At 38.8% G+C, this 57,671-nt stretch carries 54 protein-coding genes, 1 pseudogene and 1 other annotated feature (2 of these 56 cut by a window edge); of the genes and pseudogenes, 34 read left to right on the forward strand and 21 right to left on the reverse strand.

Going from position 1 to position 57,671, the window contains the following annotated elements; all coding sequences use genetic code 11:
- Positions 1-206: the beginning of an acetamidase/formamidase family protein gene (locus JOC77_RS21385; RefSeq protein ID WP_239558827.1), read on the reverse strand. The gene continues 301 nt to the left of window position 1, outside the view; 206 of the gene's 507 nt are visible here — the first part of the coding sequence; it begins with the start codon at positions 204-206; its stop codon lies beyond the left edge, outside the window.
- A 354-nt stretch (positions 207-560) separates the two neighbouring features.
- Here JOC77_RS21385 and JOC77_RS15970 point away from each other — a divergent pair, with 354 nt between their 5' ends.
- From JOC77_RS15970 to JOC77_RS16000, 7 genes are all read left to right on the forward strand, one after another.
- Positions 561-1,349 (forward strand): GNAT family N-acetyltransferase, encoded by a 789-nt coding sequence (locus tag JOC77_RS15970; protein ID WP_204545018.1) that lies wholly within the window; start codon positions 561-563, stop codon positions 1,347-1,349.
- Positions 1,350-1,638: 289 nt separating this feature from the next.
- On the forward strand, positions 1,639-2,073 hold the full coding sequence (locus tag JOC77_RS15975; protein WP_204545021.1) for a DMT family transporter: 435 nt from the start codon (positions 1,639-1,641) through the stop codon (positions 2,071-2,073).
- Between the two features lie 124 nt (positions 2,074-2,197).
- Complete coding sequence (locus tag JOC77_RS15980) at positions 2,198-3,370, forward strand: iron-containing alcohol dehydrogenase (protein ID WP_204545024.1); 1,173 nt, start codon at positions 2,198-2,200, stop codon at positions 3,368-3,370.
- A gap of 285 nt (positions 3,371-3,655) precedes the next feature.
- Entirely contained in the window at positions 3,656-4,888 is a 1,233-nt protein-coding gene (locus JOC77_RS15985; RefSeq protein ID WP_204545027.1) for an ATP-grasp domain-containing protein, read from the forward strand.
- A 402-nt stretch (positions 4,889-5,290) separates the two neighbouring features.
- A complete protein-coding gene (locus JOC77_RS15990; protein WP_204545029.1) occupies positions 5,291-6,715 on the forward strand; it encodes a tyrosine phenol-lyase in 1,425 nt (474 codons plus the stop codon).
- Positions 6,716-6,850: 135 nt separating this feature from the next.
- Positions 6,851-7,057 (forward strand) — a binding site (T-box leader).
- 95 nt (positions 7,058-7,152) lie between these two features.
- Positions 7,153-8,448 (forward strand): aspartate--tRNA(Asn) ligase, encoded by a 1,296-nt coding sequence (gene aspS / locus JOC77_RS15995; protein WP_204545204.1) that lies wholly within the window; start codon positions 7,153-7,155, stop codon positions 8,446-8,448.
- Positions 8,449-8,900: 452 nt separating this feature from the next.
- A complete protein-coding gene (locus JOC77_RS16000; RefSeq protein ID WP_239558829.1) occupies positions 8,901-9,509 on the forward strand; it encodes a LysE/ArgO family amino acid transporter in 609 nt (202 codons plus the stop codon).
- 54 nt (positions 9,510-9,563) lie between these two features.
- On the opposite strand, the gene JOC77_RS16005 is transcribed toward JOC77_RS16000, so the two are convergent.
- Together JOC77_RS16005 and JOC77_RS16010 are read right to left on the reverse strand one after the other, a co-directional pair.
- A complete protein-coding gene (locus JOC77_RS16005) occupies positions 9,564-9,716 on the reverse strand; it encodes a hypothetical protein (protein ID WP_204545031.1) in 153 nt (50 codons plus the stop codon).
- Between the two features lie 104 nt (positions 9,717-9,820).
- Positions 9,821-10,939 carry an AI-2E family transporter gene (locus tag JOC77_RS16010; RefSeq protein ID WP_204545033.1) on the reverse strand — a complete coding sequence of 373 codons (1,119 nt, stop codon included), beginning with the start codon at positions 10,937-10,939 and terminating at the stop codon, positions 9,821-9,823.
- A 209-nt stretch (positions 10,940-11,148) separates the two neighbouring features.
- Between JOC77_RS16010 and JOC77_RS16015 the strand changes: the two genes are divergently transcribed.
- A complete protein-coding gene (locus JOC77_RS16015) occupies positions 11,149-12,063 on the forward strand; it encodes a GNAT family N-acetyltransferase (RefSeq protein ID WP_204545035.1) in 915 nt (304 codons plus the stop codon).
- Positions 12,064-12,209: 146 nt separating this feature from the next.
- Here JOC77_RS16015 and JOC77_RS16020 read toward each other — a convergent pair whose 3' ends face one another.
- Positions 12,210-12,428 (reverse strand): alpha/beta-type small acid-soluble spore protein, encoded by a 219-nt coding sequence (locus JOC77_RS16020; RefSeq protein ID WP_204545037.1) that lies wholly within the window; start codon positions 12,426-12,428, stop codon positions 12,210-12,212.
- A 745-nt stretch (positions 12,429-13,173) separates the two neighbouring features.
- On the opposite strand from JOC77_RS16020, the gene JOC77_RS16025 reads away from it, so the two are divergent.
- Complete coding sequence (locus JOC77_RS16025) at positions 13,174-13,545, forward strand: iron chaperone (RefSeq protein WP_204545039.1); 372 nt, start codon at positions 13,174-13,176, stop codon at positions 13,543-13,545.
- Between the two features lie 492 nt (positions 13,546-14,037).
- Positions 14,038-14,631, forward strand: a complete 594-nt coding sequence (locus JOC77_RS16030) for a YdeI/OmpD-associated family protein (RefSeq protein ID WP_204545224.1) — start codon at positions 14,038-14,040, stop codon at positions 14,629-14,631.
- Between the two features lie 411 nt (positions 14,632-15,042).
- On the opposite strand, the gene JOC77_RS16035 is transcribed toward JOC77_RS16030, so the two are convergent.
- Together JOC77_RS16035 and JOC77_RS16040 are read right to left on the reverse strand one after the other, a co-directional pair.
- Positions 15,043-15,429 (reverse strand): VOC family protein, encoded by a 387-nt coding sequence (locus JOC77_RS16035; protein WP_204545042.1) that lies wholly within the window; start codon positions 15,427-15,429, stop codon positions 15,043-15,045.
- 31 nt (positions 15,430-15,460) lie between these two features.
- A complete protein-coding gene (locus JOC77_RS16040) occupies positions 15,461-16,654 on the reverse strand; it encodes a M20 family metallopeptidase (RefSeq protein WP_204545044.1) in 1,194 nt (397 codons plus the stop codon).
- Positions 16,655-16,899: 245 nt separating this feature from the next.
- Here JOC77_RS16040 and JOC77_RS16045 point away from each other — a divergent pair, with 245 nt between their 5' ends.
- The gene (locus JOC77_RS16045; RefSeq protein WP_204545047.1) at positions 16,900-17,586 is read left to right on the forward strand and encodes a DUF421 domain-containing protein; all 687 of its coding nucleotides are present in this window, start codon (positions 16,900-16,902) and stop codon (positions 17,584-17,586) included.
- 312 nt (positions 17,587-17,898) lie between these two features.
- On the opposite strand, the gene JOC77_RS16050 is transcribed toward JOC77_RS16045, so the two are convergent.
- Positions 17,899-18,723: an SPL family radical SAM protein gene (locus JOC77_RS16050; protein WP_204545060.1), complete on the reverse strand. Its 825-nt coding sequence runs from the start codon at positions 18,721-18,723 to the stop codon at positions 17,899-17,901.
- 145 nt (positions 18,724-18,868) lie between these two features.
- Between JOC77_RS16050 and JOC77_RS16055 the strand changes: the two genes are divergently transcribed.
- A complete protein-coding gene (locus JOC77_RS16055) occupies positions 18,869-20,290 on the forward strand; it encodes a S8 family peptidase (RefSeq protein WP_204545064.1) in 1,422 nt (473 codons plus the stop codon).
- A gap of 97 nt (positions 20,291-20,387) precedes the next feature.
- Here the strand turns inward: JOC77_RS16055 and JOC77_RS16060 are convergent, their stop codons facing one another.
- The 3 genes from JOC77_RS16060 to JOC77_RS16070 all read right to left on the reverse strand — a co-directional run bounded on the left by JOC77_RS16060 (position 20,388) and on the right by JOC77_RS16070 (position 24,003).
- Entirely contained in the window at positions 20,388-21,968 is a 1,581-nt protein-coding gene (locus tag JOC77_RS16060) for an amidohydrolase (RefSeq protein WP_204545067.1), read from the reverse strand.
- A 584-nt stretch (positions 21,969-22,552) separates the two neighbouring features.
- Complete coding sequence (locus JOC77_RS16065; RefSeq protein WP_204545070.1) at positions 22,553-23,188, reverse strand: FMN-dependent NADH-azoreductase; 636 nt, start codon at positions 23,186-23,188, stop codon at positions 22,553-22,555.
- Between the two features lie 380 nt (positions 23,189-23,568).
- Positions 23,569-24,003 (reverse strand): YndM family protein, encoded by a 435-nt coding sequence (locus JOC77_RS16070; protein WP_204545073.1) that lies wholly within the window; start codon positions 24,001-24,003, stop codon positions 23,569-23,571.
- Between the two features lie 199 nt (positions 24,004-24,202).
- Here JOC77_RS16070 and JOC77_RS16075 point away from each other — a divergent pair.
- The 4 genes and pseudogenes from JOC77_RS16075 to JOC77_RS16090 all read left to right on the forward strand — a co-directional run bounded on the left by JOC77_RS16075 (position 24,203) and on the right by JOC77_RS16090 (position 27,604).
- Positions 24,203-25,460, forward strand: a pseudogene (locus JOC77_RS16075) (MFS transporter).
- A 47-nt stretch (positions 25,461-25,507) separates the two neighbouring features.
- Positions 25,508-26,362: an alpha/beta fold hydrolase gene (locus tag JOC77_RS16080; RefSeq protein ID WP_204545076.1), complete on the forward strand. Its 855-nt coding sequence runs from the start codon at positions 25,508-25,510 to the stop codon at positions 26,360-26,362.
- A gap of 164 nt (positions 26,363-26,526) precedes the next feature.
- A complete protein-coding gene (locus tag JOC77_RS16085) occupies positions 26,527-26,727 on the forward strand; it encodes a cold-shock protein (RefSeq protein WP_204545079.1) in 201 nt (66 codons plus the stop codon).
- A 451-nt stretch (positions 26,728-27,178) separates the two neighbouring features.
- Positions 27,179-27,604, forward strand: coding sequence for a GNAT family N-acetyltransferase (locus JOC77_RS16090; RefSeq protein ID WP_204545082.1), 426 nt, complete (start codon positions 27,179-27,181; stop codon positions 27,602-27,604).
- A gap of 408 nt (positions 27,605-28,012) precedes the next feature.
- Here the strand turns inward: JOC77_RS16090 and JOC77_RS16095 are convergent, their stop codons facing one another.
- Positions 28,013-28,885, reverse strand: coding sequence for a metal-dependent hydrolase (locus tag JOC77_RS16095; RefSeq protein ID WP_204545227.1), 873 nt, complete (start codon positions 28,883-28,885; stop codon positions 28,013-28,015).
- Between the two features lie 213 nt (positions 28,886-29,098).
- Here JOC77_RS16095 and JOC77_RS16100 point away from each other — a divergent pair, with 213 nt between their 5' ends.
- The 6 genes from JOC77_RS16100 (at position 29,099) to JOC77_RS16125 (ending at position 35,511) form a co-directional block, all read left to right on the forward strand.
- On the forward strand, positions 29,099-29,599 hold the full coding sequence (locus JOC77_RS16100) for an STAS domain-containing protein (protein WP_204545085.1): 501 nt from the start codon (positions 29,099-29,101) through the stop codon (positions 29,597-29,599).
- A gap of 86 nt (positions 29,600-29,685) precedes the next feature.
- A complete protein-coding gene (locus JOC77_RS16105; protein ID WP_204545088.1) occupies positions 29,686-30,291 on the forward strand; it encodes a DedA family protein in 606 nt (201 codons plus the stop codon).
- A gap of 30 nt (positions 30,292-30,321) precedes the next feature.
- Positions 30,322-30,663 carry a nuclear transport factor 2 family protein gene (locus tag JOC77_RS16110; protein WP_204545090.1) on the forward strand — a complete coding sequence of 114 codons (342 nt, stop codon included), beginning with the start codon at positions 30,322-30,324 and terminating at the stop codon, positions 30,661-30,663.
- 353 nt (positions 30,664-31,016) lie between these two features.
- Positions 31,017-33,446, forward strand: a complete 2,430-nt coding sequence (locus tag JOC77_RS16115; protein WP_204545092.1) for a bifunctional diguanylate cyclase/phosphodiesterase — start codon at positions 31,017-31,019, stop codon at positions 33,444-33,446.
- Between the two features lie 394 nt (positions 33,447-33,840).
- Positions 33,841-34,698 carry an STAS domain-containing protein gene (locus JOC77_RS16120; RefSeq protein ID WP_239558832.1) on the forward strand — a complete coding sequence of 286 codons (858 nt, stop codon included), beginning with the start codon at positions 33,841-33,843 and terminating at the stop codon, positions 34,696-34,698.
- 336 nt (positions 34,699-35,034) lie between these two features.
- Complete coding sequence (locus JOC77_RS16125; RefSeq protein ID WP_204545094.1) at positions 35,035-35,511, forward strand: NUDIX hydrolase; 477 nt, start codon at positions 35,035-35,037, stop codon at positions 35,509-35,511.
- Positions 35,512-36,259: 748 nt separating this feature from the next.
- On the opposite strand, the gene JOC77_RS16130 is transcribed toward JOC77_RS16125, so the two are convergent.
- Entirely contained in the window at positions 36,260-36,562 is a 303-nt protein-coding gene (locus JOC77_RS16130) for a hypothetical protein (RefSeq protein ID WP_204545096.1), read from the reverse strand.
- 914 nt (positions 36,563-37,476) lie between these two features.
- Between JOC77_RS16130 and pssA the strand changes: the two genes are divergently transcribed.
- The 3 genes from pssA (at position 37,477) to JOC77_RS16145 (ending at position 39,361) form a co-directional block, all read left to right on the forward strand.
- Positions 37,477-38,172 carry a CDP-diacylglycerol--serine O-phosphatidyltransferase gene (pssA, locus tag JOC77_RS16135; protein ID WP_204545098.1) on the forward strand — a complete coding sequence of 232 codons (696 nt, stop codon included), beginning with the start codon at positions 37,477-37,479 and terminating at the stop codon, positions 38,170-38,172.
- 251 nt (positions 38,173-38,423) lie between these two features.
- Positions 38,424-38,627 carry an HIT family protein gene (locus JOC77_RS21750; protein ID WP_338047238.1) on the forward strand — a complete coding sequence of 68 codons (204 nt, stop codon included), beginning with the start codon at positions 38,424-38,426 and terminating at the stop codon, positions 38,625-38,627.
- A gap of 197 nt (positions 38,628-38,824) precedes the next feature.
- Positions 38,825-39,361, forward strand: coding sequence for a GNAT family N-acetyltransferase (locus JOC77_RS16145; RefSeq protein WP_239558833.1), 537 nt, complete (start codon positions 38,825-38,827; stop codon positions 39,359-39,361).
- Positions 39,362-39,467: 106 nt separating this feature from the next.
- Here the strand turns inward: JOC77_RS16145 and JOC77_RS16150 are convergent, their stop codons facing one another.
- Positions 39,468-39,617, reverse strand: coding sequence for a hypothetical protein (locus JOC77_RS16150; protein WP_204545100.1), 150 nt, complete (start codon positions 39,615-39,617; stop codon positions 39,468-39,470).
- Between the two features lie 1,015 nt (positions 39,618-40,632).
- Here JOC77_RS16150 and JOC77_RS16155 point away from each other — a divergent pair.
- Positions 40,633-41,451 carry an STAS domain-containing protein gene (locus JOC77_RS16155; protein WP_204545103.1) on the forward strand — a complete coding sequence of 273 codons (819 nt, stop codon included), beginning with the start codon at positions 40,633-40,635 and terminating at the stop codon, positions 41,449-41,451.
- Between the two features lie 121 nt (positions 41,452-41,572).
- On the opposite strand, the gene JOC77_RS16160 is transcribed toward JOC77_RS16155, so the two are convergent.
- Positions 41,573-41,773 carry a hypothetical protein gene (locus JOC77_RS16160; protein WP_204545106.1) on the reverse strand — a complete coding sequence of 67 codons (201 nt, stop codon included), beginning with the start codon at positions 41,771-41,773 and terminating at the stop codon, positions 41,573-41,575.
- A gap of 227 nt (positions 41,774-42,000) precedes the next feature.
- Positions 42,001-42,717, reverse strand: a complete 717-nt coding sequence (locus JOC77_RS16165) for a hypothetical protein (protein WP_204545108.1) — start codon at positions 42,715-42,717, stop codon at positions 42,001-42,003.
- 181 nt (positions 42,718-42,898) lie between these two features.
- Here JOC77_RS16165 and JOC77_RS16170 point away from each other — a divergent pair, with 181 nt between their 5' ends.
- From JOC77_RS16170 to JOC77_RS16205, 8 genes are all read left to right on the forward strand, one after another.
- Complete coding sequence (locus tag JOC77_RS16170; protein ID WP_204545110.1) at positions 42,899-43,210, forward strand: hypothetical protein; 312 nt, start codon at positions 42,899-42,901, stop codon at positions 43,208-43,210.
- Between the two features lie 329 nt (positions 43,211-43,539).
- Entirely contained in the window at positions 43,540-46,506 is a 2,967-nt protein-coding gene (gene fdhF / locus JOC77_RS16175; RefSeq protein WP_204545120.1) for a formate dehydrogenase subunit alpha, read from the forward strand.
- Positions 46,491-47,036 (forward strand): helical membrane plugin domain-containing protein, encoded by a 546-nt coding sequence (locus JOC77_RS16180; protein ID WP_204545123.1) that lies wholly within the window; start codon positions 46,491-46,493, stop codon positions 47,034-47,036. The genes fdhF and JOC77_RS16180 overlap by 16 nt, the downstream gene beginning before the upstream one ends.
- A gap of 129 nt (positions 47,037-47,165) precedes the next feature.
- Positions 47,166-47,966 (forward strand): formate dehydrogenase accessory sulfurtransferase FdhD, encoded by an 801-nt coding sequence (gene fdhD, locus JOC77_RS16185; protein ID WP_204545138.1) that lies wholly within the window; start codon positions 47,166-47,168, stop codon positions 47,964-47,966.
- A 69-nt stretch (positions 47,967-48,035) separates the two neighbouring features.
- Positions 48,036-48,392, forward strand: coding sequence for a SpoIIAA family protein (locus JOC77_RS16190; protein ID WP_204545140.1), 357 nt, complete (start codon positions 48,036-48,038; stop codon positions 48,390-48,392).
- Positions 48,393-48,789: 397 nt separating this feature from the next.
- Positions 48,790-50,448 (forward strand): peptide ABC transporter substrate-binding protein, encoded by a 1,659-nt coding sequence (locus JOC77_RS16195; protein ID WP_204545142.1) that lies wholly within the window; start codon positions 48,790-48,792, stop codon positions 50,446-50,448.
- A gap of 304 nt (positions 50,449-50,752) precedes the next feature.
- Complete coding sequence (locus JOC77_RS16200) at positions 50,753-51,070, forward strand: HIT domain-containing protein (protein WP_204545144.1); 318 nt, start codon at positions 50,753-50,755, stop codon at positions 51,068-51,070.
- Positions 51,071-51,302: 232 nt separating this feature from the next.
- On the forward strand, positions 51,303-52,151 hold the full coding sequence (locus JOC77_RS16205; protein ID WP_204545147.1) for an alpha/beta fold hydrolase: 849 nt from the start codon (positions 51,303-51,305) through the stop codon (positions 52,149-52,151).
- A 367-nt stretch (positions 52,152-52,518) separates the two neighbouring features.
- Here JOC77_RS16205 and JOC77_RS16210 read toward each other — a convergent pair whose 3' ends face one another.
- The 6 genes from JOC77_RS16210 to JOC77_RS16235 all read right to left on the reverse strand — a co-directional run.
- The gene (locus JOC77_RS16210; protein ID WP_204545149.1) at positions 52,519-54,057 is read right to left on the reverse strand and encodes a flotillin family protein; all 1,539 of its coding nucleotides are present in this window, start codon (positions 54,055-54,057) and stop codon (positions 52,519-52,521) included.
- A 14-nt stretch (positions 54,058-54,071) separates the two neighbouring features.
- Positions 54,072-54,599, reverse strand: a complete 528-nt coding sequence (locus tag JOC77_RS16215) for an NfeD family membrane protein (RefSeq protein ID WP_204545151.1) — start codon at positions 54,597-54,599, stop codon at positions 54,072-54,074.
- Between the two features lie 233 nt (positions 54,600-54,832).
- A complete protein-coding gene (gene thiE, locus JOC77_RS16220; protein ID WP_204545153.1) occupies positions 54,833-55,486 on the reverse strand; it encodes a thiamine phosphate synthase in 654 nt (217 codons plus the stop codon).
- On the reverse strand, positions 55,483-56,289 hold the full coding sequence (thiD, locus tag JOC77_RS16225) for a bifunctional hydroxymethylpyrimidine kinase/phosphomethylpyrimidine kinase (protein ID WP_204545155.1): 807 nt from the start codon (positions 56,287-56,289) through the stop codon (positions 55,483-55,485). Before thiD ends, thiE begins: the two co-directional genes overlap by 4 nt.
- Entirely contained in the window at positions 56,286-57,116 is an 831-nt protein-coding gene (gene thiM / locus JOC77_RS16230) for a hydroxyethylthiazole kinase (protein ID WP_204545156.1), read from the reverse strand. The genes thiD and thiM overlap by 4 nt, the downstream gene beginning before the upstream one ends.
- A 15-nt stretch (positions 57,117-57,131) precedes the next feature.
- Positions 57,132-57,671 carry the 3' portion of a 3-oxoacyl-ACP reductase gene (locus JOC77_RS16235; protein WP_204545159.1) on the reverse strand. Its footprint extends 222 nt past the window's final position, so 540 of the gene's 762 nt are visible here — the last part of the coding sequence; its start codon lies beyond the right edge, outside the window; its stop codon occupies positions 57,132-57,134.

The raw sequence follows: 57,671 nt of genomic DNA on the forward strand, positions 1-57,671 counted from the left end.
GTAAAATCGAGGGTTATTTCATTTAACTGTTCTAGTCCCAACTTTTTGTTCCAATAGCTTGGAAAACCCCCAACTGATAACCATCCCCAGTTCCCTGGGACGATTTCATTTATTTTAATCTCAAGGGTATCTCCAGGCTCAGCCCCATTTATATAAATGGGGCCGATAATAGAATGTCCAAATCGCTCCGGTTTTCTCTCCTCCATGATATCGGTAAATTTTTTTGGGTTTCCTCCGAGAACCGAGCGTTTTTTCTACTCCCCACGCTGCATCAAGCGTTTGAAGGATCACTGAGTTTCCCGAATTTATAATGGCGGCAGGATGAATATCTTTACTAAAGAAGCCATTGTAATGTATCTCGGCTTGGTTTTAGATAATGCACCTTCATGATTATCGCCTCCTATATCGTTACTTTAAGTAGTAATTTATATTACCTTTTGAAACAACAAAATATTTAATTTTTAATGAACTATCACAAAATAATGAACCTGGCATGCTTCTAATTTGTTACAATATAAATTGCCATAAAATAGGCAAATACAGAGACACAGGGGAATTTTATGAACAATCTTGAAAAAATAATAGAACTGGATTATAAATATCTTGAAACCTTTAGTAATAGAAAAGATACTGCATGGGGAGCCTTCTTTTACAATGTGAATCAGCCTGATTATTATGATGCAAATCATGCACACATTCATAAACCATGCAGCAATCCCCAAGCGGTAATTCAAGAAGCCTTGGCTTTTTACCAGGAGCTTTCTATCATTCCCCGGTTTTATCTATACGATCTAGTAAATCAGCAGGAGCTGATATCTGAGCTTAAGAAACAGAATTTTGGGTACGAAGAGCTTATTTCTCCGGTGCAATTATGGAACAATCAAATGCAGAATAAGAAAATAAGAGAATCAGTAACGATTGAAGAAGTAAATGACCATAATTATGAGGAAGCAATAAATATTGAAGGAAGCATAAAGGAATTAGGCGGTGAAGTTAGAGCAAAAGCCTTTGCTGAGGAATACAAGCATGAAGAATATACTCATTATCTCTTAAGATATAATGGTGCGGCCTGCTCAACCGCTTGTATCTTTGAACATGATCATCAAGCAAGAATGGAAAATGTAGCTACATTAGAAGAGTATCGGGGAAGAGGATTAATTGGAGAACTAATTACATACATACAGCAAGAAGTGTCAAAAAGGGGATTGAGCCATCTCTGGGTGTTTCCAATAACAGAAGCTGTCGAAAAAGTGTACTGTAAGAGCGGATTTGAGACAATAGCAAAGCTTAAGACTGGGCATGCTTTTTTAGGCGGAAAGAGCATTCAAGAGATTAGAGAAGGGGAATAAATAAGAGTGTCGGCTATTGGAAGATGTTTAGAGTCGAATATTTCAAGAGACATCGTAACGAATATACCCTTTAGTTTCTACCCGGATCCTTCCTGGGCAAGCCTCTTTATTTAAAGTTCAATTTACGGGCTATACATCTTCTAATACTTTAGGCTGGCAGTATTTAGGCAAATATATTACTCTTATGTAGTAAAACTTCTGTTATACATATATCCACGAAGATTATGCCTATATGGAGTGCTTTTTTGCTAATGCCAATGGGCACTCTAGTGGAGTAAGGAGAATAAGCATGAGAGTTCTTTTTCCGGTATTAGCCTTTATTGGCGGTATAGCCATCGCTTTTCAGGCACAGATAAATGGAGGATTGGGTAAGAAAGCTGGGTCAATTGAGGCTGCATTTATATCATTTTTAATTGGTACAGCAGCATTATTCTTTGTAACCATCTTTTTTGGGAAAGGGAATATGCTTGCTGCCGGGACGGTTCCGAAGTGGCAGCTTTTAGGCGGACTTCTAGGAGCATTTTACGTTTTTATCATGGTAGTTACCGTGCCTAAAATAGGAGTGGCCTCTACTTTTATAGCCGTAATTGCTGGACAAATGATCATTGGAGCGATAATCGATCATTTTGGGCTTATGGGTGGAATCAAGGATCCGATTAGTACAAAAAAAATTGCAGCCTTCCTGCTTCTGTTTGTTTCTCTTTATTTATTTAATAAAAAATAATTATTGAATTAAGAGATCTTTTTAAAAGGATCTCTTAATTTATAATAAACATTTTCTGAATTTTTCAACTACTCAATGAGTACAAGTATTTCAGAACAGTGAAGACTAAAAAGGGGGAAGATGGATGGAATCTTATAGTTACTTTTGTTCAACACAGATTGAATTTGGCGAGGGCAAGTCAAAGCACCTGCCGGAAATGCTGCAATTCCTGCATGCTGGATCTAGTTTGCTTGTAGTTAGTGATCCAGGTGTTATCCGTGCAGGACTAGTTTTACCAATACAGAGATCGCTGGAAACTGCAGGGTTTAAGGTAACCCTTTTCGATTCAATTGCCCAAAATCCCAGAGACACCGATTGTTTAGCTGGTGCAGAGCTTTTTCGTCGTTCAGCAGCTGACGCTGTAATCGCTATCGGCGGAGGGAGTGCAATGGATACTGGCAAAACGATTGCCTTATGCGGGCCGAATGGCGGAATACCATCTGATTATGCTGATGGCTTGCGTCCATATTCTAAAATAGCCCCGATAATCTGTGTTCCGACTACTTCCGGGACTGGATCTGAAGTTACTCGTTCTGCTGTTATTACGGAGCAGGCAACACATCGAAAAATGACACTTAAGCATGCCCTTTTAAGGCCCATATTAGCGGTCCTTGACCCTCTGCTTACTTATAGCGTACCGCCGAGTGTAACTGCTGCTACCGGAGTTGACGCTCTAGTCCATGCTATAGAAGGGTATACCTGCAAAGTATCTAACCCTATATCTCAGGCTCTTGGCGCTAGTGCGATGAGGAAAATTGTTGGATCTCTCCCTGATGTATATCAGTATGGCGCGAACCGAGAAGCACGTAAAGAAATGCTAGAAGGAAGCCTGCTTGCCGGTTTGTGTTTTGGATCGGCAGATGTTGCAGCTGTCCACTGCCTGGCAGAAGCATTAGGCGGTCTTTATGATACTCCGCATGGTGTTGCAAATGCAGTATTCCTACCATATGTTCTGAGGTTTAACGCAGAAGAGAACAAAGAAATTCACAGCAGGCTTTCAAAAATCATGGGCTTTGCTGAAGAGTCTGAAGAGGAAGATCAAGCGGTGTCGAAACTAATTACTGGCATTCAAGATTTTGTATACTCCCTTGATATCCCGCATCTTAAAGACCTTCCGGGAATAAAAGAAGAAGATTTTCCGCGTATAGTTGAACTAGCCTATAACAACGGATCTACTCAAAGTAATGTTAGATCCGTTTCGAGAAGCGATTATCTCCAAATTCTTACACATGCTTACTTCAGCAAAGTGAGCCATTAAATAATTAAAAAGCACATCTCAAATTCAAAGGGGGTGTGCTTTTTTGGATAACTGTGCTTGGATATCAGAATCTCTGCTTTAAAAACTAATGCAATTGAAATAAATAAGCAGCTGCGTGCAAGCACCTTGCCTCGAAAAACAAAAGCCATGGTGAAAAACTTCGGACACAATTCAAGCTGGCTTGACATAATATTTTAGTAAAAGCATGAACCATTTTGGATCTAAAGCGATATTCTATTATTAACGTAGAAAAAATTAAATAATTACAGGTGGGATCCACATAGTATGGACACTATTGTGTTTGTTAGTGCAAATAAAACCGGGTCAAGCAGAGATGCACTAAAAGCAGCAAAAAGGCTTGGATTCCAGACCATATTGCTCACAGATAAACCGCATTTTATGGATCATCATAAGGATTTTTCCGAGGTTGATCAAATCATTTTAACGAATCTGCGGGACTTCGACGTTTTAAGAGGAAAGATAATGGAACTTCAGAGGTCTGGAAGTGTAATAAAAGCAATCATGAGTTTTATTGATCCCTTTGTTCATACAAGTGCCGCTTTGGCGGAAGAATTCTGCCAGACAGGTGTTCCTTCAAAACCGATACGTTATATGGAGGATAAAGTATTAACTCGAAGCCTTCTTTCTCATCTTTCTGTATCACCTTACTATCAAATATATAACCCAGAAAATCCCATGGAGCCTTTTGTAAATCTTCAAGAAGAACAATTCCCCCTTATTGTAAAATCCCCTTCTTCGGCAGGATCTCGCGACGTATTGTTAGCGAATAACAGGTCGCAGTTATATTTATCCTTAAAAGAGCTGCTGGCGAAATATGAAAATAAGCCTATATTAGTGGAGAAATTTCTATCCGGCCCTCAATATTTAATTGAAGTGGTTGTTTATAATGGCAACATCAATGTAGTGGCTATTATTGAACAGGAGGTCACTTTTTTTAAAAGATTTATTATAACAGGTTATTGTTTGCTGCCTGAAGTGGACAAACCTTTCTATGATGATTTATACAAAAGCATCCAAGCTATTGTACAAGCTTTTCAAATGGAGAATGGAGCGTGCCATCTCGAAATGCGATTAGTTGATAATGAATGGAAGTTGATTGAAGCCAACCCCAGGATAGCAGGAAGCGCTATGAACCGAATAATCGAGATCGGATGCGGAATTAAACTTGTAGAAGAAACCATTCAGCTTTTCTTAGGGAATAAACCCAATCTTACAAAAAAACACAGCAAGTTTGTTTATGCGCACTATTTCACAGTTGAAACAGAAGGAAAGCTGCTAAGTGTATCAGGCGATATGGAAGCATCCAAATCTCCAGGTGTAGAAGAAGTTTTTATAAAATCCAGGGTAGGAAAGGCTGTACGTCCCCCAATAAGGATGGGAGACAGGTATGGGTATGTAATCGCATCATCAAAAAACAAAGAGGATGCAAAACGTATAGCATTGGAGGCAGCACAGAAGGTACATTTTGAAATCAGTACTAAAATCAAAGAAAATTGATATTTTTTTAAGGATAGGGAACTTGGAGGCCATCCTGGCTGCGTAGGATTTGGAATGGGCAACCATCACGGCACTGGAGGATAAGAATGGGTGGGCATTACGATTCTACAGAGCCTACTAGAATAGAAAAAATCAAAATCATATTTCACAGCGAGTGACAAGGTGACTTTGTATACACATATAAAGCCGCCTTTTTCTTATTTAGGCCCAGAAAAGCTGCCCGGTTGTTTCCCATTATTTCTCGGGAAAGCGCAGGAAATGACAGATAACGCCAACAATGTCGAATATCCTGGTTAGAGGAAAGACCCGGGAAAATGGGGACAGTCCCCGCTTTATTTTATTAATGCGTTGATGGTTTAGGGTGTGTTATTGGCATAGAGTGAATAAAGGGGGATGTTTGCTATGAAAAGACGTACAGCTGAGCCTTATAAGATTAAAGCAGTAGAACCTCTGACGATTCTTACTTACGAACAAAGAAAAGAAGCTTTGAAAAGAGCAGGATTTAATACATTTTTAATTGATTCAGAGGATGTTTATATTGACCTGCTTACAGATAGCGGAACTACAGCGATGAGTGACAGGCAGTGGGCAGCCATTATGATGGGCGATGAGGCTTATGCTGGCAGCAGGAGCTGGAAGAAGTTAGAACAGGCAGTCAGGGAGGTATATGGCTATAAATATATCATTCCAACACACCAGGGGCGCGGTGCAGAGAATATCCTGTCTCAGTTAAAAATCAAGGATGGAGATTATGTACCCGGAAATATGTATTTTACTACAACTAGAGCTCACCAGGAGCTTAATGGCGCTACTTTTGTTGATGTGATTATTGATGAAGCTCATGATCCTTCAATTGACCATCCTTTTAAAGGGAATATAGATATTTTGAAGCTTCATAATTTAATAGATGAGGTTGGTTCAGAGAAAATTCCCTATCTGTGCCTGGCTGTAACAGTAAATCTTGCTGGAGGCCAGCCGGTGAGCATGGAAAATATAAGGGAAGTTTATAGAGTATGCAGGAATTATGGGATTGAGGTCATGTTCGATGCTACACGGTGTGTGGAAAACGCCTATTTTATAAAGGAACGAGAAGAGGGCTATAGCACCAAGCCAGTAGCTGACATTTTAAAAGAAATGATCTCCTATTCGGATGGATGTACGATGAGCGGAAAGAAAGACTGCCTGGTTAATATCGGAGGCTTCCTTGCTATGAATGATGAGGAACTGTATACCCGCGCTCGAGAACTTGTTGTAGTGTATGAAGGGATGCCTTCATACGGAGGTATGGCTGGAAGAGATATGGAAGCTATGGCTCAGGGAATTTATGAGGCGATCGATGACCATTACATTGAACATCGTATCCATCAGGTAAGATATCTGGGAGAACAGCTGTTAGAAGCAAGAATTCCAATAGTCCGTCCAATCGTGGGGCACGCGGTCTTTCTTGATGCCAGAGCATTTCTTCCTCACTTGAAGCAGGGAGATTTTCCAGCCCAATCGCTTGCGGCTGCCCTTTATCTGGATTCTGGTGTGCGTTCCATGGAAAGAGGAATCGTGTCAGCGGGAAGAAATAAGATTACAGGCAATCATAATCAGCCTAAACTGGAGCTTGTGAGACTGACCATTCCACGCCGTGTGTATACTAATAACCATATGGATGTAGTCGCAGATTCAATTATCTCACTTTATCAAAAAAGAAATCAGATTTGCGGCCTTCAAATGGTTTATGAACCGCCGACGCTTCGTTTCTTCAATGCGAGATTCTCACCGCTTTCCGATAATGGTGAACTTGTAGGAGGAGACGGCAGTGCAATCCATGTTAATTAATAGATAATAAAATGAATTAGTTTGCGTAAGATTGCAATTAGTATGAACATAGCGAACAGGAGAAATTTCTGTAAAATAGGAAAAATTTGTTTACAAACGATTTGAACTGTTATAATATCAAATAAATTTAATATCGACAAAACGATGATCAGGAGAAGTAATTCTTTCCCTTACCCTTAGAGAGCAGTCGGCAGCTGAAAAGACTGAGGTAACATAGAGTGAAGACACCTGTGAGTGTAGCTCTGAAAACGCTAGTAGGAGCTGACGGCAGTTTGCCGTTATACAAAAACAAGTGGCTGTATACAGCAATTTGGGTGGTACCGCGGTTTTCCCGTCCCTATTTTATATAGGGGCGGTTTTTTTATTTTTTGGAGGTGAGTACAGTGGATTCTGATGATGATGATAATAAAAAATGGACACCTAAAGGAGGAAAAAAAGTGACGGAACTAAAACGTGTACTCATCCGCGAATGTAAAGAAAAGGAAAATCAAGAGGTAACCATTAAAGGATGGGTTAAAAGGGTCAGGCATTTAGGAAGTATAAGCTTTGTCCTGCTAAGAGACAGAACAGGAGAGATCCAATGTGTACTGGAGAACCAATGGGCCGGCTTTAAGCTCGAAGCTGAAGGTGCGATTGAACTAAGAGGAATTGTAAAGAAGACAAATCAAACTCATATAGGTGTTGAAGTGCTTGCTGAGAGCGTAACTATTTTGTCAAACAGCGCCCCACTTCCATTTGAGCTGAGTAAACAAACGTTGAATGCAGGGCTGGACCAAGTCTTAAGTAATCGCTTCGTGTCCTTCAGACATCATAAAATCAGCACCATTTTTAAAATAAAAGCACTATTTGTAAAATCATTTAGCGAATTTCTAACCGAACAGGGCTTTACACAGATATTTACTCCTAAATTGGTTTCCCAGGGAGCAGAGGGTGGAGCAAATGTTTTTAAATTAAATTACTTTGGGAAGGAAGCTTATTTAGCTCAATCTCCGCAGTTTTATAAGCAGATGATGGTGGGAGCAGGCTTTGAACGGGTTTTTGAGATTGCACCTGTTTACCGGGCAGAGGAACATAACTCTTCAAGGCATCTAAATGAGTATATTTCATTAGACGCTGAAATGGGTTTTATAGAAGATTTTCGAGAAATCATGAAGCTTGAAACGGAACTGCTCAAATTTATATTTCAGAAAATACAATGCAGCTGCAGTCAGGATCTGGCTGCTTTCAATGCTAATATACCGGTGATAGATAAGATACCAGAATTGTCGCTGATAGAAGCACAAACCATCTTAAAGGAAGTCTATAAGAAAGAATCTCCTGAAGGAGACTTGAATACAGAAGGGGAAAAGCTGATAGGCAAGTATATAAAAGAAAAACAGGGAAGCGATTTTGTTTTCATCACCCATTATCCGGCTGACACAAGACCTATGTATACCATGCCTAATAAAGAAAATCCAAAACTGACAGATTCATTTGATTTATTATATAAAGGTACAGAAATAACTTCGGGAGGCCAGAGAATTCATAACCATGCTGAGCTTCTTAAGTCATTCGACAACAAAGGATTAAACCCAAAAGAATTCACTTCTTACTTAGAGGCTTTCCAATATGGCTTTCCTCCGCATGGGGGATTTGCAATTGGCCTTGAAAGAATATTGTATCGTTTCCTCAACCTCGGAAATGTGAGGGAAGCCAGTGCATTTCCAAGAGATTGTGACCGGCTAGTTCCATAATGGGGACTTCCCCGTTTCCCGGCCCCTTCACCCATAGGATGCGGGGGTTTCGGCTGGGGACAGTGTTTATTTCCCGAAATATCTCTGCTGGTTTTTGTAATGTTTATTCCAGGCAGCCGCTATCTGTTTATATGCTTGGTAAAGGGCCTGCAAATGGTAAATCTGGCGGCAGCTATCTGGGCAAGCCTGTCCATAACACTTTGGTTTAAATGAAGTGCAGCGTAAGTTTTTTTACAGCAAAAAAACGGGGAAAAATGTATTTCAGGCGATTGAAACCTGGAATAGCGATTAGGCAAAGGACTATTATAAGGAGTTCCGTTCAACACTGAACTTTGATGTTTCAAAGTCTGTGCTTCATAATAAGGCCGATTTTCAGGTCGAAAGATTTACGCTGGAAATGAACGGTGGCTTGTAAATGCAAACGAGAATAACATCAGGAAGGAAGGATCTGTTTGGGAGCAGTTATCATACATGGAGTAATACTAGCGTTTGGGCTTATTCTTCCATTAGGAGTCCAAAATATATTTATATTCCAACAAGGAGCATATCATACACATTTTGTGCGTGCGCTTCCTGCGGTTTTGACGGCAGCACTTTGTGATTTACTACTCATTACTCTGGCTGTTGGCGGAGTATCAATGATTGTCCTTGCAAATGATATGTTCAAAACGATACTCATGGCGGGTGGATGCTTGTTCTTATTTTATATGGGCTGGGTAACCTGGAAAACCAAGAATGGAAAGGGCAATGAAGAAGGAGAGGCGTTTACCGGAAAAAAACAAATTCTTTTTGCGGCTTCGGTCTCTTTATTAAATCCCCATGCCATTTTAGATACGGTTGGAGTTATCGGCACAAGTTCCCTGCAATATTCAGGAACTGATAGATGGCTGTTTGCCCTTTCCTGTGTGACGGTCTCCTGGATATGGTTTTTCGGGCTTGCTGTGTCAGGGAGGTATTTTGGGAAAATGGACCAAACTGGAAAGTTAATGAGTTTTGTAAATAAGTGTTCGGCGCTTATTATTTGGGGAGTGGCACTAATGCTTTTATATTCTCTATTATGACCTTTATTAAATAAAAAAGGTGCTGGCCAAATGAAGATGGCCAGCATTTTCTTATTATCTTCTTAAATTTTCTTGATCCTTTAATCTGTGCTGATGGTCAGGCAGACGTCCTGTGTTTTTTTCGTCTGGATCTTTCGGATGATTATTGCTTTGAAAACGCCGTTCCGCTTCAATCAAGCTCTCTTTTTCCTGATTATTTGGATTCATACTAATCCTCCTCATTGATGACTTACAATTTTATTTCCCTTTTTACCGAATGTAAAACAATCTTTTTGCCATTTTCACTTTTGGACAGCCTGCTTAATTGATCATCAGGAATTTCGTGGATTTGTTGATGATGAATCTGATGAATTTGAAATAACGGCGGTTTTACGCCTGCGCAGTCTATAAAACAGCCTGAAATTTTTTACTAAAGTTTTTATAACTGAATAAAGTGGAATGGCAATTAAAATGCCCACGAACCCATATATGGAACCGGCTACAAGCAAGAGCAGTATTATCGTTAATGGGTGTATATTTAACTTTTTACCCATTACATTCGGAGTAACTAGATGCCCTTCCAGCTGCTGAACAATCACTAATACAATTAGGACCTTTACAGCCATGAAAGGATCATTCTGCAACGCAACGAAAAGAGCAGGGATGATTCCTAAAAGAGGTCCGGCAAATGGGACGATGGTCAAGAACATAGCAAAAACAGCCAGAACCAGCGCATAATCTATGCCGATAATCATATATCCAATAAACATCAATGCTCCATCGACGGCAGCTATAATGAATTGGCCAGTAATATAAGTAGAAAGAGCTTTATCCATATCCATAAGAATTTTGTTTCCTTCCGGCTCATGATCAGAAGGAATGTATTTTAATAAGAATGGCCGCAGTTTATCATCGTCTTTCAAAAAATAAAATACAATAAAAGGAACGACTACCAAAACAGTTGCGATGCTGGTTAAGGTTGCAAATAGTTTGATAATGTTTTGTGAAGCGCTTTGGGAAAACGATCGAAAGTAGTTGACCGCTTTTTCCTGTAAATTGCCTCCTTCGATAAGACCAAAATCATGTTTTGATATTGCTTTCTCTGATTGAGAAGAGATTTCCTTGACTTTTTGAGGAAGAGTATCTGATAAATTTTTCACCTGATCTGCAATGGAAGGCCCAAAGAAGTGGAAAATAGCGAATATTGTTCCAAAGATGAATGCATATACAGTTAATATACTCACTGTTTTAGGCAGGAATTTAGACAGCAGACGAACTACAGGCCTGAGTAAATAATAAAGCAGGCCTGATATCAAAATCGGAAAGAAAATCGTAGCGATAAACTGCTGAATGGGTTTCATAAAATAACCAATCCGGCCGAAAAGCAAAATAATAATTAAACATAAGATAATTCCAGTAGCATATTTGAAAAATGGCTTATTAATCCACATCCTAATGACCTCCCGCGGCAAATACCTAGATAAAAGTGCCGAATAGACACTTACATTACTCCTTTCCTATTTGCGGTAAATTTAAACGCTTAGACTCAGGAATAATTTACTTGCTATCCAGAAAAGACATTTTGGCCAGGAGGGCCATCCATTCTTAATTGTAAAAAGATCTTTATGTATGGGGGACTCCTGGAGATGACTGCTGCTGTTTGTACAATTTTATTGCCGTTCGTCAGGAGTTATGGCAGAAACTAAATGAAAGGCGGAACAGCTTAAACAGCGTTCCTTTATTAGCAGGTATAGGGATCGCAGAACTGTTGTTTTACGCAGCCGCCCTAATCAAAAGAAACGGAGGCAGGACATTGAACAGTGTAGTAGAACTTCAAGCTGTTGTTGAAGATTCATTTAAAATATTAAACGGCCTACCTAATTATATTTCTTTTGAAGAAAATCAAACACAGGTGGAAAGTGAAGTTTCGCTCGAAAATAAAATAAAGAGAATATTGAGTTTTGGCGAACAGCTGAAAGTTAAGAGAATTGGCGCTATCATACATAAATCCTCAAGTAAGTACCATTTTCTATCTCAGTTATTGAATAGATACCATTTCGACTACTATGCCTCTAAAGTTGAGTTTCAGCGCGGGCTTTTCAATATTGACGAGGAGCCATTCAGCTATGAATGGAGATCCATAGGAAACGAAACGATAACGGAAGAAGACTTTATATTGCTATGGAGCAGGTGCATGCAGGGTTCTGCAAATGCTGCGTCGTCACTTTCAATTGAAGAACATCTTTCATCTGTCAAAAGCGAGCTTGGTACAGGATGGGAAAATTCATGTATGGCCGTTTTTAAGGAGAATCAGGCAGTCGGGATTTCAATTCCACATCTAGAGCCGGGGACGCTTGATGAAGGGCGGTTATTTTATTTTGGACTTATTCCAGAACAACGCGGCAAAGGTTTAAGTACAGAAATACATTACCAGTCCTTGAAGCTGTTAAAAGAAATGGGAGCCTCTTATTATAAAGGAAGTACGCATAAATCTAACAAAAGCATGCAGGCAGTATTTCAGAAAAATGGCTGTGTGCTGAAAGAATATGTAGAATCTTACTACATTACTTTATAAAGCGCTCCTGTTTCTTAAAAAAAGCAGCAGCGGCCACCTTAGGAATGATTACGTTCTTGGTAGATCCTATAATTAATTGAAACAAATTGAAGGCTATCTGCTCGAAAAGCAGATAGCCATATCCAAATTATGCAGTTGTTTTAATATTAACGAGATGTACCACCGAATTGACCTGCCATTTGAGATTGAGCTGTAGCAACAAGACGTTTTGTAATTTCTCCACCTACTGAACCGTTAGCACGAGAAACTGTTTCAGCACCTAATTGTACGCCAAACTCTTGAGCGATTTCAAATTTCATTTGGTCGATTGCTTGTTGTGCGCCTGGAACTAATTTTTGACGATTTCCACCACTACGACGTGACATGTGTGTTCACCTCCTTCTGGGTTGATACTTTTAATCTCCCTCTTTTTTAAGAGTTCATACATCTAAAAAATGATAATTAAAAATAAAAGAGTTCAATATGAAATACTTTTGAAAAGTAATATGGATAATTATGTATGGTGGTAACAATTTGGAAAACTAGTACCTAATGAAGAGCTGGAAACTTTCGGAAGACTATGGTCATTTCCTATCATTTTCAAAACACAAAACCTCAGTTTTTTCAATGGTTTTTACATATAGTGCATGACTAAATAAAGGTATATTTTTACACATCTAAAATTTATATGTAAAACCTTTTAATCACCTTTATACATATTTTGGGAACTAAACAAAACAATTTTGGTATAAATTGGAATTTATTTTTCGATGTTCTTGTCTACTTGATTGTGTGTACATAATTTTCTCTCTGTACAAAAATAAAAGATATGATGGATTTTTTTGTACAAATAATTTTTTAAATGATAATTATGTATGGAATTAGTGAACCCATGCCGCAAGGGACTAACGCCACCCAACTTCGAATAAAAAAATCCATTAGGTACTAGGTAAATTAGATATAGATTGTGAAGAAATGTACTTACCCTAACGTGTCAGTTTTATGGAAGAAGGAGTTTGTGTATTATTTGTAGAAGTTTAAAAAGTTACAAACGAATGGATTTGAGGATCTCTGAACGACATAATTTTTATATCTCTGAACGACATAATTTTTATTTTAGGAGGGAACAACATGGAAGTTTTTGCAGAATATTTAACGCATATTGATAACCCGCAACATCGGGCTCGTACGGAAGAAGTTTTGGATTGGGTAACTAAGAAATTCCCAAATTTAGTGCCGAAAATTGCGTGGAATCAGCCTATGTTTACCGATCATGGGACATATATTATTGGCTTTAGCATAGCCAAACATCATTTGGCTGTTGCTCCTGAAAGGGCAGGTATTATTCATTTTTCTGATGATATTGTGCAGGCTGGCTATGATCACAGCAAGCAGTTAGTACGTATCCAGTGGGATAGTCCGGTTGATTTCTCATTACTTGAGAAAATGATCGAGTTTAATATTTTAGATAAGGCAGAATGTTCAACTTTTTGGCGGAAATAATTATGGCGTATAAACCACCACGTTTTTTTGCGGCTTTGGTTTTAGGCTTTGATTCTAAAAGCGTCCCGAAGCAAACTAGATTGAACACCATTTATAAGTGTGTAAGGATGGTGAAGAATTAGATAAACATAGCATTTTGAAATTATTTACATGCAAATTCAGAGGCGGTCGCTGAGTACGTACAAAGTTAAAAAAGAAGTGGCAAAGACTTCAAAAGACCGTACAATTTATACTAACAGTAAAACTAAATTTGTTAGTAAGATATTAGAGAAAGTGATGAAGTAAATTCTAAAAGCTTAAGCCCAATAATTAATGCAGCGGCGATCTAATTTCTTATTCAACTATCGGCCAGATTAGCGACATGAGCTCTCTGTAACTTTCCAAGCCAGGTCTGCGTGACATTACATCAATTAATGTCCTATTAGTAAGAAATTGAGAATGATCATCCTTGACTGTCAGCTGATCGAAAAAAATGAAGAGGGGTGTTCCTTGATGACAAATAGTAGAAAGAATCCTAAGGTTGATGAATTTTTAAGTAAAGCCAAAAAGTGGCAGGAAGAATTTGAAAAATTGAGAACAATCATTCTTGACTGTGAGCTGACTGAAGAATTTAAGTGGATGCATCCTTGTTATACGTTTGAGAAAAAAAACATAGTTTTAATACATGGGTTTAAAGAATATTGTGCGCTTCTGTTTCACAAAGGTGCCTTGTTACAGGATGCCCATGGGATTCTAATCCAACAAACGGAGAATGTACAGGCGGCGCGCCAAATTCGGTTCACCAATGTTCAAGAAATAGCTGCAATGGAAACCATCTTGAAGACCTATATTTATGAAGCCGTTGAAGTTGAAAAATCCGGTTTGGAAGTCAATTTGAAAAAGAATAAAGAATACATAATTCCTGAAGAATTTCAAAATAAATTAGATGAAATCCCTGCCTTGAAAGCTGCTTTTGATCAACTGACTCCGGGACGGCAAAGAGCATACATTCTTTATTTTTCTGCACCCAAACAATCCAAAACTCGAGTGTCAAGGGTTGAAAAATATATGCAGCAAATTCTCAATGGAAAGGGATTAAATGATTAGTATATTCGAGGAGAAGATAAATTAATCAAACTTTAGACCGCTGAGTAACTGCATATAAATCCCTAGCGCAATAGGCATGGTTTCCAGAATAGTAATATCAAATAGAAGAGGGATGGATTTGACAGGTAATGCATGCTCCACTTTTGGCGGTCGATTTTCTGGGTAAATCACCTGGAAAGGAGACTCGTAATAGATTGTGCCATGCATTGTTTCCTTTTTGATAAAGAAACTTTTATCAATGCTGTTAAGAACTCCCTTATCGATTAACCAAAGGTGGAAGCAGATGATCGTCCTTTCGCTGTCTTTTACAGTACCGGATTCAGGTGTTTATTTCCTTCCGCGTACACATATTTGTGCAGAAAAAAGCAGCCGCATGTGAGCAGCTGCTTGAAATGCAATGATTCTTATTCATTACCTTTGAAAAAATTCAATCCATTCGCGGTCGGGTCCGTATATAAAGAAGTATCTGTATCCATTAGGAAGGGTAATGATTTCGTCGTCTATTACTTCAACGTTGTCTAAACCTTTTATCCTTCGGAACTCTTCTTCTATAACCTCCGATTTTACAGCGAAATGATGGACTATTCCTTCGTTTGGTAAACTGTCATTATAGCCTTTTATAAGTTCTATTTCTGTTTCGCCTTCGTTGTTAAATCCTAGAAACGCTAATTCGATGACCCCGTTCGTATGTAAAAGACGGTCTTTAAGAGTTAACCCTATTACGTCCTGATAAAATGTAATGGATTTATCCATATCTCTGACCATGATTCCTATGTGATCCAATTTATTTATTGACATACATTTTACACCTCTTTATTCTGCAAAGTTTTTATACAGCTGGTACTTCAATTCTCAGCATTTTAAGTGCAGCGGCTGTAAACATCTCAACTCCCATACTTAGAGCTTCTTCATCTATCGTGAAGCGGGCATGATGATGAGGATAAATGATTCCTTTTTCAATATTCCCTGCACCAGTAAAGAAAAAGCAGCCATCCGCTTTTTGGAGGTAAGCCGAAAAATCTTCTCCAACCATGTTAGGTTTCATCAATTCAACAGAATGCTCCCCATAAAGTTCCAATGCCGTATCATGAATAAACCGGGTAACTTTTTCGTGATTGATGACTGGACGATAGCCGAAATCAAATCTGAAATCATAGCTAGCCCCATGTGCCTCCGTTATACCTTTAATAACCCTCTCCATTAATACAGGCACTTTTTCCCGGATTTCTGGATTGAAGCTTCGAACTGTGCCCATAATCTCAACAGAGCCTGGTATAACATTATGGGTAGTACCGCCAGTGAATTTAGTAACCGAGATCACGAGCTGTTCAATGGGATCTACATTTCTCGATACAATATGCTGCAAATTCGTTACAACCTGTGCTGCCACTGCTATGCTGTCAATCGTTTCATGCGGCAGTCCGCCGTGTCCGCCTCTGCCTTTGACTGTAACATAAAAAGTGTCGGGAGCAGCAAGCATTGGCCCATAAATGATCCCTGCTTTGCCAGCCTCAAGCGGTGACCATAAATGGGTTCCAATAACAGCATCCACACCGTCCATAACGCCGGCTTCAACTAATTCCTCAGCTCCGCCGGGATACAATTCCTCTGCATGCTGAAAAATAAATCGTATTTCTCCATGAAGCTCGTTTTGTTTTGCGGATAAAATTTTTGCCGCTCCGAGAAGGATGGCAGTGTGTCCATCATGCCCGCATGCGTGCATAACTCCGGGGTTTTTAGAGGAAAATTCAAAATCGTTTTCTTCTTGTATAGGAAGTGCATCAATATCTGCACGGATAGCGAGTACTTTCCCCGGGTTCTTCCCTATAAGCCTAGCCATTACACTATTTTTAGATGGCTTTGACAGCTCTAGATTTCCAAATAATTGAAGAGTTTCATATATAAAACGAGAGGTCTTCTCTTCATGGAATGACAATTCAGGATTTTGATGCAAATATCGTCTCCACTTGATTACCTGATCCATTACCGCTGCAGCATCTTTCTTAACTTCAGAAGAAAACATATTTTTCACTCCTTCAAATGCTAAAGATTATGAAGCCATTATATAGCTATTTGAAAATTTTGTATACGTAAAGGCAGATGGACAGAAAGCATTATGTGGAGGATATAACTCGGGTAAATGACCCGCACCGTATGCCAAGAGGGTCATTCAGACCGTGTAGGAGAAAGTTTTTAAAGGATAAACATGGAGATATAGATCATACTATAAAATGGCTTGATTCTGATTCTGTTTTAGGAGAGAAGCTAATGTCGGGATCCATTGAAATTATTATTCGAACTCTAACTGCTTTCCTATTCTTATGGATTTTTGTCCTAATGTTCGGAAAACAGACGATTTCGCAAAAAACCTATCACTTGTATATCGCGTCGATAACCATGGGAACGATTGCGGGAAACCTTGCTTTCAATATTAAAATAAAGTTTAGTTATTTTGTTTTGGCAATAGTAATTATGGGAGCAATCGCAGCAATTCTGAATTTCATCGCGGTGAAAAATCGCAAGTATCGAAAATGGATTATGGGGGAACCTGAACTCTTAATATTGAACGGTGAAATAATTGAGGGAAATTTGAAGAAAATAGGGTATTCCTTAGATACTCTGAAGGGAGCTCTAAGAGAAAAGGATATTTTCCATACAGAAGAAGTTCAGAAAGCACAATTAGAGATAAATGGGACGCTTTCTGTATTAAAAAGACCGGAATATCGGACGCTCACCAGGCAGGATCTGAATAACCTTCAATCCAATACACCAATCGAATTAATGCTCGAGGGGAAATTTGTAGAGGCTAACTTATTAAGGAGCCGGTACACAAAGGACTGGCTATTGAACGAGCTGCAAAGAAGACAAATCCAACAACATTTTGTCCGTTATGCAGTGATTGGCAGCAATGGAAGACTCTTTATTGATTTATACCGCGAATCTCCAAAAGGCTGAGCCCAAAAGCAAACTTAGGCGGGGTACATAGGCTTTTAAATGAAGATGATTGCCTTTTAACAAAGAGCAGCGGAATAATTATTGATCATTATTGCCCTAAATACTTTTGAATTGAGGTAAATTCGAAAATAACTGCGCCAAAGTTAGAATCGGCTTGCAGCTGCATGGAGGATGTTTGCGTCCCAGACTAGGGGGATTGGTCCTATTAATCGGTAATTGCACGTTAAAAAACCGCAGAACTGCGATTAGTCATATATCCAATAAGAGCAGGAAGGATATACTCCAAGCAGCACTCTATAATGCTGCTTTTAATTATGGAGCAAAGCCTTCCTGAGAAACGAAAATCATTTCTTCTGGAAAAAATTTAGAAAAATGTTTAACTGCCTTCATATGGAGATTTGTGTCATACCATCTGGAAAATCCATGTTCTTCAAATATTTCAGGCATTCCCAGTTTTGCAGATCGTCTTCCTCCAGCGCCATCCCCAATAGTCAATGTATCAATACAGATCCGGTCTACATGGCCGGAAAAAATAGAAGGAAAATCAGGTGTGCAAGGAAGCATAGGCGAAATGGCAGCCTGTGTGGCTATTCCTGCTTTCTTAATGGCTGCTAATGCTTTTATCCTAAGGGGTATACTCGGTGCATTGGGGGCAAATAGCTTTCGAACATCCTCCCGGTCTGTTTCGATCGTCATGGACACACGAAGTCCACATTTTTCTTTTAGCCTGTCAAGCAGATCTATATCTCTTGTCACTAGGGGGGAACGGGTTTGAAGAAGAAGGAAATCTGGGGGATTCTCGATCATCGCAAGAAGCAGTGACCGCGTAACCTCAGCTTTGCGTTCTATAGGCTGATAAGGATCAGTTGAGGAACTCATAAATATACAAACTGTCTTTCCTTTTTTTCGGAGATTTAAGATTTCTTTCCGATAATTATCTGAGGCATTAATCTTTGTATCGATCCACGTACCCCATGCCTGGTCTCTGAATTTTTGGATAGGCAGCTCCCGGACATAACAATATGAACATCCAAACACGCATCCAGCATATGGATTTAAGCTGTGCGTATACCCGAAGTCCAGAAAGCCCTTCGCTTCGGTTAATATTTTCTTTGAAGATATGTTCTTCATCTCCATATGTTTCAATCTCCTTTCCTCTCATCCAATTATACATGTAAACAGCCAAACCTCATAAAGATTGACTAAATCCATTCTTTCCCATGATGCAAACTTCAGTAAAGTACGCAACCTAAAGAATAACATACTAGAGGGAGTGTACGGAATGGGAAGATTAAGAACATTTGCCATAGCTGCATCCATCCTTTTTTTGTTAGCGGGAGGCACAGTATATTGGCTTCAGTCAAAAAGGGAGGCAGACCAAGATAATGCGCGAGCAAGCCGTTTTAGTGCAGCCCATTCACGCATACTAAGTCAGGATGACAACAGGGATATGCTGCATATTAACAGCTTAGAAGAGGGAATTTCTCTAAAAAATGAGCTTCGGAGGAACCCGCATATAACACTCGTGAAGCATAATATACAGGACGAGAGCCACTATCATGAGCATGAAGCTACTGTAAAATTTAAAAAGCATCCAAACAGGCAGGAGCTAGAAGAGATGCTTGCAAAGATAAACGGGAAAGTCATTAAAACTTTTAATCATACCATTGTGTTCAGGTCGACCAGCAAAAACACTTCTGAATTACTGCAATATTTTAATCATCTCGACAATGTGGAGTTCGCAGAGCCAAATTATATTTATATGCAAAATGAGGCGAATGTACCGAATGACTCTCTATACCGCCGCCAATATCAATGGAATTTGCCGGTTATTCAAACAGAAGAAGGCTGGGATATTACCAGAGGGAGTGAAAATGTTGTTATAGCTGTGGTCGATACAGGAGTGGATTTAGACCATCCTGATTTAAAGCGGAGAATTACGAGGGGATATAATGTTATTGCCAGAAACAGCAGCCCAGATGATGATAATGGCCATGGTTCCCACGTAGCTGGAATCATTGCTTCAGAAACCAATAACCTCCGGGGCATTGCAGGACTCACCTGGTATAATAAAATCATGCCTATAAAGGTAATGAATGAAAAGGGCTATGGAAACGCTTTTGACGTTGCCAGAGGAGTGATCTGGGCTGCCGACCATGGAGCAGATGTGATCAACTTAAGCCTTGGAAATTACCAGCCTTCTGCCGTTATGCAGGAAGCTGTTCAATATGCCTTTGATCGAGATGTCGTAATCACTACTGCAGCGGGAAATGATAATACAGATCAGCCGAGTTTTCCAGCTGCTTATCCCGAAGTAATTTGTGTGACAGCTGTAGATTATAATGGAAATCGCGCAGAGTTTTCAAATTATGGAGAATATGTTGATGTAGCAGCCCCAGGTGTGGATATCCCAAGCACGTATTTTCATAAGCAATACGCAGCTCTTTCGGGCACATCTATGGCAGCCCCCCATGTGGCAGCACTGGCTGGTTTGATTAGATCGGCAAACCCAGATTTGAAAAACACGAAGGTGATGAGCATTATATCAAAGTGCTCCTACGACTTAGGTAACAAAGGATATGACCCATACTTTGGAAGCGGATTAATTGATATTCGAAATTCTCTTCAGCAAGTCGAAAAGCCGAGGAAGCCGCAAAGAGAAAGCTTCTGGGATGAACTGAGAAATGCGTTCGACATACGTTAATAGAGCGGTCTCCTTCAAGGAGGCCGCTTCTTTTGGGGAGAGGCAGGATATGACATAGTGGCGAGAAGGACTAAAGAGGATTACTACAAAGACTTATTTATTTGGAAAAAACAATTTCTCCATTTATATACGTTTGCTCAACAGATAGTAAATCTATTTCGTCATGAGGCACTTTCAGTATATCTTTATTAAGAACGATAAAATCTGCGCAATATTCTGGGGCAAGCATTCCCGTTGAAGGCAGCCGGCATATTTCTGCGGCTGTACGCGTATATAAAGCAATGGCTTCCTGGATATTAATCCTTTCCTTACTGCCTAGATCGGTTCCATCATAAGCCTTCCGGGTTACGGCTGCCTTTATTCCGATAAAAGGATTATGCGGTACTGCCCAGGCAGTTGCGGGTGCATCGGAAGATAAACAGACAGAAACTCCTTTCTCTAGCATGCTCTTGACCGGGTAGGAAAGACGGGTTCTTTCTATTCCTAAATTAGATAAATATCCTTCAATTTCTGCAAAGAAAAAAATGGGCTGAGGAATAAGCGCTATATTGAATGTACGAGCGAGCTCTAATATTTCCTGGCTGGAGAGGGATGCATGTTCGAGACGGAAGGACGGGCCGTTCAAAAGCCAGGGTTCTTTATTAGAAAATAGGCCTGCAGTCAGCTGGATGGCCTGTTCGCCCATCGCATGGACACTCACCTGGATTCCCATTTTTCTGGCATAGTCGCATGCATCAATAATCGCTTCCTTTGTGGCAATAGACAAACCAAATTGTTCCTCTTTCCCTAGGTAAGAGGGACTGACCCATGCAGTTCTCCCTGTAATGCTACCATCTGCAAATAATTTGACGCCTCCTATAAAAACAGTTTGGTCAACATTCAATTGACTGTCAGCCAGTTCAGGTTTTTTAATAATTTCATCCCATAGATAATAAAGTACTGTCTTTTGGCGGAATCCTTTTTCCTGAGCAGCTTTAAACATTTCATAGAAACCATGATTAGACATCATTTCTGTCACAGAAGTTATCCCATATCTAGACAGCTCATTACTAAGTTCAGCAAGCATCTCACAGTTTTGCTCAAAAGAAGAAGGAGGCTTTAGACTGGTTACTAAGCTCATAGCAGCTTCTTCACGCAGCACACCAGTCGGTGCCCCTTTTTCATCGCGGTCAATCGATCCTCCTTCTGGATCTGGCGTGCTGTGATCAATTCCTGCTAACTTGAGTGCATAGCTGTTAACCACGCATACATGAGCACATGAACGAGTTATAACGACAGGAATATCCGGGCAGACAGTATCCAGTTCCCATCTGGTCGGAAGACGTTTTTCATCCATCTTTCCTTCATCAAAACCCCATCCATATATCCACTGATCTTCTCCTTGCTGGTCTTTCTTCAGGGTTATTTTAGTAAGCATTTGTGTTATCGATCGGATTTCAGGCGGCGTACAGGGAATCTGGTTCATCGTTTCTGCCAGCATAAATGCATGCATATGAGCATCAACAAATCCAGGGAGAACTCGTTTTCCCATTAAATCAACAATTTTTCCTTCAGATAAGTCTATAGAACCGCCTTCTCCAATCCACAAGATTTTTCCTTTCTCCACGACCATTGCATCTGCATAAGGCTGGTAAGGGTTAGCTGTGAAAATTCGACCATTTATATACATGTTTTTCATTATAAATCCCCCTAATTAAGGTAAATAAAGGCCTTCATAAGCATGATCAGCAAATACTAAAACAGCATGAGGATTTTTGGTATGGATTTGGCGTTTCTTAAAGTTTATTTACATGCAGGGAAAACTATGTTATTAACCAGCCAAGCAGAAGATGGAGGGATTTATGACCCTTTGGTTAAGTCAGGATTTATATATTTATGAGTTAATAAAAGAGCGCTGATAAGCGGGAAACTGAGCAGGCTGCTGCAGAGTTTCCGCGAAGAGAGCATAACGAACAAACAAGATTCGTAATTCAAGAACAATAGAGTTCGAGTGGCTGGAAAAGCTGTTAAAGGGGGGGAGCAGAAAATTTATAGGGGGAAACTAATTAATATTTCTTTGACTCTTTGCGATTTTTTAATTTTTAGCATCAGATTCAGGCTGCAAACGGTCTCTGCCAAGTTGGATCGCATTCAAAAAAGCCTTCCCTGGTGGGGGTATTCTATCGCAGCTAATCCAGTATTTGTGAAGGCTATAGCCGGGATTGGCATATATTTTTGGCAAAGAAAAAGAGCATGCAAGGGATTGCCTTACATGCTCTTTTATTAAAATGACTGTGCTCGTTCTTTTGCTTCTTGAATGGCTTTTTCCTTAATTTCCGAAGCGCGGTCTGGGTATTGGTTATGCCCTTCAACAAAAATTCCCTCAAAAGATGGGATGCCAAAAAATTGCATGATAATGGAAAGATAACGATGGCCCATTTCCATTTCAGCTGCGGGGCCTTCGGAGTAAATTCCACCCCGCGCCTGAATATGCAGGGCTTTCTTCTCTGTCAGCAGGCCAACCGGTCCCTGTTCAGTATATTTAAATGTTTTTCCGGCCACACAGATTGAATCTATGTATGCTTTCATAACCGGAGGAAAAGAGAAATTCCACAGCGGTGTTACGAAAACGTATTTATCCGCAGAAATGAATTGTTCTACCAGCTCTGAAAGCCGTCCTACTTTTGATTTTTCTTCAGCGGAAAGTTCGTCAAATGCAGTTCCGGACCGGAGCTTGCCCCACCCGCTAAAAACATCCGTATCAATATGAGGGATGTTTTCTGTGTATAAATCAAGATGGATGACCTCATCATCAGAATTACTTTCTCTATATGATTCTATAAATGCTTTTCCTGCCGCCATGCTGAAAGACTGCCTTTCATCATGAGGATGGGCGGTAATATAAAGTAAAGTTGCCATGTGATTTAATTCCTGCCTTTCTTTTATTGAAGGATAACTCCTCTTTATTCTGCTTTAATTCCTTAATGCTATTCATCATAAACCTGTATTTCTAAAAGATAGGTTAATCTCATTGTAGAGGTCCTGTTTAAAATGTGTTTATATACACTGGAGAGCCATTCAACAATACTGAGTTAGTTGAATTAACCCTCATGAGTTAGAGATTAACCATTTCCATTAAGTGAATTGAATTTATTATTCGGTTAATTGACGCAGTCAGCGTAAACCAGGAAAGCTTCTAAGGTCATTATGAGGGTATTCGTATTTAGACGGGGTAAATTGAAGTTAGAAAAATACACTGACAACTAAATCTGTCAGTGTATTTACCTAAATTCTCGTGATTATTTTTTGTTAGAAGGATCTTGTTCATCGGCAAATTCCGTTCCATATGCAAGCTTTGGATTGATACGAAGCTGTCTTCTTTCATTTGGCTGTCCAGCCGTGCTTAGGAAATATCTGTGAATTAGAATCTCAGCAAAAGTAAAGATTCCGGCAGAGATGATGCTTCCCCATGCAATCTGAAGATAATGATCCAGGAGTATTCCGCCAAAAATCCAAACAGCTAAATAGGTTAAAGTGAACTCAATAATTAAGGTATTGGTCTGGCCAAGCCGAGGAAGGGCGATTTTGTCTCCCAGCAAATAAGTAATTAAGGCAGTAACGATACTAAAAGAAACAATATCTGCTATCGTAGCGTCAAAAAATAAATCCAGTCCAATGGTAAATGCAATCAAACAAGCTATGAATTTAATAAGTAAAATTGAGAGCGTTTTCAAAATTTTACCCTCCTTTTTTCTACTTAGTTTTAACATGTATAAGAAATTCATACCTTTATAAAGGCGATTATTAAATGCAGTTGCTTAATTTTCAAAATATGGTAAAGTTCATATTGGGAATTTTCAAAATACTTTATATAGTTTTAGCTTAAAAAAGATTTTTGAAGCAAAACTTTAGTGCTTGCAGTGAGGAGATACTATGAGTTCATTACAGACAAAGCAGATGGAAAGGGAATTTACCTTCATTCAGCCATTTAAAAAATCACGGCATTTTTCAGCATTATTTTTTGGACAGTTTTTTTCATTATTAGGGAGCTCGATTACCAATGTGATACTTCCCGTCGTTGTGCTCCAGCTTTCAAATTCGACTGCAAAAATGGGAATGGTCATGGCACTTTATATGCTCCCATTCATCTTGCTGCTGCCTTTCTCAGGCGTTTTGGTAGATAAAATGAATAAGATTCACATTATGCTCACAGTGGATCTTGTCCGATTTCTTTTAATGGCTATTTTAGCAATTCTCGCGTTCTATGATGGACTAAACATGATGTATTTATTTATTTTTATGTTTTTATTAGGCTTTATGGATAGCTTTTTCCAGCCTGCCTATTCATCTGTCAGAGCCAAGGTTTTTACACAGGATATTCGAAATGCGGCTAACTCTATCACTCAAATTAGTATGCAGGGATTAAAGATATTCGGTCCTATATTAGGCGGATTGCTTATAACATCTGTGTCTGCAGCCTGGGGATTTGGAATCGATGCATTAACCTATATCATTTCATTATTTTTCTTACTGAGCCTTCGCTCTATCACTTTCCAAACTGCAAATGCTTCCGTCCGGAAAGATCTCTCGATAAAGCAAGATTTTTTAGAAGGAATCGTTGTACTAAAGGAACAATCGTGGTTATGGATTACCATTCTGGCAATTTCGTTTATCAACATTTTTACAGGAGGAATTATAAGAATATTAATTCCATGGCTTATTAATGTGTACCATCAATTTGAACCTGTCGTTTATGGACTAGTTTTATCTGCCTCCGGTGCTGGTGCTATTGTGTGCGGTATTATCTTTGGCCTTAGAAAAGAATGGAGCAGAAGGGGGATTCTAGCATATGGAGGGGTAGCTGTGAGCGGTATATCGCTTCTGCTGACTCCTTTTGCCTCAAATGTTCCTATATTAATGGTGTGTATGTTTGTAAATGGAGCAGGAATGATGCTGTTCGGTCTAATCTGGGAAACCAGTCTTCAAGAGCTTGTACCAGAAGAGAAATTCGGCCGAGTGGCCAGCCTGGATATGCTCGGCTCTTTTGCCTTGCTTCCGCTGGGGTATCTTCTTACCGGCTGGATCGCAGAAGCTGCAGGCCGAAATACACACTCTCGTTATTTCAAGTATTATCATCATTTTAGTATCAGTAGCGGTAATGTTTAATAAAGGCATTCGAAGTTTCAATTAAGCCAAAAAGAAAGTTACCGCATATATAGAAAGAGAGAAAAGGTGTAAATGAATAAACAAAAAATAAAAGTAAAAGATAGTGAAATTACATACTATGAATGGGGTAATATAGAAAAACCACCCATTATTTGTATTCATGGAATGGCGGGAAATGCTTTATATAGCTTTAGTGAATTAGCTGGCTGCTTAGCAAAAGACTTCCACGTAATTGCTTTTGATAATCCAGGTCATGGCGAAACATCTTCATTCACTAGTGAGGAGGAATACTCTTTTTCGCATCTTGCCAATTGGTATCATGAAGTTTTTCATCTTGTCCTTGATACACCATTTTATCTGCTTGGCCATTCCTGGGGGGCGGATATTGTGCTGCATTATTCTAAATACCATCCTGAACATGTAAAAGGCCTCATATTACTAGATGGCGGCTTTACTTTTCCTCAAAATCAGGACATGACTTTCAGTGAGGTTTATGCTGGATGGGGAGAGTATATCGAAGGGGCAAAATACCTCACACTGATTGAGGCTTATAAAGAATTTAGGGGATACACTAATCATTGGAGCAACCAGAAGGAACAAGCTGTTTCAACTATTTTTAAGAAGAATCAACAAAACCAGTATGAGCTTATAACTTCAAAATTTACGGCACTTTCGATAATAAAAGCTTTCTTTAATGAGCCTTTTGCAGATACCTACCCATATATTAAAGCGCCAGTATTGTTAATTCATGCTGTGATTCCAAAGGAGCTGGACGAGGCAAGGAAAAGGGGAATATCACAAATGCAAAATCATATTCAGGAAGTAACGGTAGTACGAATGGATAATACCCATCACAATGTCCAATGGGATGAACCCGAACTTATCTCAAAAGAAATTAACATATGGTCGAAAAAGGGTGTTTACTAGCCATAACACAGTCATGTTAAACAGCCAAACTGCATCAGATTAAAAAAACGATGATATGAGCAAGAATTTTTTCAGGAAATGTTTTAATTTAGTGAAAGCTGGATATAATACATAGGCAAGGAAATTGCAAATTTTATATAGTTATATGTAGGAGGCAACAAAAAATGGAACGTGGTAAAGTAAAATGGTTTAACAGTGAAAAAGGATTTGGATTTATTGAGCGTGAAGGTGGAGAGGATGTATTTGTACATTTCTCAGCTATTCAAGGCGAGGGGTACAAATCATTAGATGAAGGCCAGGAAGTAACATTTGATGTTGAACAAGGCCAACGCGGACCGCAGGCTACAAACGTACAAAAAGCTTAAGCGGTTTTTATAAACAGACTCTGCAAAGGAGTCTGTTTTTATTTTTTTTCTAAACAAAGGGATCTTGGTTATTAAAACGAAGATCCCTTTTTATATGCCAGTCTTTGGCATCGTACTAAATATAGTAATCGAACCGGCCCTCCATGTTGACTGAGCTTTTAAACCCACAAGAATAATTGAAAATTAAGCAAGTACACAGTGCTAAGTATACTGGTACCGAAAAAGCCATAATTTTCACTAATCACACTAAATATAAATCGGAATTTTTTGAAGCGTCCAATTATCCTTAACAACATGAGATTAACGCAGCTGAGTGAGTGATGGACAAAAAACTTAGTCTGCATATATAAACCGCACTAAAATTTTCTAATAACAGATTTATTGTATTCGTTACATAAATGTTAAGCTGCATTTAGCAAGAACCACTTTAAATGGAATGGGAGCTATAGCAATGAAGACTGTGGAATTAAAAACCGACCAAGAATTTAAGCAGGCATTTCCATTAATGAATCAGTTATGTGATCATTTAAATGAACAAGAGTATTTTGATTTATTAGGCAGGATGAGAAAGGAAGGATACCGTCTTTTTTCTCTAATGAACAAAGAAAACCAGATGTTAGCACTAGCAGGAATCTATATTCACATTGACTTCTTTAATGGAAAATATATATGGGTGTCGGAATTGGTTACTTCGATGGAAGCAAGATCGGGTGGCTACGGCAAACTTTTAATAGAGGATATTGAAGCTTTTGGAAAAAAAGAAAATTGCCAGAAAGTCATTTTGTATTCGGGTCTTTCTAGGGATAGAGCCCATCATTTTTGGGAAAACCATATGGATTTTGAAAGAAGAGGAATAGTATTTAAAAAACAACTATAAACAGCACCCTCCATTCCTTATTAATGAAGTTGAGAACAGTTCGAACATACTTATATCACAAGATAGAGTGGTTGTTAAAAAAGAAGATGGTTTTTAGCTTATAAAAGCAAAAAACCATCTTCTTTTTATAATTTCAGCTGTATAACAAGGTGAAATATGATATGGATAAAGAATGGGCGCAGATAGGGTCCATTTTTATAAGATATGCTTAAGTTCTTGGAGTTTATGCTCAAGTTTTAAAGATTTATGCTTCTCTTTTTAACTTTTATGTTTAAGTTTTTAATATTTTTGCTTATCATAGAAATTTTATGCTTAAGCTTTTCAGTGTATGCTTTTCCTTCACGCACATACCCGCTATCAAATGGATACCGACAAGGGAAGTGGCAAAATGCATAGGACTAGAACTCCTTATTTTTTCTCCATAAACTCAAACAAAAATGATTCGCCATCTTTGTAAAAACGAGGATCATAAATTCCGAGTTTTTCTTTAGTGTCCACCATCACCACAAAAGGAGACCACTGGTAAAGGGTACGAGCTTTTGGGTTTTGTTTAAAAAGGGTCTTTAAAGCAGCGGAATTTTCACTGGATTTAAGCCTGTACTGGAGGGCTGGTTTCGTTATTAGAGAGTCTTTAATAATGTCCACTGTTTCTCCATTTTTGCCAATCACAGAAAAATGCCACGGAACAAAGCTTGCTGACAGAGCTACATGATCGTATCCCGGTTTATATTGATTATAAAGAATATATCCTTGTGCGGATTGAATAAAAATATGCAGACATATCACAATCCAGGCGGTTCGGTAGATTGCCTTTTCCTTTAATGAGCTTTGTGTTTTCGAAACGATAAAGGAAATTAAAAAGATAAACCAGATAACAAAGTCTATTATGGAAACAGTACCGAGAGTCAGTCTTTCACTGGTGAATGGTTCCAAATATCCGGTTCCCCAGGCATTAAAAACATCACTTGTATCGTGAATGAAAACTCCAATTAAGGCAGTATAAAATAATTTGACATCTTTTACTTTAAAAAATATCCAGCTTAATATATAAAACAGCAAGGCCCAAAAGGGTACAAGAAAAACGGAGTGAGTGATACCCCTATGCCACATTTGATAGTAACCTGCAGTATCCCATAATTGCGATATAACATCACTGTCCGGAATCTGGCTCGCTCCTATAGCAGTAAATAAAAGAGCGTATTTTTCTTTTTTATTCATCCTTTCTTTATTAGAGGCTTTATAGAGACCTGCGCCAAATAGAGTATGTGTAATAGTGTCCATCATTTACCAGCCTTCCCCAAAAAGTATATATGATTTACCATTATTCCGCTTAACATTAACAAAAGTAAAGCTTAAAGAGTACTATCTTAAATCGTAAAAACTTTCTTATTGCCGTCAAGGGTGGTATAGTTCATGAGAGGAAGCCCTGTAAAGGGTCTGACAGCACTAATGAGAAGTTAAAAAACAATTTTAAATATATGCGAGGAATTAAGAATGCTGAATCAAAATAAAAGTGAGCTTGAACTATTAAAAGATGAGATCATGCAGCTGAAAAGCATAGTAGAAGGGTATAAAGATATTATTGAAGAAACATCTGCACCTTTTATTCCTTCTATTATACCTAGAACTTTTCTAGTGCCTATTGCCGGTACGCTTTCTGCCGAACGTCTTGAAACCATTGTTGATAAAATTGTAAAAGACTCATCCATTCCGGATATAGATAATGTAATTGTAGATGTTTCAGGAATCAGCAAACAGCATCTTAGCGGTCTGAGTATGAATTCTTTCGGAAACTACATAAACAAATTAAAACAAACATTAACCTTAATGGGAATTGAAACGTATTTCGTCGGCATATCTCCAGATTTGGCCCGGGAAGCCAGCTTCTTGGAAAAATCCTTCCTGGCTGATCTAAAATCATTTCTAAGTTTCAAAGAGGCCTTAAAGCATTTAATGAAAAAAGAGGGATATGTACTTCAAAGGGTGGGTAAATAACAATCGCTTTCTTGTCGCAGAAGTGTTACTGAATAAAATATATCCGCAGAAGTATGTGGAAAGCAAACAGCAGCGGGGTGTACAGCATGGAAAACTGGATAACAGAGTTTATGAATCAGTATGGGTACTTTGGGATTTTTCTCCTGATTGCACTTGAAAATCTATTCCCTCCTATACCTTCAGAGGTCATTTTGACCTTTGGAGGATTTATGACAACGACTTCTAGTATGAGTATTATAGGAGTAATTTTTACTTCGACCATTGGCTCAGTGGCTGGAGCAGCAGCCTTATATGGAGTTGGATATCTTCTAAAAGAGGAGCGTTTAGAATCTATTATCAGCAGATGGGGCCGCTTATTGAGGCTGAATGCCGATGACATCCATAAGGCATATAGGTGGTTTGAAAAATATGGGGCTTGGACGGTGTTTTTCTGCCGTCTGATTCCTCTTATTAGAAGCTTAATTTCGATTCCAGCAGGGATGTCGAAAATGAACTTTTGGCTGTTTCTATTATTAACGACTGCAGGAACGCTTATTTGGAATACAATCCTCGTTAATGTGGGAGCGGCGTTCGGTTCTTCGTGGGAAGACATTGTAGGGTATATGGATATTTACTCAAACATTATTTACCTGACATTAGCTGTACTGGTTATAGTATTTGTTATAGTTTTTATTAAAAAAAGAAGTAAATAATCTAATGGGGCAATAAGGGAGGCATATCCTATGATTCCAACGAATATTGAACTTGCACAAAGACAGTTAAATGCCTATAACAGACAAGATATAGAAGCTTTTCTCAGTGTGTATAGTTCAAGCGTAGAGATTAGGGAGTTTCCTTCAAATAATCTTATTTACACTGGTATTGAAAAAATGCGGGAAGTATATACGAAGTTATTTGAAGCTAATCCAGAACAGCATGCCGAGTTAAAAGCGAGGACAGTACATCTAAATATAGTTATTGACCATGAATATATTACAGGAAGATCAAATGGAATTGATTCAGAAGCAGTTGCAATGTACGAAGTCAGCGAAGGTACCATTTCGCGGGTCTGGTTTATTAAGTAGGAAGATTTGGGTTTAAGTCAATGTGATCATTCAGAAAAGAAGGCTGCTAAAACAGCCTTTTTTTATACAATCATACAGCACATCTGCAAATTTTGTGATATTTGTTTTTATATTCCAAGTATGTTTCTATGTTATAATAACTCAGGTAAACAAAACGTTAGAGTAAAAAACTCTCCCAGGGGTTGCGGAGAGTCTTTTTACCTGTGTAATAAATTCATCTATAGATTTTCTTTAAACCAATCTTGATAAAACTCAACAAAATAGTGAGGCAAAAACTTCCTCATAATTGTTAAAACAAAATATAGAACGAAAGATTCCATCTTTTAATAGATTTACATAAGGAGCCTTTTTTAATGGAAGCGGTCACAAGTACATATCAAGGTTCTATTGTCTTTCTCTCTATTTTGATTGCTGTTATTGCGTCTTATGCGGCGTTAGACATCGGTATTCAAATTAATAAAGCAAGAAAACAAGCACGTTTTATATGGTTGTGTACTGGATCATTTATCATGGGTATGGGAATCTGGGCCATGCATTTTATTTCGATGCTTGCTTACCATTTATCTATACCAGTCACATACAATATACCATTAGTAATGATTTCAATTTGCCCAGCCATTTTCTCTTCTGGTCTAGCATTTTATATTTTAACAAGGCCAGCTAAGGGTTTATCACGTTTTATGCTAGGTGCCCTTTTTATTTCAGCAGGAATTGTGATTATGCACTATACAGGAATGGAAGCTATGCAGATGGAAGCTAGTGTTGAGTACAATCTCGTTTTATGGATTCTCTCTGCCATTATTGCATTTATTGCTTCATTAGCGGCGTTATTTTTAATGTTTTTTGTAAGCCGGAATTCCGGCACACCACGATTGTGGCGGTGGAAAGCAGGCAGTGCCCTAACCATGGGAGGAGCTGTAGCAGGCATGCATTTTACAGGGATGTCCGCAGCAAGGTTTAAACCTCACCATCATGGTGGCTTATCAGGAATTACCGTCGACAACACCTTTTTAGCCTATTCGATTGGAATTGGGATGCTAATCATTTTAGGATTGGTTTTCATAAGTATATTTGTAGATAAACAGTTTGAGTCTCAATCTATAAAGTCGGAAAGTAAGTTTCGCTCGGTAATAGAGTCAGCGAATGATGCAATTATATTAGCCGATCGTCAGGGTGCCATTATTTCATGGAATAAAGGTGCAGAGGAGATTTTTGGGTATCACGAAAAAGAAGCCTTAGGAAGACAACTGCAGCTAATTATTCCGGAGAAATATAGAGAGGCTCACCAAAAAGGAATGGAACGATTCCTTTCTTCTGGAGAACCTCAGGTTATTGGAAAGACAGTTGAATTACAAGGCCTGAGGAAGGGCGGGAATGAGTTTCCAATAGAACTGTCCATTGCTTCCTGGGTAGAAGAAGGAAAAATATATTTCAGCAGTATTATCCGAGACATTACAGAAAGAAAACAAGCAGAAGATAGAATTAATCATATGGTGTATCGAGACCCTTTAACAGGTCTTCCAAATCGTCTTTTATTAAATGACCGTCTTAAACAGGCATTAGATCAAGCAAATGAGAGTAAGCAGACCCTTGGTGTTTTGTTTATTGATTTGGATCGTTTTAAGTACATAAATGATACTTTAGGGCATACCATAGGAGATCAATTATTAATCGAAGTTGCGAAGAGAATAAAAGCAGGTGTGGGTGATATAGATACAGTCAGCCGGCAGGGTGGAGATGAGTTTATTGTAATCCTTCCACATACTACCTATGATAATGTCAGTGAAACCGCTCAAAGGATAGTAGATTTATTTAATCATTCCATTGTGTTATCTGAACATGAATTGTTTGTAACACCATCAATAGGAATTTCTTTGTATCCTTTTGATGGAAATGATATTGAAACCTTGATAAAAAATGCAGATACAGCGATGTACCGAGTGAAAGAACAGGGGAAAAATAACTTTCAGTTTTATACATCGGAAATGAATGAAATGATTTCTAAAAAAATGAAGCTTGAGATCGGGCTGAGAAAAGCGTTAGAGAGAAATGAATTTAAGGTAGTTTACCAGCCTCAAGTGGATGTATGTACGGGAAAAGTTATTGGTGCTGAAGCTCTCATTCGATGGCATCATCCAGAGATGGGGAATATTTCACCGGCAGAATTTATCCCTATCGCAGAAGAAACGGGATTAATCCTTCCAATTGGGGATTGGGTGCTCTATGAGGCGTGCCATCAAAGTAAGCAGTGGCATAAAGAGGGCTGTCCGCCATTACGAATAGCGGTGAATATCTCATCCCGCCAATTCCAGCAACATCATTTTATTGGCACGGTAACTAAAATACTAAAGAAAACAGGAGTTGCTCCCAGTCATCTAGAGTTTGAGCTCACAGAAAGTATCATCCAGGATTCGAAACACGCCATATCAACGATGCAGCAATTAAAAGATATGGGGATTTCTTTATCTATTGACGATTTTGGAACTGGTTACTCCTCATTAAGTTATTTAAAAACCTTCCCTATCGATACATTAAAAATTGATCAATCCTTCATTCGGAATATATTCACTGATCCAAAGGATGCTTCACTCGTGAGCACTATTATCAATATGGCTCATAATTTGGATTTAAAAGTGATTGCAGAAGGAGTTGAGACTTTAGAACAACTCAATTTTCTAAAACAAAGAAGATGCAACGAAGCACAAGGGTATTTTTTTAGCAGGCCGATATCTGCCGAAGAAATGAGAGGCATATTTCAAAATCAATCTATAACAATGGAATAAATTTATCGATGAAAGGATTTACTCCTTTGTGATAGAGCAAATCTAATTTCTAAAAAATAAATAATGTAACGCCAGATGTTTTAATTTATATTAATATATTGGAAGGATAAAGGAAGCAGTATTAATCATAATGTTTTTGAAAAAAATAGTTACAAATTGTGATTGTATAGCCGGCCTCCCTCTGATCGTGAAGCGGGTTCAAAACTTAAAGGCAGCCTTAATAAATTTAATCCATAATAGCCTATGTAGTATATAAAAGGAGTCTATAATTTTTATGAATTAAAGATCTTCGAGGTGTAGGGAGAGTTCATATACCGGGTATAACCAAGGGAAGCAAAAACAAAGTACCTAATAGATGGTGCCCGATATACAAACACCCGAAAGATAAAGGAGTATGAATGTACTAATGATACGAGATTTGAAATACATAGGTGAAAAAATAATTGAAAACTCGCAGATATTAGCCAAAACCGTTGCTGATATTAGAATCACTGACATTGAGAGTGGGAACAAAGAACGACTTAGTTCCTTAATTCATGTTGATTATAGAACGAAAGTATTCGAATACCTTGGTGAAGCTTTGTTTACTGATGGTATGGAGACTCTTCGAACAAAAGTTAGTGAGTGGAGCAGACAGGCAGCTGAAATTGCGATACATTCTGAGTTTTCAATCAGTGATGCCATCAGGATAACTGGAACATACCGTACGGTAATATGGGAGGTTTTCACTGAAGAGCTGCAGAAGCGCCAATTAACGGTATTTCATATGCTGGAAGTATCAAAAATCATAGATCCTTTACTCGACAGAATCGGTGCAGTGATAGGAGAAGTATACGAGGAACATAACAATAAGCTGATGAGTATTGCCTATTCTGCCTTAGAAGAATTATCTGTACCAGTTGTACCTGTGGCTGAGGGTGTAGCCATTATTCCTCTTGTAGGTTCAATTGATACAGATCGGGCTAAACTAATCATGGAAGTTTCATTAACAGAAGGTTCCAGGCTGCATTTCAAGCACATCATCCTGGATGTATCTGGAGTACCTATAATTGATACTATGGTAGCTGACCAATTATTTCATATCGTTTCAGCCTTAAAACTTACAGGTGTTGAAACTTATTTAACTGGGATACGGCCTGAAATCGCCCAGACTATTATTAGTCTTGGCTTGAATTTTTCCGAAATCAAAACAAGGGCAAATATGAAGCAGGCTCTAAATGAAATTGTTTTTATGAAAAAGAAGGAAGCTTAATGGGTAATACGATCCTTTAGTGGGGTCGTATTTTTGTTTATTATAAGGCTTAAAAATGAGAGTTTACAGATAATCAGTTTTAGGAGGGGTTTTATGGCTATTCAAAATGAGGATGATCTTATAAATGCAGTTAGGAACGATTAATGGATGGTAGATATACTTCATACCTTTTAAGAATTTAAAAAATTGCACGTGACAAAAGTTACTTTAGCGAAAGATGTTCCGGATTAAAGAACAGCCCCTGAAATGAATAAATATGATTTCAAAGAATTTAAAGGATTTTCTTTTCTGGAGGAGAATTTTTAAATAGAAATCGAAAGTGAAGGGGCAATCTAAATGGGTTACATTATGGATTTGAGAAAGCTTGTTGGCAGCCGGCCCTTAATAATGGTTGGGGCTGGAGTTATCCTGCTGGACCAGGAAAACAGGATTCTTCTGCAGCTAAGAACGGATAATAACCATTGGGGATTAACTGGCGGCTCTTTAGAGCTCGGGGAAACATTTGAAGAGGCTGCAGCTAGAGAATTAAAAGAAGAGACTGGGTTAATAGCAAAAAGTCTAACCTTGTTTAATCTTTTTTCCGGAAAAGAATTTCATTATATATATCCGAATGGTGACGAGGTATATAATGTTGTCTCTTCTTATATTTGCAAGGATTGGGAGGGTGAATTAAAGATCGATCATGAGGAAGTAAAAGAGCTGCGTTTCTTTTCTCCAGACAGTCTGCCTGAACACATAAATCCAGCAGATTTGCCGATATTAAATGAATTTATTAAAACTTATTTATCAAAAGAAGTTCAACATGCACTATAGGGTCCATGGTGATGCGTGAAGATTTAAATGAAGGGAAGGACAGACTATTTTTTAATCTGTCCTTTTTTGCCTGAAAAGGGCTTCGCCTTTTTATCATGCCAATGAAGACGTTAGAGTATTATACGTGCAATGCCTCTGTACCAGTATTGATGTTCTTCTCCCTGCCTAAGCCGCCAATAATACGTGCCATAGCACAACGTATTTTAAAGAAACTCCTTAAAAACTTTCTTATACAACAGAAACTATATGGATGGACATGCAAAATCGAATAGAAATTCTCTAAACTTTTAAGGAGAGTAAAAGCATAACTTATTAAAGCATTTAGGCAGATATTATAACACCCCTGCCGGTTTAATCGCAGAGGAAACTCTGCAAGCGTAAAATAGAAAAAAATAAGCCTTCTGAGGGGCTTTAGAGTGAGTCACAAATAGGAGACAATAGATCCTAAAAAGCGTCCAGTTATTGTGATTAATAAAAATGCAACTTACTTACAGTGCTGTCAAAGTACATATTAAAAGCAGGAAGAAAATAACTTACACGATCCACCCGGGGAAATATCCGATATTTTAGATCTGGTTAGTAGTTGCTCACCTATAAAATAGAAAACACAGCATAAAGACCCTTGAATCTAATAAAAGGGTTTTATGTTGTGAGGAGGTTTGTAACGCTGGTCATAATGGAAGTATTCCTAATGAAAAATTCTAAAAAAAAGCGTGTTAATCTCATTTATCCAGGCTGTTGTCAGGTGTTAACTCTGTATTTTCTTTAGAACTTCTTCAACCTTATAAGTTAATATATCATACTTATCTTCAAACATATTGAGCAATTTCATCAATTCACTTTCTCGTTCATCAGCCCTTTTTTCTAATTTTTCCATGTCCTCTGAATGCCTTTTTTCCATTTTCTCCATTTCAGAGTTATATCTGCTCTCCATTTCCTTCATTTCTTGTTTGAACTCCTGCTTGATTTTTGGAATTGTCCAAATCAGAAGATAAAGGAAAAGAGCAAGAAAAATACCTTCTTTCGCATAGTCGAACAACAGTTGGTCCATTCTCTACTTTCCCCTTATTGTCATTTTTAAAATCTCTTACTATCATATGAAGATGCGAGGCTGTTGCTTGTACGATCTAACTAGAGCTGATAAATAGAGAAATAGCTGTGTTTTACTTTTAGGTTTGTTAATGATTTAGAGAATACTATATATCTTATACGTTTTTTGGAAAAGGTGATACTATGACTCTAACGGACCCTCAGCTGCACGCTGACTGGTTAGCTCCACATACTTTCGAGTGGTATTCTCAGCTCGCAAAAATAGACGGAAAATATTCCTATACCTGGAATTCCTCGAAACCTGAGCCCAATAGAGAAACCGTTTTTACAGACAAAGTGTCTGAATTAATAACCATTCAAAAGGTTTTAGATGCTGGATGCAGCAGTTGCCCACTATCACACTTTCTAAATATATAGTCCAGGCCTTGTTTAAGGATCAATGAAAATAAATGATTGGATAAATTTACTAGTGACAAATTTCGACAAAACTCTACAATAGTAGTAAGGACAATTTTAATAGCTTTTAATTGTTTTCTTTTTACTCATGATGCGGCCAGTCTCCCTTCGAAATGACTCTGGCCGCATTTTTCTATTTATATTACATATATTTATCATTCTATAACCTGTTTTTTGTGTTAAAACAATAGCTTTTTTTTTTGCAGTCATGTATCTGAAAAGTAAGATGGCTTTGTGTATGGATACCCTATTAAATGTGCACCTCTTTTGTATCTGGTTTATACTGAATTTTCAGGGCAAAAAAAAAGGGTATGTAAACTTGTAAGCTGGTTTTTATCCGTTTTTCGCTGATGTATAAACATAACATTGGAAATAATGGTATATTAATGTAAGAATAAGCTGAAACATTAATGGAATGTACGATCATTTAAAAATTTCTTTGGAGAGTGATGACGTCAAGTGAGGTTAACCAAAAGCATCCCTAATATGTTTACTCTGGGAAATTTATTTTGTGGGTTTTTATCTGTTGGATTTGCTGCTAACGGACAATTTAACAATGCTGCAGTGTTAATTTTAATAGGAATGATGCTGGACAGTATGGACGGAAGATTAGCCAGAATGTTAAAAGCCGATAGTGCTTTAGGCAAAGAGTTAGACTCACTGGCAGATATTGTTACATTTGGTGTTGCGCCCTCATTTTTAGTCTATTATACATATTTTTTCCAATTCGAGCTGATCGGTTTGGCTATTGCAGGCTTGTTTCCGTTGTTCGGTGCCTACCGGCTTGCGAGGTTTAACATCAGTTCCGGTAAATCTTCAATCAATTATTTTATAGGAGTCCCGATTACGGCAGCAGGCGGTATACTGGCTATTCTCACTTTATTTGGAGATAAAATTCCTAATATAGTCACAACAGTGATATTTACTGGATTATGTTTTCTAATGGTCAGCAAAATAAGAATTCCAAGCCTTAAAGAAGTTCCGCTGCCGAAGTACGGAACGATTGTTACCTTTTTTCTTGGCTGTCTGTTATTCCTTCTATACAAAGGTACATACGGGCAGTCTCCTTATCTCATGTATATAGCAGCTCCATTATATATTGCTTATTTAGCCTACCGTTTTGTAAAAGGAAAGAACAATAAAGACATCGATTAATGCATAATTGGCAGTCGTTATTTATGTGTTTTAGCAGGGCTTTCCTTTGCCAGAGCTTATCAATATATAAAAGTAAACGAGAAAAAGGGATGCAGAGACATGCGTCCCTTTTTGTGTTATTTGTATATTGCTTCCAAAGGAAGGATGTTAATTTTTTTACCTAGAGCAGAAATTCAATAGCAGTACAATTGAGGTTGAATGTTTAAGCTGTGCATAAACAAGCGGTGTTAATGAGCCGGAAGGCGGGGTTTTTGTGGAAACGGCCTATTTCCATGCCGCCAGGATGTGCTTATCCAATAGAAGGACTAGTTATTTTAACTTCAAAACGCCATATTAAATCGTTCGATGAATTAACAGCGGAAGAAAGAAAAGATTATATCAATCTGTTATCAAAGATAGGAAAGGCTCAAAGAGAAGCTTTAGGGGAAAGAGTCTGTGTATTATATTTACAATGAAGATACTACACACCATTTTCCACACCTGGATGGTGCCGCGGTATGGATGGATTAGTTCGGACGTTCTGTAGAATCCTTGCGCCCGTTTTTGCTGCATGCCAGCAATCAGCGAAACAATGGAGAAAATAAAGAGAAAGTGATAAGAGCAATAGAACTATTAAAGAAAGAATTAAACTCTAAATAGGAGTGGGATGAGCATGATCTTATTTCAATCAGGTAAAATAACAGTTCGGACTTTACAATTAAAGGATAAAAATATGTTAGTGAAGTGGCTTTCGGATTTATCAGTATTAAAATATTATGAAGGCAGAGATAATCCGTTTGATTTAAATAAGGTATCCCAAAAATTTTACGGACGGTCAATTGAACATACCGGCTGCATAGTCGAATACAATAAAAAAGAAATTGGGTACATACAATTCTATCCTTTAAGTATTGATGCAAAAAATCAATTTGGTTATCAAGAACATGAAATTATCTTTGGAATGGATCAATTCATTGGGGAAACGGATTATTGGAATAAGGGGATAGGCAGGCTCCTTGTACAATCCATGGCAAACTTTCTAATAAAACATAAGAATGCATGCAGAATAGTTATGGATCCTCAAACATGGAATGCTAGAGCTATAAAATGCTATGAAAAAGCTGGATTTAAAAAGGTTAAGCTTCTCCCTAAAAATGAGCTTCATGAGGGAGAATACCGGGACTGCTGGCTCATTGAGTATACAGCTTAAGTCAATTCTTGATTAAAAGGAGGGAGCAGCTTACCTCTGATTAATTATTTGTGCTCATCTCCCTTTTATTTGCAGCCTGCAAAAACATGTAAATACTAAAAAGGCGTTAATCAGGATTACTGACTAACGCTCCACAAAGTAAAAGAATGTCATCGCAGATACTTCTTTGTACTCCTTCATTGTGACAATTTTTATATTCGTCAATCAAATGTCCAAGTTCTTTTAGAAAAATTAAACGCTCTTCTTCATCTACCATGAAATAGCTCCTTTGCATCGTCATTTCACCATGGTTGATAGGTTCACATTTTCCCCAAGGGTATACCGTTTTAATACTCTTGCAATTAGGAAGCTGAGGAAAACCATTTGGTTAGCTTGTTACTATTATATGCAGGCAGACATCTTTCATTCTATGAATTGGATTGTTTATACTTTTGCTCCATTTATAGAGGAGAAAATTTTTATGTTTATCGGCAAAAATTAGTCGTTTACATAATTTAACTTTTGTCCAGCCATAAAATACTGTCTTTATCGGTATAGTTAAACTGTAAATTACATAGAGATAGCATAAATTCCAAGAGGACAGAGCTTTTTATCTTCCATACCTCAGGCTAAAGTAGTAGATAAAAGAAAATCTTGCGGAGAATCTTCCTCTTGTTACTTAATTACTTATTGTTAGATTAAGAAAGGCCTCAGTGGATTTTAATTATTCGAACTTAAACTATTGATAAAATTAAATATATAGATGCTTTAGATAGAAAATTACAGTTTAATACGTTAAAACGAAGAGAACGCTAAAGGAAATCAGGAATGGAGAAAAAACATTTAAATAAGCTGCTGCGGCTTTTTTTTGTTGAATAATTTGGAAAAGGTGAAATTTGGAGTATGATGGGGCTTTGTAAGTTTAGCTAATTGTGGAGAGTCTGTCAACAAAATTGATTTATACAGAGTTCGAATAGAATATAAAGATGTTATATAATGACCGAAATAAACGTCTACTGCGGCGTGGTTAGGAAAGTGATGTGACTAAGTTTTATTTTTTTCTGGTAAATGCTGCAGAAATTCTTCTGAAAATTAACATTTTGTTCAGTTTTCAGCAAGATTAGCATTTCCGGTGAGGATGCCTCTTCCTAAAAGGGGATTTCCTGTGCTGCCTGAGCAAAGTGTTGGTTTTTAGCAGGCAGTAGTGATAAATTGTTGTAATGGAAGAGATATTATTTAACAGTTATAAAAATGAACTAAAATTTCAATAGTAAAAATATGAAGGTGATTATATGTCCTGGAGCATAGAAGATGTAGCAATCAAGATTGCAGGGAGAAAGTATGATTTGGCTGACAAAATAACAGCCGAACAAAGTAAAAAACATCCGGAGGTCCAAGCATCGATTTCTGCCGAGCTTAGAGAACAGAGGATTAAGCTTATTGATATGTATAAGGAACTGCTAATAGATGATCTTGATACAGCCCTCAATAAAATTACACGGTGGGGAGTCGAGACCGGAACGGCTTTATCAGAAATGGGAATGACGATTGATATGGCCCTTGATGAATTACCCTATTATAGAAATGAAATGGCAGAAGTTATTTGTGAAGAAGCAGAAAAGCATGGAGTGTCGTTTAAAACTTATAATGATGCTATTTCGAAGCTTCACCGGATTATTGACCAGGCAGCACAAAGTTTTAGTGTAGCATTCGTGCGCCATAACAAGCATATGATTGAGTCTGCAAGAGCTGCTCTTAATGAGCTTTCAGTGCCGGTTGTACCCCTCACAGAAGGTGTTGCAGTACTTCCGCTAGTGGGAGAAATAGACGAGGAACGTGCAAATCTCCTCATGGAAAAGTCCCTCGTTCAAAGTACAAAGCTTAAAGTATCATGCTTTATAATGGATTTGTCGGGTGTTCCTGTTGTAGATACCATCGCAGCCAAACAGATTTTTCAGGTCACTCAAGCCCTTTCCCTATTAGGAATTAAAGCAGCAGTCAGTGGAATACGCCCTGAAATGGCTCAAAAAATTGTAAATTTAGGTATCGATTTTACCAAAATCAGCACCTATTCTACCTTACAGCAAGCTATAAATTCATTAAAGCCTTAAAGGAAAGTACTAGCCTTATAAAGAAGTGCCCAATCAAAAAACGCCAGTAGTGAACTGCGCCGAAATTGTTAGACACAAATCTAACAACGGAGGTGCAGTTCATAGAGGGCGTTTTTTTTGATTAATGCTTATGCTTATTTTTTTTGTGATGAGTGTTTTGATAGTTATTCTGCTGTTGGTTTTGTGATTGATTATTGTCATCATTGCCCGTCATATTTTTAACAGCCTGTACAACAGAATTGGTTGCTTGAGAAAGAACTCCCATTATTCCTCCCTGTTCATCGTTTCGGCCGTTGTTATGCTGATTATTTTGGTTTACCATCTATCTCACCTCCTATAATTTAAGATGTGTTAATCATTAAAGGTCTATCCAGCAGAATAAAGGGTCATGGAGCCGCAAGCTTATTCTAAAAAGGGATTACAAACGGTGTAGGGTATGACCTGGCAAAGTTCCTGCCAGCCCGCGCATTAAGTGTTAAAGTGCTATATTTTGCAGCTTAGAGTAACAATATAAAAAGGACAGATCTCTGAGATCGTCCTTTTTATCATTCATTCTTTAATTTTTATCTTAGACGGATTATTAATTTTATAGCGGATATCTTTGTTAAGTTTTCTATCCACAATTTTGGCATCAAAAGTTAAAGAGTTACCTATTTCGAGCTCAAGTTTTTTTAAAGTTTTACTATAGCCGCACCAAGCTTCACCGACTTCCAATGGCGAGTCCCCAGTCACTTTTACTTGTTCCAGAATTACTATTTCTTCCTCCGTCTCATTAAAGTGGTTATATTTAGTTGTGAACTCTTTAACAACGGCTTCAAATGAGACTTTATCACCAGGCAGGTCAAGGACTGGTATTTGCGGTTTCTTTTCTTTCTTTGCTTTTGGTTCTGTTTTTGTCTTTGGTGCCGTTGATTCTCCTTCTTGAACAGGAAGAGAGACTGGCAGCTCTCCAGAAGTCAAATCTTCACCGGTATTAATGACAGACTCTCTGCCAAAGGAAGGGCTTTGCATTTCTTTTAAATAGGCTGGGTGTACACAATGCAAGGCGTCGTTTGTAAATGATACAACTGCGGTCTCATGTGCTCCGCTGATTTCATACCCTTTAATCATAACCGTATAGGTGGAATTTTCCCTCTTATAATGAAACTCGTGCTTGGGCGATTTCGCTGATGCTGAAACAAGACCCCAATCTTTGAGCTTTTTCATGTAATCCTGTTCATCATCGAATTTGTAATAATCGCCTCTAGGCCCAATAGTAGTAAACATACGTATCCTCCTTTTACCTTACCTATATTGTACAAGAAAACGAGCAAAAGGAAAAAATACTTGGTTAATTATATCTGAATATAGATTATGTCCCAGGCTTGGTTAAAGGTATCTTATTATTCCACTAGTTTTCAATTTATAGTGGAAGGGTATCAAAAGGATAAAAAGCTGGAGGTTTATTATGAACAACTACGATTCTTTAATTCGACGATATACAAATCTTCATGATAATGCCTTTTACCTTGCTTCACAGTTGAGCGAGGTAAATAAGGTTCTGGGAAATATAGAAGAAACATTGAAAAAGTCACTTAACGGTAAAAGGTTTATTGATTCAAAGGGGAGGGAGGGGTACATAAAGACTGATCCAGCTACAGAAGGTGCTGAAACACCCAGCGGAACTGAAAGCAGGGATAAGATTTGTTTAGTTTATGATAACAATGAAGTTTCATTTGCAGCGATCAGCTCACTAAAAAAGATTACAATTCTGGATTAGAAAAGGACTGCCACATGGCAGATTCTTTTTATTTTAGCTGTTAAACTGTCTGTTGATTACAGCGAGAGGCACTCGCTTTCCGCGGGCGGTCCAGGAGCCTCCTTTCACGTTTACGCCTGAGGGGTCTCCCTTGACCCGCTTTTCTGCGAGGAGTCCCGTGCCTTAAGCGAAGATCAAACATAGTGCCAAAATCAACAATGAACTTTAACATGCCTTTATTTTAAATGAATCCTTCAGGTACCATTTTTATGATCAAAGGTTTTAGTTTTTCAAGGACAGGGTAGGGAAAAAGTTATAAAGTTTAAGAAATAATGGAAGGATGAAGCCGCTTGCTGAATAGCATCCATGTAAAAGTAAATGGAGTTGAAACTCCTGCTCAATTAGATCAAACTGTCCTGCAGTTTTTAACAGACAGCTCTATTGAAATCCCGCACGTCTGCTATCATCCTGCACTTGGAGCAATTGAAACGTGTGATACTTGTATTGTTTCAGTAAATGGAGAATTAGTAAGGTCATGTTCAACAAAGCTTAAGCCGGGGGACCGAATTGATACTGTCTCTCCTGAAGTGAAGCAATCCCAGACCATGGCTATGGACAAAATATTGTACAATCACGAGCTGTATTGTACAGTCTGTGACTACAATAATGGTGGATGTGAGGTACATAATACAGTAAAAGCCATGAAGATCAATCACCAGAGTATCCCGTTTGACCACAAACCTTATGAAGAAGATAATTCGCATCCTTTTTATAGATATGACCCGGATCAGTGCATATTATGCGGCCGCTGTGTGGAAGCATGCCAGGACTTGCAGGTGACTGAAACACTAAGAATCGACTGGGAGCGTGACCGTCCGCGCGTAATATGGGATGATGATGTGCCCATTAATGAATCTTCATGTGTTTCTTGCGGCCATTGCTCAACGGTTTGTCCATGTAACGCCATGATGGAAAAAGGAATGGTAGGAGAAGCAGGCTTCCTGACTGGAATTGCCAAGCAGACACTCCGCCCGATGATAGAAATTACAAAAGGTGTTGAAACAGGCTACGGCTCCATTCTAGCAATTTCAGATATGGAGTCCGCGATGCGTGACGAGCGCATCAAAAAAACCAAAACTGTATGTACTTATTGCGGTGTTGGATGCAGTTTTGATGTTTGGACAAAGGACCGTGAAATATTAAAAGTGGAACCTCAAATGAAAGCTCCTGCAAACAATATTTCAACATGTGTAAAAGGAAAATTCGGCTGGTCCTTTGTAAATAGCGAGGAACGCCTGACAAAACCCCTTATCCGTGAAGGAGACTCTTTCAGGGAAGCAGAGTGGGAAGAAGCTTTGGCCTTGATTGCGAAAAGATTTACAGACATCAGCAAAAAATATGGACCGGAATCTATGGGTTTTATCACTTCATCAAAGTGTACAAACGAAGAATCATACTTAATGCAAAAATTAGCGCGGAGTGTGATTGGATCAAATAATGTTGATAACTGTTCGCGATACTGCCAGACTCCAGCTACTGTAGGGCTTCTGCGCACAGTAGGGTATGGTGGTGATTCTGGTTCTATTAAAGACATTGCCATGTCCGAGCTTGTAATCATGGTAGGTTCTAATACATCCGAATCGCATCCGGTACTGTCAACTCGGATCAAACGGGCCCAAAAGCTGCACGGCCAAAAAACAATCGTAGCTGATATCAGAAAGCACGAAATGGCTGACCGCGCTGATCTGTTTTTCCGCCCGAAGCCGGGTTCTGATATTGTCTGGCTGTCAGCTGTAACTAAATATATCATTGACATGGGCTGGGCAGACGAAGATTTTATCCGAGAAAAAGTAAATGGATATGATGAATTCACAGCCAGCTTACAAGGCTTCACACTTGGCTATGCGGAGGATCAAACAGGAATTCCCAGAGAGACTCTCATTCAAATAGCAACTATGATTTATGAAGCAAAAACTACTTGTATTCTATGGGCGATGGGTGTTACCCAGCATTTGGGCGGCTCCGATACAAGTACGGCGATTTCCAATCTGCTGCTTGTAACAGGCAACCATGCGAAACCAGGAGCAGGAGCTTATCCTCTTCGGGGCCATAATAACGTACAAGGTGCCAGCGATTTTGGAAGCGCGCCGGCTAATATGCCCGGATACGAACGTGTTGATGACCCTCTTGTCCGCTTGAAATATGAAAAGGCCTGGGGAACCAGCCTTCCTGAAAAGCCGGGTCTCAATAATCATGAAATGGTAGAAGCCATCCATGAAGGGAAATTAAAGGCGATGTACCTTAAAGGTGAAGATATGGGAATCGTGGATTCTAACCTTAATCATGTGCACTCAGCCTTTGAAAAGCTTGATTTCTTTGTTGTACAGGATATTTTCCTGACGCGTACAGCAGAATTTGCAGATGTAGTATTGCCAGCATCTCCAAGCTTTGAAAAAGAAGGAACGTTTACCAATACAGAGCGAAGAATTCAGCGTCTGTACCAGGTGTTTGAGCCTCTGGGCGATTCTAAGCCTGATTGGCAGATTATTATGGCAGTTGCCAACTCTCTTGGGGCTGGATGGAATTATGAACATCCAAGCAAGATTATGGAAGAAGCTGCGAAACTGTCACCGATTTATGCAGGTGTTACCTATGAAAGGCTGGAAGGGTATAACAGCCTGCAATGGCCGGTTGCTCCGGATGGAACAGATTCACCGGTTCTTTATACGGAGGGTTTTAATTTCCCGGATGGAAAAGCTATTCTTTATCCTGTTAAGTGGTCCATTCCACTTCAATTCCCGGAGGAATATGACATTCATGTAAACAACGGACGTTTGCTTGAGCATTTCCATGAAGGAAATATGACGTATAAGTCAAAAGGAATTACTTCAAAAACTCCAAAAGTTTTCCTTGAAGTTTCACCTGAGCTTGCTGCAGAAAGGGGACTTAGGGATGGTACCCTCGTTCGGCTGACTTCACCATTCGGCAGTGTGAAAGTGGAGTGCCTGATTACTGACAGAGTTCAAGGTAAGGAAGTATATCTTCCGATGAATGACTCAGGTGACGCTGCTATCAATCTGCTGACGAGCAGTGAAGCGGATAAAGATACTGATACCCCGGCATACAAGGAGATCAATGCCAAAATGGAAATATTGCGGCAGGAAGGCGTTAGTCCGCTGCCTAAAATAAACCACAGAAATGGGAATCCTCAGCCGCAGATGGGTGTACAGGTTCAGAAGAAGTGGGCCCGCAAGGATTACATTTTCCCAGGTGATTTGGTGAAAAAAGGAGCGGAAGCATCATGGCAAAAGCGATAAAATCGATTCAGCGAGTTGAAATAACTGAGGAACAACAAAAACAGCTCGACCTTGAAGAAGTGCAGAATGCTCTTGTCGAAAGCAAAGAAAGTATACTCGAAGTGTTAAAAACGCTTAATCATATGCAAGAACGGGGAGTCCTTTCGCTTATAAGCGCTCTGTTTGGACAAGGAGATAAAGTGATGGAAATCCTTGTAAAAAAAGCCGATACGCCTGAAACGGCCAATACCTTGAAGAACCTGCTTCTCATGGTTGGTGTTCTCGGCACTCTTAATGTCCAGCAGCTTGAACCGATTCTGCTGAAGGTGAATTCAGGGATTGCTAGAGTAGCAGATCATAAGGACACGGAAGAAAAGACAGGGATTTTAGACATTATGCGTTCACTAAGAGATCCAGAGATTAACCGGTCAATCACGCTTCTGCTTAACTTTTTAAAAGGAATGGGACAAGAAACGGAGAGTCTGGAAAGAACAACACAGCTTCCAGAAAATCAGCTTCAGCACCAGACTCCTAATCATCAATTAAAATAGCAAGTAAGGCAAATAGCATACCATTTGGTGTGCTGTTTGTTTTTTATAAGCTGACATGTATGTTAGATTTATTGAAAAATGGAAATAAAGTAAAATAAAAGTGCTAGGTAAAAAGAGGAGATGGCAGTCTTGAAACCAATAGAGGTGAAAAGAAAAATCATAAGGCACGAAAAGGGCCGCACTAAAATCTTAGAGGATACCATCGTATCTGAGTATACAGTAACTGTAAAAATAAATGGGCAGGAATTTGTGACAATGGTTTGTTCACCGCAGTACATAGAAGATATGGTCATTGGTTATATGGCATCAGAAGGCGTTATCAAAGATTACAGTGATATTGAAGAAATTTGGGTTCAGGAAAAAGAGGGTTTTGTTCATGTTAAAACCTCCAGGCTCAACCCTTATTACCAGGATTTTTCGGGTAAGAGGTATATTACATCATGCTGCGGCATGAGCAGACAGGGATTTGTATTTGTCAATGATGCCCTTACTGCTAAGAAAATGAAAGATGCGACTGCAGCTTTAAGGGTGGAGGACTGCTTCCGGCTAATGTCTGCAATGCAGAAGAATGCTGAAACCTTTAAAAATACGGGCGGTGTTCATAATGCTGCGCTTTGTGATGTGAATGGAATCATTTTAAGCCGCATGGATATCGGCAGGCACAATGCATTAGATAAGTTATATGGCTATTGCCTTAAAAACCATATAACCATAAAAGATAAAATCATTGTTTTTAGCGGAAGAATTTCTTCGGAAATTTTATTGAAGGTTGCCAAAATTGGCTGTGGAATTGTGTTGTCGAAATCAGCACCTACTGAACTAGCGCTTGAACTTGCTGATCATTTGGAAATAACAGCAGTAGGTTTCATTAGAAGCAGCTCATTAAATGTTTATACGCACCCCGAAAGAATAACAAACCTTCATGGATAGCATGTTTTTAGAAAGAAAAACTAGGGTAATTCAAAGCTGACTGAAAGTGTAGATCAAGGAGGAGATAACATGCTTTCAATACTGCCGAGCAGATATGATGATACTATAGCAGTAGAATTTAGTGGGAAAGCAATAAAAGAGGATGCCGAAAAATTAGAACAAAATGTACAGCAGCGATTTAACGACCATACTCATTTTAATATATTGGCTGTTATGCAAGATTTGGATGGTTCGACTTTTCAAGGCATGGTGCACGGTCTTAAATTTGATGCAAAGCGGTGGAGCCAATTTAACAAGTTTGCTGTAATAAGTGAAAAGAACTGGCTGAAGAATGCTGCTCAGCTCGGAAATATTCTTCCGGGAATTAAGTCGAAGCATTTTACAAAAGATCAGGTAGAAGAAGCATGGGATTGGATTAAGGATTAAAAAAGGAATTTGATAATAATTAGCAATCACTCAGGGTAAAGGAAGGAATAGCGGAAAGGTTTAGCCAAACCGCTATTTTTTTTGCTTTTTTTTATGTAAGTAAAAATGTCTTATCCAGTAACTGTCAATAAAATGTCAAAGCAATAGTTCATCTTTAGAATGATTTAATCATAGGTCCACCCTCCTATTAATAACATTAATATAACTAAAAAATAGGACAGATTATTTAGAAATTACTCATTAAGGAAATATTTTTTTTTCGTTGCAAACTCAATAGTGACAAGCAATCTGTCATTAATCTGTAATTTAATTGTAAAAAATGTATTGATTAATATCAAAATACATATATAATAAAGACTAAATCTTCAGATTATTCTAATAAGGGGGCTACTATTGAATGAAGAAAAAGTTTTCGTTTCTCTTAGTTTTGGTACTTGCTTTAAGTACGTTTCTTGCAGCATGCAGCGGAGGGGATACCACTTCAACAAAACCTACAGGTGACAAAGATGGTGATAAACCAGCGGCTGCTCCAAAAGAGCAGGTATTAAATTTAGTTGCTGGATCAGAGATTCCTTCTATGGACTCAACTCTTGCTACTGACTCTGTATCATTCAATGTTATGAACAACGTTTACGAGGGTCTTTACCGTTTAGGCCAGGATAATGAGCCTACACTTGGTATGGCTGCAGAAGAGCCAAAAGTAAGTGAAGACGGAAAAACTTATACATTCAAACTCCGCGATGCAAAATGGTCTAACGGAGACGATGTAACAGCTAATGACTTCGTATTCTCTTGGAGACGTGCGGTAGATCCTGCTACTGCAGCAGAATATGCTTATATGCTTTATGATGTAAAAGGTGCAGAAGAAATCAACACTGGCAAAGCTAAGCCTGATACTCTAGGCATTAAAGCTATTGATGAAAAAACGTTAGAAATCACGCTGAAAAACAACATTCCTTATTTCAAATCCTTATTGTCTTTTGCAACTTTCTTCCCGCAAAACGAAAAATTCTTTAAAGAACAAGGCAAAAACTATGCTCTTGAAGCAAACACGGGAGTGTATAACGGACCTTTCACTCTAAGTGAATGGAAACACGAACAAAGCTTCCAGCTTAAGAAAAACCCTACATACTGGGATAATGCAGCTGTTAAGCTTGAAACAATCAACTTTAACATTGTTAAAGATACCGCTACATCAGTTAACCTTTATGAAACGAAAAAAGCTGACCGTGTCGGTCTGAATGCTGAATTTGTAGATAAGTACAAATCAGATTCGAATTATGGAACTTCAGAAGATACAGCTGTTTACTTCCTGCGATTGAATGAAAAGAATAAAGTTTTAGCCAACAAAGATGCTCGTAAAGCATTGGACATGGCATGGGATAAAAAATCATTTGTTGATGTAATTTTAAACAATGGATCTAAGCCTGCTTATTTCCTAGTACCTGGTAAATTCACTGTCGGTCCAGACGGAAAAGATTTCCGTGAAACAAACGGGGACCTTGGCAAATTGGATGTTGAAGAAGCTAAAAAACTATGGGCAAAAGCGAAAAAAGAGGCTAAATTTGACAAAGTCACTCTTGAATTGCTTAACTATGACGATGATAACTCTGCAAAAGTGTCTCAGTATCTAAAAGAACAGTTAGAAACAAACCTTGAAGGCTTAACGGTAAACATTAAGCCACAGCCATTCAAACAAAAGCTAGACCTAGAATCTAAAGGCAATTATGACTTCTCGTTCGCAGGCTGGGGTCCTGACTATCAAGATCCAATGACTTTCATCGATATGTTCGTAACAGATGGAGCTCATAACCAAATGGGTTACTCAAACCCTGAATATGACAAGCTGGTTGCTGATGCAAAAGGTCCGCTTCTTACAGACCTTGATGCTCGCTGGAAAGCTCTTTTAGAAGCTGAAAAAATCCTTATGGATGATGCTGCAATTTCTCCTATGTACCAAAGAGGTACTGCATTCCTTCAACGTGAATATGTAAAAGGAATTGTTGAGCACCCATTCGGTGGAGACTTCGGCTATAAGTGGGCTCACATTGAATAAGTTCTAAAAAATCATAGTAACAAGCAAAGAAGAGTAGGTGGCCATCACATACTCTTCTTTGCGTTAAAATGGATAGAGACCCGTAATAAAGGAATGATTTGTATACCTTGCTGGATCATTTTGTTAATAATGAAGCGTCCTAATAATGGTGTGTATCATAAATCTCCCCTGGCTTCTTTGCCGGTGGTTCATTTTTTTTTAGATAATCAATTACATAATAGTGTACAGTAAAATGGTGATCGATTTCTAACCATGGCCAGTTATATGAGTGTAAGCGAAATTAATAAATATAGAGGAGTATAAAATGGAAGCGAATTGCTTGGGATGCAGATTAGCACTGCAAATGGAAAAAGTTCACGTTATATATGAAGACAATTATGTCTCTTGTATTCTAGATCATAATCCCTTCAACGAAGGTTATGCCTTAATTATACCTAAAGCTCATTTTTTAGAAGTGGAAGACTTTGACCAAGATACGGCTGCTGCTGTAATGAATGCTTCTAGGTTAATATCAAGGGCAATAAGGACCGCTTACTCTCCAGATGGAATAACAATCTGCCAGAACGGAGGCATATTTAGTGAGTTATCTCATTATCATATGCACATAGTGCCCAGATATTAAAAACAGTCTTTCGCAGATTTCTATTCTGATGCGCCAGTAGAAAATGGGGTACTAAAAGTGAAGCTTGTAGAAACCCAGACGAAACTATCATTATTGATTTACGAATTAAGGCGAGAAGGAGTCTACTAAAGAAAACTAGTAACAAAAGCGGGAAGTATAATTTACTTATAAAGGAGTAATAGAAGTCCTTTTTTCCAAGGAGATAGGAAAACCAGCAGAGGAGACCGCGCATATGTTCGTTTTATGGGAAAACAAAATCGTTACAACAAAGAGAGGCACGTTTGAAATATTTATTAAAGGAGAGGGGCCGCCCTTGTGTGTGACTCATATATACTCTGAATTTAATGTTACAGGAGATATGTTTGCCAATACATTTACTCAAACAAATCAAGTGTTTCTTGTAAATTTAAGGGAAGCAGGAAATTCTGCAAAAGCGGAAAAAGCATATCAGCTCAGTATGATTGAAAGTGTATTGGATCTGGAGGCTATCAGAGAAGCACTTGGCTTTTCATCCTGGCATTTTGCAGGCCATTCCACAGGGGGGATAATTGGTCTTGTATATGGATTCTGGACTTCTGCTTCTTTGAATTCACTTATTGTTGTAGGATCAGCAGCTAGAGAATACTCTAATTACTCATCGGAATCTATCTACCACAGAGAACACCCGCAATTTACTAGAATGCAAGAACTTATTGAACTTCTAAAGCGGGATGACCTTACAGAGGAAGAACGAAAAGCGGTTACCCGGGAAAGAAACAAGCTGTCCTTATTCAATCCTGAAAATTACGATTATTATTTTCCATCTAGTATTCATAAAAAAATGGCCGCTTCACGGATGGAATTTTTTAATAGAGAACTAGTTATTTATGACATTACTAGAAAACTGCATATGATAACCGTTAGAACCCTAATACTATGCGGGAAATATGATGTTCAGTGCCCGCTTTCTTTTTCTGAGGAAATTCATTCTCTCATTCCTGACTCCGTTCTCAAGGTTTTTGAACAAAGCAATCATTATCCTTTCCTTGAAGAATCCACAGCATTTCTTGGTGAAATAAAAAGGTTTATGGCAGTTCAATAAAATAAATGATTTACCTGAAACTTAAAAAAATAATGCAATGCGCATCCATAGCCGCGAGTGGCAGAGCGGTAATCGAGTACAGGGGACTTTAGTCCTGACCACTAAATGAGCCTAAATCGCGAATACGCTTCAATGCTATAATTCGCCCGAGGTGCAGCCCCCCGAACTTTAATGGCAAAAGGTCCCTGAAACAGCGCCTATGGTAAAGCAAAAATCAAGCATAGGGCACTTGGAAACGAGCGAACTCTTCAAATCATATAAATTAAAGGTACAGATTGTCCTTAAAAACCCCCATTTAAAACAAAAAATGAACTGCACCTCCAATTGCTAGTGGTGTCTAGCAATTGGGGTGATGTTCAAAAGCTATTTATTTTAATTGATCATTATTTACCTTAAGGTCAGATATAGAAGGGCGGGTATTTGAAAGGTTGTCTATACTTGCCCGGATATTTCCTTTACCAGATAGGTTTTCCAGTAGTTCTCTAACATCCAGTCCTGACGAAGCTTTTAAGGTTTCCTGCATGGTTGACATTAAATTAGTAGCATACGATGTAATTTTGTTTGCACCGCCACTGGATGAATCACTGCCTGTGTCTACGACAGTTATTTTATCAATATTTGCAAGAGGACTGGCCACTTCTTTTGCATATTGAGGGAGCATTTTTAGAACCATATCCAGCACTGCAGCCTGGCCGAACTGTTCGAAGGCTTCGGCTATTTTGCGCTTAGCTTCTGCTTCAGCTAACCCTTTTAAACGGATAACTTCTGATTCTGCTTCACCTTTAGCCCGGTCGGCATCTGCTTTCGCAAGTCCATCTACCCGGACTCGTTCTGCTTCAGCCTTTGCCATCGCTTCAACCCGGTATTTGTCTGCATCGGCTTCAGCTATTTGTTTTGTTTTGCTGGCAGCGGCGGCCTGCTCAACTGAATATCGGTCTGCATCGGCTTTCTTTTTGACTTCAGAATCGTACTGGCGTTCACGGCGCAGAATTTCTTTTTCTTCGAGTTCAATCTGTTTTTGCCGTTCAATGATGCGTACCTGCATTTCTTGCTCTGTAACTTCCTGCTTGGCGCGGGCTGTTTCTAAATCGTAGGCCTGGTCGGCGCGGGCCTTCGCGATGTCTTGTTCACGACGGTATTCAGCCGTTTTTAATTTGTTGATTTTTTCGGCTTCTGCTATTTCTGTAGCCCGTTCAAGTTCAGACCGTTTTGCATTTTTGTCTGCCTCAGCACGCTTGATGCGCGTTTCTTTATCAGCTTCTGCCGTCGCAATGTCTGCATCCCGCTTAACCTGTGCAATTCTCGGCTTCCCCAGCGATTCTAAATATCCATTCTTATCCCGCACATCCTTTATGGTAAAAGAGACAATTACAAGCCCCATTTTTGCTAAGTCTTGAGAAGCAACCCGCTGGACCTCTTGGGAGAATTTTTCACGGTTCTTATATATTTCTTCCACAGTCATGGAGCCTAGGATCGAGCGAAGATGTCCTTCTAGCACTTCGCGGGCTTCTCCTTCGCGGTCCTGCTTAGTTTTACCCAGAAATTGCTCGGCCGCCGTTGCTATTTCACCAATGGATCCCCCAATCTTAATGATTGCTGTACCATCCGCCATGACTGGAACACCTTGTTCTGTGTACACTTCAGGAGTTGTAACCTCAAGTTTGCTTGAAAGCAGGCTTAAAGGCTTTGCTTGCTGAAAAATGGGAAGAATAAAAGCTCCGCCGCCACGTATGATTTTAATACGGTTTCCTGCTTCATCAGTATGTACGTTCTTTCCGCCTAAATAGCTGCCTGTTACAATGAGTGCTTCATCGGGTCCTGCTGTACGATATTTTTTAATAAATACACCAATCATTGCTAATAGGATAAAGACAGCTAAACCAGAAACAATCAAAATGAAACTCATAAAGAAGACCTCCTTTAAAATAGTGGTTCGTATTCTTTTACTAATAAAACGCCATGTTCAATATCAATCACCAAAATCTGGGAACCTTCTCTAATGACGGATTGATCATAGCTTTTTGCGGACTTGGCAATCATGCCGCTATAGCTTTCGAGGACTACTTCTCCATAACCGTTTTCAGGAATTGTAAGAATTACCTTTCCCATACGGCCATTCAGTGAATCCTCTGTATACACTAAGGATTCTTCAGCTCTAGAAAGGGGAATAAGAATAAAGATATTAAGAAAAGTGGTTATGAAGAAAGAAATAATGGCAGCAGTACCTAGAATGAGATAGCTGTTCAAAGAAGTAACATATTCCAGTATGCAGCCTGACGCGGATACAAAAGTAATAAAAGAGAGTAAGAGAATGGGGTTGAACCAATCGAGAGCTTCAGCTGCTCCATGAGCCAGGTCTCCGAAGAAAAGATAAAGCAGTGTGATCGCCCCCGAAATTATGAGCGTGTACAGATAAATACTTTCTATAGGGACTCCAAATACCTCCACTTTCACCAGCCCTCCTGTTTTATTTAACTTAGTTAGTCTACGATTGAAGTTAGTAGAAGTTTCAATATTTAGAAAAAAATGTAAAAAATTTTCATTTATTAACTTTTAAGTCAGTATACAAGTTTTTTTGTGAAAGAGGCATTAGCGAAAAGTTAACGCTACATGACAAATGGGATGAAGGGAGGAGCAGTAAAAAAACCAGACAAATGATAGCCTGGCTTTTATAATATGTATTATTGATAATCTAGATTTGTACGTAATTTCAACTCTGCTGCTGCCTGGTATGGAGAGTCTGCCTTACTGATGGCGGTAATAACGGAAACACCATCAGCACCGGCATCCATAACTAAATGGGCGTTCTGCGGATTTATGCCGCCAATCCCAACAATAGGGATATGAATTCTTTTTCTCCGCAGCTCTTGAATGAAGCTTAAACCCTGGACTGGCTTAGCATCTTTCTTTGTGTTCGTAGGGAAGATTGGTCCCAAACCAAAATAATCGGCTCCCGCATCCATTGCAGACAAAGCTTCTGCGTAACTATGGACTGAGACACCCAGCAGCATGTTTCCAATTCTATTTCTGACTTTTTGGATATCCTCATCATCCTGGCCTATATGGACTCCATCAGCTTGGATAGCAAGAGCAAGGTCAATATCGTCGTTTACAATGAAGGGGATCTTATATTCCCTGCAAATGCTCTGCAGTTCTCTTGCCAGAGCATATTTATGCTCACCAAGCAGGCAGTGATCCCCTTTTTCCCGAAACTGAAAGAGTGTAATACCTCCTTTTATTGCTTCAGTTAGTATGTAGGCAGGATTCTTTGTACAATTATTGCTGCCCATAATGAAGTATAGCTTTAACCACTCCTTGAGTTTTAAAGTATTCATAGAACCTGCACCTGCTTCTTTTTATATGCCCCGTGATTCGTTGGACCATGGCCTTTACCAAGTTCCAGACCATCTTCAATGGCGGCCTGTATAAACTCTTTAGCTATAAGAACTGCATCTAAAACAGGAAGGCCTTTCGCCATTTCAGCCGTTATGGCCGCAGAAAATGTGCATCCAGTTCCATGTGTATTTTTGGTCAGCAAGCGGGGGCTGTGTAATACACTAAAGCTTTTTCCATCATAAAATATGTCGTTTGATTCATTTGGATTTTCCTCATGCCCGCCTTTAATGACCACATTTTTAACTCCTAAATCCAAGAGCCTTTTAGCAGCTTCTTTCTTATCTTCTAAGTTACGGATAGTCATGCCAGTAAGAACCTGAGCTTCAGGTATATTGGGTGTAAGGACAGCTGATAGGGGAAGGAGGAACTGTTTTAAAGCGTGCACAGCTTCCTGCTGAAGCAAAGGAGCTCCGCCTTTTGCAATCATGACCGGGTCAAGCACAACCTTACTCCAGTTGAAACGCCTGATCTGCTTCGCCACAATGGATATTATTTCAGCATTGAAAAGCATTCCCATTTTTATTGCATCAGCACCGATATCCACTCCAACAGACTTTATTTGGTTTTCCACTGCTTCGGCTGCCATCGGGTATACAGCTTGTACTCCTAGAGTATTTTGGGCCGTTACAGCTGTAATAGCGGACATTCCAAAAACATCTAATTCCTGAAATGTTTTTATATCTGCTTGAATACCCGCTCCGCCTCCGCTGTCTGATCCTGCAATGGTTAATGCTTTTCTCATAGATTTTCAGTCCTTTCTTCATCTGCTAATCCTACCGAGCTATATTTTTCGATTTCAGCTGGAGAGATATTGTGCAGTTCATCCAGAAATGCTGTTTGAAAGCTGCCGGGACCCATAACAGCTTCTTTCTTAGCTGCATTTTCAGCTGCAATTCCATAGGTTGTTAATGCTCCAAGGGAAGCCAGCATGAAATCAGGCTCAACGGCAGAGAAGGCTCCTAAAACAGAGGTTAGCAGGCAGCCTGTACCAGTCACACAAGTCAGAATAGGATGGCCATTATAATTCGCATAAGTTATTTCCCCATTAGATACAAAGTCCTCTTTTCCTGTGAGTGCCACTATGGTGTGAAGCTTATTTGCTGCCGATTTAGCAAGGCCCGCGATATTTCTGTTTGAAGAAACAGCATCAACACCTTTTATTTCCCAATGTTCACCCGATATATTCGCAATTTCGGCAGCATTTCCTCGAATAACTGATACACAAACTTCACTTAGGATTTTTTTAGCCGTTTCAGTTCTGTAAGCTGTTGCTCCAGCCCCAACTGGATCAAAAATAACCGGGATATTATGCAGATTAGCAGATCTTCCTGCAATAATCATTGTTTCCACTTGACGAGGATGAAGAGTCCCCATGTTCAGCACAAGAGCACCTGATATTTTGGCCATTTCAGCTGCTTCCTCAGGTGAGTTTGACATGACAGGGGAGGCACCAAGCGCTAAAAGTCCATTTGCTGTAAAGTTTGTAACTACCATATTAGTAATATTACATATAAGAGGGTTATTTTTCCGTAAGCGGTCCAGTAAGCTGCTTATCTTCGGCTTTTCCATTGTAAATTCCTCCTTTTAATTCATCACTAATCCGCCATCGACCACCAAGTTCTGTCCTGTGACAGCCCTGCTCCAGGGAGATGCGAAAAAACAGACTGTATCTGCAACTTCAGAGGGATGAGTTACTTTCCTCAATGGAGTAGAAGCTTCTATCAATTTAAAGACTTCCTCAGAAGTTGCTGAGCTTGCATCCGTAGATTTCAATAATCCTCCGGAAATCATGTTCACAGTAATTCCGTATGGACCTAATTCCTGTGCCATATTGCGGGTAAACCCCAAAAGCGCTGCCTTGCTTGTGGTGTAATCATGATAAGGTACTACTGGATTTTGGACTAAATTGGTTCCAATATTGATAACTCTTCCAAATCCAGTTTCTTTCATAGAAGAAAGTCCAGCATGTAAAGTATTCAAGGATCCTTTTATAGAGCCTTCAAGCTGAGTTTGATAATCCTGCCATTTAATTTGGGAAGCATCCTTTTTTTCATCAGGATCAAAGCGGAAATTTACAAGTGCATTGTTTACAATGGTAGTAACTGGGTGGCCAAAGTATTCCTT

The sequence above is a fragment of the Peribacillus deserti genome, assembly GCF_016909175.1.
GTDB lineage: Bacteria > Bacillota > Bacilli > Bacillales > DSM-1321 > Paraperibacillus > Paraperibacillus deserti.

Excerpts from the sequence above, each read along its gene's own strand:
- JOC77_RS15970 (WP_204545018.1), top strand. The coding sequence starts at position 561 with ATGAACAATCTTGAAAAAATAATAGAACTGGATTATAAATATCTTGAA.
- JOC77_RS15975 (WP_204545021.1), top strand. The coding sequence starts at position 1,639 with ATGAGAGTTCTTTTTCCGGTATTAGCCTTTATTGGCGGTATAGCCATC.
- JOC77_RS15980 (WP_204545024.1), top strand. The coding sequence starts at position 2,198 with ATGGAATCTTATAGTTACTTTTGTTCAACACAGATTGAATTTGGCGAG.
- JOC77_RS15985 (WP_204545027.1), top strand. The coding sequence starts at position 3,656 with ATGGACACTATTGTGTTTGTTAGTGCAAATAAAACCGGGTCAAGCAGA.
- JOC77_RS15990 (WP_204545029.1), top strand. The coding sequence starts at position 5,291 with ATGAAAAGACGTACAGCTGAGCCTTATAAGATTAAAGCAGTAGAACCT.
- JOC77_RS16005 (WP_204545031.1), bottom strand. The coding sequence starts at position 9,716 with ATGAATCCAAATAATCAGGAAAAAGAGAGCTTGATTGAAGCGGAACGG.
- JOC77_RS16010 (WP_204545033.1), bottom strand. The coding sequence starts at position 10,939 with ATGTGGATTAATAAGCCATTTTTCAAATATGCTACTGGAATTATCTTA.
- JOC77_RS16020 (WP_204545037.1), bottom strand. The coding sequence starts at position 12,428 with ATGTCACGTCGTAGTGGTGGAAATCGTCAAAAATTAGTTCCAGGCGCA.
- JOC77_RS16025 (WP_204545039.1), top strand. The coding sequence starts at position 13,174 with ATGGAAGTTTTTGCAGAATATTTAACGCATATTGATAACCCGCAACAT.
- JOC77_RS16030 (WP_204545224.1), top strand. The coding sequence starts at position 14,038 with ATGACAAATAGTAGAAAGAATCCTAAGGTTGATGAATTTTTAAGTAAA.
- JOC77_RS16035 (WP_204545042.1), bottom strand. The coding sequence starts at position 15,429 with ATGTCAATAAATAAATTGGATCACATAGGAATCATGGTCAGAGATATG.
- JOC77_RS16040 (WP_204545044.1), bottom strand. The coding sequence starts at position 16,654 with ATGTTTTCTTCTGAAGTTAAGAAAGATGCTGCAGCGGTAATGGATCAG.
- JOC77_RS16045 (WP_204545047.1), top strand. The coding sequence starts at position 16,900 with ATGTCGGGATCCATTGAAATTATTATTCGAACTCTAACTGCTTTCCTA.
- JOC77_RS16050 (WP_204545060.1), bottom strand. The coding sequence starts at position 18,723 with ATGGAGATGAAGAACATATCTTCAAAGAAAATATTAACCGAAGCGAAG.
- JOC77_RS16055 (WP_204545064.1), top strand. The coding sequence starts at position 18,869 with ATGGGAAGATTAAGAACATTTGCCATAGCTGCATCCATCCTTTTTTTG.
- JOC77_RS16060 (WP_204545067.1), bottom strand. The coding sequence starts at position 21,968 with ATGAAAAACATGTATATAAATGGTCGAATTTTCACAGCTAACCCTTAC.
- JOC77_RS16065 (WP_204545070.1), bottom strand. The coding sequence starts at position 23,188 with ATGGCAACTTTACTTTATATTACCGCCCATCCTCATGATGAAAGGCAG.
- JOC77_RS16080 (WP_204545076.1), top strand. The coding sequence starts at position 25,508 with ATGAATAAACAAAAAATAAAAGTAAAAGATAGTGAAATTACATACTAT.
- JOC77_RS16085 (WP_204545079.1), top strand. The coding sequence starts at position 26,527 with ATGGAACGTGGTAAAGTAAAATGGTTTAACAGTGAAAAAGGATTTGGA.
- JOC77_RS16090 (WP_204545082.1), top strand. The coding sequence starts at position 27,179 with ATGAAGACTGTGGAATTAAAAACCGACCAAGAATTTAAGCAGGCATTT.
- JOC77_RS16095 (WP_204545227.1), bottom strand. The coding sequence starts at position 28,885 with ATGGACACTATTACACATACTCTATTTGGCGCAGGTCTCTATAAAGCC.
- JOC77_RS16100 (WP_204545085.1), top strand. The coding sequence starts at position 29,099 with ATGCTGAATCAAAATAAAAGTGAGCTTGAACTATTAAAAGATGAGATC.
- JOC77_RS16105 (WP_204545088.1), top strand. The coding sequence starts at position 29,686 with ATGGAAAACTGGATAACAGAGTTTATGAATCAGTATGGGTACTTTGGG.
- JOC77_RS16110 (WP_204545090.1), top strand. The coding sequence starts at position 30,322 with ATGATTCCAACGAATATTGAACTTGCACAAAGACAGTTAAATGCCTAT.
- JOC77_RS16115 (WP_204545092.1), top strand. The coding sequence starts at position 31,017 with ATGGAAGCGGTCACAAGTACATATCAAGGTTCTATTGTCTTTCTCTCT.
- JOC77_RS16120 (WP_239558832.1), top strand. The coding sequence starts at position 33,841 with ATGAATGTACTAATGATACGAGATTTGAAATACATAGGTGAAAAAATA.
- JOC77_RS16125 (WP_204545094.1), top strand. The coding sequence starts at position 35,035 with ATGGGTTACATTATGGATTTGAGAAAGCTTGTTGGCAGCCGGCCCTTA.
- JOC77_RS16130 (WP_204545096.1), bottom strand. The coding sequence starts at position 36,562 with ATGGACCAACTGTTGTTCGACTATGCGAAAGAAGGTATTTTTCTTGCT.
- JOC77_RS16145 (WP_239558833.1), top strand. The coding sequence starts at position 38,825 with ATGATCTTATTTCAATCAGGTAAAATAACAGTTCGGACTTTACAATTA.
- JOC77_RS16150 (WP_204545100.1), bottom strand. The coding sequence starts at position 39,617 with ATGGTAGATGAAGAAGAGCGTTTAATTTTTCTAAAAGAACTTGGACAT.
- JOC77_RS16155 (WP_204545103.1), top strand. The coding sequence starts at position 40,633 with ATGTCCTGGAGCATAGAAGATGTAGCAATCAAGATTGCAGGGAGAAAG.
- JOC77_RS16160 (WP_204545106.1), bottom strand. The coding sequence starts at position 41,773 with ATGGTAAACCAAAATAATCAGCATAACAACGGCCGAAACGATGAACAG.
- JOC77_RS16165 (WP_204545108.1), bottom strand. The coding sequence starts at position 42,717 with ATGTTTACTACTATTGGGCCTAGAGGCGATTATTACAAATTCGATGAT.
- JOC77_RS16170 (WP_204545110.1), top strand. The coding sequence starts at position 42,899 with ATGAACAACTACGATTCTTTAATTCGACGATATACAAATCTTCATGAT.
- JOC77_RS16180 (WP_204545123.1), top strand. The coding sequence starts at position 46,491 with ATGGCAAAAGCGATAAAATCGATTCAGCGAGTTGAAATAACTGAGGAA.
- JOC77_RS16190 (WP_204545140.1), top strand. The coding sequence starts at position 48,036 with ATGCTTTCAATACTGCCGAGCAGATATGATGATACTATAGCAGTAGAA.
- JOC77_RS16195 (WP_204545142.1), top strand. The coding sequence starts at position 48,790 with ATGAAGAAAAAGTTTTCGTTTCTCTTAGTTTTGGTACTTGCTTTAAGT.
- JOC77_RS16200 (WP_204545144.1), top strand. The coding sequence starts at position 50,753 with ATGGAAGCGAATTGCTTGGGATGCAGATTAGCACTGCAAATGGAAAAA.
- JOC77_RS16205 (WP_204545147.1), top strand. The coding sequence starts at position 51,303 with ATGTTCGTTTTATGGGAAAACAAAATCGTTACAACAAAGAGAGGCACG.
- JOC77_RS16210 (WP_204545149.1), bottom strand. The coding sequence starts at position 54,057 with ATGAGTTTCATTTTGATTGTTTCTGGTTTAGCTGTCTTTATCCTATTA.
- thiE (WP_204545153.1), bottom strand. The coding sequence starts at position 55,486 with ATGAATACTTTAAAACTCAAGGAGTGGTTAAAGCTATACTTCATTATG.
- thiD (WP_204545155.1), bottom strand. The coding sequence starts at position 56,289 with ATGAGAAAAGCATTAACCATTGCAGGATCAGACAGCGGAGGCGGAGCG.
- thiM (WP_204545156.1), bottom strand. The coding sequence starts at position 57,116 with ATGGAAAAGCCGAAGATAAGCAGCTTACTGGACCGCTTACGGAAAAAT.